At 69.5% G+C, this 47,008-nt stretch carries 49 protein-coding genes and 3 tRNA genes; 25 read left to right on the top strand and 27 right to left on the bottom strand.

What is annotated here, in order from left to right; genetic code table 11:
- Positions 1–46: 46 nt before the first annotated feature.
- The gene (locus ACWDO5_RS18930; RefSeq protein WP_450531466.1) at positions 47–541 is read right to left on the bottom strand and encodes a DUF3145 domain-containing protein; all 495 of its coding nucleotides are present in this window, start codon (positions 539–541) and stop codon (positions 47–49) included.
- A gap of 260 nt (positions 542–801) precedes the next feature.
- On the opposite strand from ACWDO5_RS18930, the gene ACWDO5_RS18925 reads away from it, so the two are divergent.
- Together ACWDO5_RS18925 and ACWDO5_RS18920 are read left to right on the top strand one after the other, a co-directional pair.
- Positions 802–1,719, top strand: a complete 918-nt coding sequence (locus tag ACWDO5_RS18925; protein WP_450531465.1) for an SGNH/GDSL hydrolase family protein — start codon at positions 802–804, stop codon at positions 1,717–1,719.
- A 317-nt stretch (positions 1,720–2,036) separates the two neighbouring features.
- Positions 2,037–3,278, top strand: a complete 1,242-nt coding sequence (locus tag ACWDO5_RS18920; RefSeq protein ID WP_450531464.1) for a pyroglutamyl peptidase — start codon at positions 2,037–2,039, stop codon at positions 3,276–3,278.
- A 584-nt stretch (positions 3,279–3,862) separates the two neighbouring features.
- Here the strand turns inward: ACWDO5_RS18920 and ACWDO5_RS18915 are convergent.
- Positions 3,863–4,471, bottom strand: coding sequence for a LysE family translocator (locus tag ACWDO5_RS18915; RefSeq protein ID WP_450531463.1), 609 nt, complete (start codon positions 4,469–4,471; stop codon positions 3,863–3,865).
- An 83-nt stretch (positions 4,472–4,554) separates the two neighbouring features.
- On the opposite strand from ACWDO5_RS18915, the gene ACWDO5_RS18910 reads away from it, so the two are divergent.
- Positions 4,555–5,313, top strand: a complete 759-nt coding sequence (locus ACWDO5_RS18910; protein ID WP_450531462.1) for a carbon-nitrogen hydrolase family protein — start codon at positions 4,555–4,557, stop codon at positions 5,311–5,313.
- A gap of 104 nt (positions 5,314–5,417) precedes the next feature.
- Here the strand turns inward: ACWDO5_RS18910 and ACWDO5_RS18905 are convergent, their stop codons facing one another.
- Together ACWDO5_RS18905 and ACWDO5_RS18900 are read right to left on the bottom strand one after the other, a co-directional pair.
- Positions 5,418–5,726 (bottom strand): hypothetical protein, encoded by a 309-nt coding sequence (locus tag ACWDO5_RS18905; RefSeq protein WP_450531461.1) that lies wholly within the window; start codon positions 5,724–5,726, stop codon positions 5,418–5,420.
- Positions 5,727–6,303: 577 nt separating this feature from the next.
- Positions 6,304–7,089, bottom strand: a complete 786-nt coding sequence (locus ACWDO5_RS18900; RefSeq protein WP_450531460.1) for an EI24 domain-containing protein — start codon at positions 7,087–7,089, stop codon at positions 6,304–6,306.
- Positions 7,090–7,855: 766 nt separating this feature from the next.
- On the opposite strand from ACWDO5_RS18900, the gene ACWDO5_RS18895 reads away from it, so the two are divergent.
- Positions 7,856–8,122, top strand: a complete 267-nt coding sequence (locus tag ACWDO5_RS18895) for a hypothetical protein (RefSeq protein ID WP_450531459.1) — start codon at positions 7,856–7,858, stop codon at positions 8,120–8,122.
- 57 nt (positions 8,123–8,179) lie between these two features.
- On the opposite strand, the gene ACWDO5_RS18890 is transcribed toward ACWDO5_RS18895, so the two are convergent.
- Entirely contained in the window at positions 8,180–8,602 is a 423-nt protein-coding gene (locus ACWDO5_RS18890; protein WP_450531458.1) for an organic hydroperoxide resistance protein, read from the bottom strand.
- Between the two features lie 65 nt (positions 8,603–8,667).
- The gene (locus ACWDO5_RS18885) at positions 8,668–9,687 is read right to left on the bottom strand and encodes an NADP-dependent oxidoreductase (protein WP_450531457.1); all 1,020 of its coding nucleotides are present in this window, start codon (positions 9,685–9,687) and stop codon (positions 8,668–8,670) included.
- Between the two features lie 89 nt (positions 9,688–9,776).
- Between ACWDO5_RS18885 and ACWDO5_RS18880 the strand changes: the two genes are divergently transcribed.
- Positions 9,777–10,220 (top strand): MarR family winged helix-turn-helix transcriptional regulator, encoded by a 444-nt coding sequence (locus tag ACWDO5_RS18880; protein ID WP_450531456.1) that lies wholly within the window; start codon positions 9,777–9,779, stop codon positions 10,218–10,220.
- Between the two features lie 277 nt (positions 10,221–10,497).
- On the opposite strand, the gene ACWDO5_RS18875 is transcribed toward ACWDO5_RS18880, so the two are convergent.
- On the bottom strand, positions 10,498–11,205 hold the full coding sequence (locus ACWDO5_RS18875; RefSeq protein WP_450531455.1) for an SCO2400 family protein: 708 nt from the start codon (positions 11,203–11,205) through the stop codon (positions 10,498–10,500).
- Between the two features lie 143 nt (positions 11,206–11,348).
- Here ACWDO5_RS18875 and ACWDO5_RS18870 point away from each other — a divergent pair, with 143 nt between their 5' ends.
- From ACWDO5_RS18870 to ACWDO5_RS18855, 4 genes are all read left to right on the top strand, one after another.
- Positions 11,349–11,906: a hypothetical protein gene (locus ACWDO5_RS18870; protein ID WP_450531454.1), complete on the top strand. Its 558-nt coding sequence runs from the start codon at positions 11,349–11,351 to the stop codon at positions 11,904–11,906.
- 217 nt (positions 11,907–12,123) lie between these two features.
- The gene (gene mreB, locus ACWDO5_RS18865) at positions 12,124–13,167 is read left to right on the top strand and encodes a rod shape-determining protein MreB (RefSeq protein WP_450531453.1); all 1,044 of its coding nucleotides are present in this window, start codon (positions 12,124–12,126) and stop codon (positions 13,165–13,167) included.
- Positions 13,168–13,282: 115 nt separating this feature from the next.
- Complete coding sequence (locus ACWDO5_RS18860; RefSeq protein ID WP_450531452.1) at positions 13,283–13,900, top strand: LysE family transporter; 618 nt, start codon at positions 13,283–13,285, stop codon at positions 13,898–13,900.
- 373 nt (positions 13,901–14,273) lie between these two features.
- Entirely contained in the window at positions 14,274–15,065 is a 792-nt protein-coding gene (locus ACWDO5_RS18855; RefSeq protein WP_450531451.1) for a VOC family protein, read from the top strand.
- On the opposite strand, the gene ACWDO5_RS18850 is transcribed toward ACWDO5_RS18855, so the two are convergent.
- From ACWDO5_RS18850 to ACWDO5_RS18835, 4 genes are all read right to left on the bottom strand, one after another.
- Positions 15,019–16,983, bottom strand: a complete 1,965-nt coding sequence (locus ACWDO5_RS18850; RefSeq protein ID WP_450531450.1) for an RICIN domain-containing protein — start codon at positions 16,981–16,983, stop codon at positions 15,019–15,021. The two genes, ACWDO5_RS18855 and ACWDO5_RS18850, sit on opposite strands and share 47 nt — an antisense overlap.
- Positions 16,984–17,320: 337 nt before the next feature.
- Positions 17,321–19,252: an ABC transporter permease gene (locus ACWDO5_RS18845; protein ID WP_450531449.1), complete on the bottom strand. Its 1,932-nt coding sequence runs from the start codon at positions 19,250–19,252 to the stop codon at positions 17,321–17,323.
- 103 nt (positions 19,253–19,355) lie between these two features.
- Positions 19,356–20,159, bottom strand: a complete 804-nt coding sequence (modA, locus tag ACWDO5_RS18840) for a molybdate ABC transporter substrate-binding protein (protein WP_450531448.1) — start codon at positions 20,157–20,159, stop codon at positions 19,356–19,358.
- Positions 20,160–20,213: 54 nt separating this feature from the next.
- Entirely contained in the window at positions 20,214–20,609 is a 396-nt protein-coding gene (locus ACWDO5_RS18835; RefSeq protein WP_450531447.1) for a TOBE domain-containing protein, read from the bottom strand.
- A gap of 135 nt (positions 20,610–20,744) precedes the next feature.
- Here ACWDO5_RS18835 and ACWDO5_RS18830 point away from each other — a divergent pair, with 135 nt between their 5' ends.
- The 3 genes from ACWDO5_RS18830 to ACWDO5_RS18820 all read left to right on the top strand — a co-directional run bounded on the left by ACWDO5_RS18830 (position 20,745) and on the right by ACWDO5_RS18820 (position 23,114).
- Entirely contained in the window at positions 20,745–21,164 is a 420-nt protein-coding gene (locus ACWDO5_RS18830) for a TOBE domain-containing protein (protein ID WP_450531446.1), read from the top strand.
- A gap of 78 nt (positions 21,165–21,242) precedes the next feature.
- Positions 21,243–21,617: a hypothetical protein gene (locus tag ACWDO5_RS18825; protein WP_450531445.1), complete on the top strand. Its 375-nt coding sequence runs from the start codon at positions 21,243–21,245 to the stop codon at positions 21,615–21,617.
- A gap of 138 nt (positions 21,618–21,755) precedes the next feature.
- Entirely contained in the window at positions 21,756–23,114 is a 1,359-nt protein-coding gene (locus ACWDO5_RS18820; RefSeq protein WP_450531444.1) for a PP2C family protein-serine/threonine phosphatase, read from the top strand.
- Between the two features lie 137 nt (positions 23,115–23,251).
- On the opposite strand, the gene ACWDO5_RS18815 is transcribed toward ACWDO5_RS18820, so the two are convergent.
- From ACWDO5_RS18815 to ACWDO5_RS18805, 3 genes are all read right to left on the bottom strand, one after another.
- Positions 23,252–23,626 (bottom strand): winged helix-turn-helix transcriptional regulator, encoded by a 375-nt coding sequence (locus ACWDO5_RS18815; protein ID WP_450531443.1) that lies wholly within the window; start codon positions 23,624–23,626, stop codon positions 23,252–23,254.
- The gene (locus ACWDO5_RS18810) at positions 23,623–24,222 is read right to left on the bottom strand and encodes an NADPH-dependent FMN reductase (protein WP_450531442.1); all 600 of its coding nucleotides are present in this window, start codon (positions 24,220–24,222) and stop codon (positions 23,623–23,625) included. The genes ACWDO5_RS18815 and ACWDO5_RS18810 overlap by 4 nt, the downstream gene beginning before the upstream one ends.
- A gap of 122 nt (positions 24,223–24,344) precedes the next feature.
- Entirely contained in the window at positions 24,345–25,235 is an 891-nt protein-coding gene (locus tag ACWDO5_RS18805) for a LysR family transcriptional regulator (RefSeq protein WP_450531441.1), read from the bottom strand.
- A gap of 114 nt (positions 25,236–25,349) precedes the next feature.
- On the opposite strand from ACWDO5_RS18805, the gene ACWDO5_RS18800 reads away from it, so the two are divergent.
- Genes ACWDO5_RS18800 through ACWDO5_RS18785 form a run of 4 tightly spaced genes read left to right on the top strand, consistent with a single transcriptional unit; the run spans position 25,350 to position 30,041 of the window.
- Positions 25,350–26,552: an enolase C-terminal domain-like protein gene (locus ACWDO5_RS18800; RefSeq protein ID WP_450531440.1), complete on the top strand. Its 1,203-nt coding sequence runs from the start codon at positions 25,350–25,352 to the stop codon at positions 26,550–26,552.
- The gene (locus ACWDO5_RS18795; protein ID WP_450531439.1) at positions 26,549–27,655 is read left to right on the top strand and encodes a maleylacetate reductase; all 1,107 of its coding nucleotides are present in this window, start codon (positions 26,549–26,551) and stop codon (positions 27,653–27,655) included. The genes ACWDO5_RS18800 and ACWDO5_RS18795 overlap by 4 nt, the downstream gene beginning before the upstream one ends.
- Positions 27,652–28,620 carry a 2-hydroxyacid dehydrogenase gene (locus ACWDO5_RS18790; RefSeq protein WP_450531438.1) on the top strand — a complete coding sequence of 323 codons (969 nt, stop codon included), beginning with the start codon at positions 27,652–27,654 and terminating at the stop codon, positions 28,618–28,620. Before ACWDO5_RS18795 ends, ACWDO5_RS18790 begins: the two co-directional genes overlap by 4 nt.
- A gap of 41 nt (positions 28,621–28,661) precedes the next feature.
- Positions 28,662–30,041, top strand: a complete 1,380-nt coding sequence (locus ACWDO5_RS18785) for an MFS transporter (RefSeq protein ID WP_450531437.1) — start codon at positions 28,662–28,664, stop codon at positions 30,039–30,041.
- Between the two features lie 69 nt (positions 30,042–30,110).
- Here ACWDO5_RS18785 and ACWDO5_RS18780 read toward each other — a convergent pair whose 3' ends face one another.
- From ACWDO5_RS18780 to ACWDO5_RS18760, 5 genes are all read right to left on the bottom strand, one after another.
- Positions 30,111–30,269 carry a hypothetical protein gene (locus ACWDO5_RS18780; RefSeq protein WP_450531436.1) on the bottom strand — a complete coding sequence of 53 codons (159 nt, stop codon included), beginning with the start codon at positions 30,267–30,269 and terminating at the stop codon, positions 30,111–30,113.
- Between the two features lie 385 nt (positions 30,270–30,654).
- A complete protein-coding gene (locus tag ACWDO5_RS18775) occupies positions 30,655–31,251 on the bottom strand; it encodes an alkaline shock response membrane anchor protein AmaP (RefSeq protein ID WP_450531435.1) in 597 nt (198 codons plus the stop codon).
- Positions 31,252–31,259: 8 nt separating this feature from the next.
- Complete coding sequence (locus ACWDO5_RS18770) at positions 31,260–31,937, bottom strand: DUF6286 domain-containing protein (RefSeq protein ID WP_450531434.1); 678 nt, start codon at positions 31,935–31,937, stop codon at positions 31,260–31,262.
- A 449-nt stretch (positions 31,938–32,386) separates the two neighbouring features.
- On the bottom strand, positions 32,387–32,578 hold the full coding sequence (locus tag ACWDO5_RS18765; RefSeq protein ID WP_450531433.1) for a hypothetical protein: 192 nt from the start codon (positions 32,576–32,578) through the stop codon (positions 32,387–32,389).
- A 10-nt stretch (positions 32,579–32,588) separates the two neighbouring features.
- Positions 32,589–33,074, bottom strand: coding sequence for an Asp23/Gls24 family envelope stress response protein (locus tag ACWDO5_RS18760; protein WP_450531432.1), 486 nt, complete (start codon positions 33,072–33,074; stop codon positions 32,589–32,591).
- 188 nt (positions 33,075–33,262) lie between these two features.
- On the opposite strand from ACWDO5_RS18760, the gene ACWDO5_RS18755 reads away from it, so the two are divergent.
- Positions 33,263–34,093, top strand: coding sequence for a hypothetical protein (locus ACWDO5_RS18755; RefSeq protein ID WP_450531431.1), 831 nt, complete (start codon positions 33,263–33,265; stop codon positions 34,091–34,093).
- A gap of 40 nt (positions 34,094–34,133) precedes the next feature.
- Here ACWDO5_RS18755 and ACWDO5_RS18750 read toward each other — a convergent pair whose 3' ends face one another.
- A complete protein-coding gene (locus tag ACWDO5_RS18750; protein ID WP_450531430.1) occupies positions 34,134–35,081 on the bottom strand; it encodes a YihY/virulence factor BrkB family protein in 948 nt (315 codons plus the stop codon).
- A 324-nt stretch (positions 35,082–35,405) separates the two neighbouring features.
- Between ACWDO5_RS18750 and ACWDO5_RS18745 the strand changes: the two genes are divergently transcribed.
- The 4 genes from ACWDO5_RS18745 (at position 35,406) to ACWDO5_RS18730 (ending at position 37,842) form a co-directional block, all read left to right on the top strand.
- Complete coding sequence (locus ACWDO5_RS18745; protein ID WP_450531429.1) at positions 35,406–35,957, top strand: hypothetical protein; 552 nt, start codon at positions 35,406–35,408, stop codon at positions 35,955–35,957.
- 50 nt (positions 35,958–36,007) lie between these two features.
- Complete coding sequence (locus tag ACWDO5_RS18740; RefSeq protein ID WP_450531428.1) at positions 36,008–36,514, top strand: hypothetical protein; 507 nt, start codon at positions 36,008–36,010, stop codon at positions 36,512–36,514.
- A gap of 617 nt (positions 36,515–37,131) precedes the next feature.
- Complete coding sequence (locus ACWDO5_RS18735) at positions 37,132–37,575, top strand: hypothetical protein (protein WP_450531427.1); 444 nt, start codon at positions 37,132–37,134, stop codon at positions 37,573–37,575.
- A 93-nt stretch (positions 37,576–37,668) separates the two neighbouring features.
- A complete protein-coding gene (locus ACWDO5_RS18730) occupies positions 37,669–37,842 on the top strand; it encodes a CsbD family protein (RefSeq protein WP_450531426.1) in 174 nt (57 codons plus the stop codon).
- Between the two features lie 253 nt (positions 37,843–38,095).
- Here ACWDO5_RS18730 and ACWDO5_RS18725 read toward each other — a convergent pair whose 3' ends face one another.
- The 6 genes from ACWDO5_RS18725 to ACWDO5_RS18700 all read right to left on the bottom strand — a co-directional run bounded on the left by ACWDO5_RS18725 (position 38,096) and on the right by ACWDO5_RS18700 (position 39,743).
- The gene (locus ACWDO5_RS18725; protein ID WP_450531467.1) at positions 38,096–38,275 is read right to left on the bottom strand and encodes a hypothetical protein; all 180 of its coding nucleotides are present in this window, start codon (positions 38,273–38,275) and stop codon (positions 38,096–38,098) included.
- Positions 38,276–38,341: 66 nt separating this feature from the next.
- Complete coding sequence (locus ACWDO5_RS18720; protein ID WP_450531425.1) at positions 38,342–38,749, bottom strand: PIN domain-containing protein; 408 nt, start codon at positions 38,747–38,749, stop codon at positions 38,342–38,344.
- Positions 38,746–38,979, bottom strand: a complete 234-nt coding sequence (locus ACWDO5_RS18715; protein ID WP_450531424.1) for a type II toxin-antitoxin system VapB family antitoxin — start codon at positions 38,977–38,979, stop codon at positions 38,746–38,748. The genes ACWDO5_RS18720 and ACWDO5_RS18715 overlap by 4 nt, the downstream gene beginning before the upstream one ends.
- A 339-nt stretch (positions 38,980–39,318) precedes the next feature.
- A tRNA-Ile gene (locus ACWDO5_RS18710) sits at positions 39,319–39,392 on the bottom strand.
- 200 nt (positions 39,393–39,592) lie between these two features.
- Positions 39,593–39,665 (bottom strand) — tRNA-Asn (locus ACWDO5_RS18705).
- Positions 39,666–39,670: 5 nt separating this feature from the next.
- Positions 39,671–39,743 (bottom strand) — tRNA-Asn (locus ACWDO5_RS18700).
- A 172-nt stretch (positions 39,744–39,915) separates the two neighbouring features.
- Here ACWDO5_RS18700 and ACWDO5_RS18695 point away from each other — a divergent pair.
- From ACWDO5_RS18695 to ACWDO5_RS18680, 4 genes are all read left to right on the top strand, one after another.
- The gene (locus ACWDO5_RS18695; protein WP_450531423.1) at positions 39,916–40,215 is read left to right on the top strand and encodes a YtxH domain-containing protein; all 300 of its coding nucleotides are present in this window, start codon (positions 39,916–39,918) and stop codon (positions 40,213–40,215) included.
- A gap of 29 nt (positions 40,216–40,244) precedes the next feature.
- On the top strand, positions 40,245–41,690 hold the full coding sequence (locus tag ACWDO5_RS18690) for an FGGY family carbohydrate kinase (RefSeq protein ID WP_450531422.1): 1,446 nt from the start codon (positions 40,245–40,247) through the stop codon (positions 41,688–41,690).
- A 91-nt stretch (positions 41,691–41,781) separates the two neighbouring features.
- Entirely contained in the window at positions 41,782–43,515 is a 1,734-nt protein-coding gene (locus ACWDO5_RS18685) for an ABC transporter ATP-binding protein (protein ID WP_450531421.1), read from the top strand.
- Complete coding sequence (locus ACWDO5_RS18680) at positions 43,512–45,434, top strand: ABC transporter ATP-binding protein (protein WP_450531420.1); 1,923 nt, start codon at positions 43,512–43,514, stop codon at positions 45,432–45,434. The genes ACWDO5_RS18685 and ACWDO5_RS18680 overlap by 4 nt, the downstream gene beginning before the upstream one ends.
- Positions 45,435–45,559: 125 nt before the next feature.
- Here the strand turns inward: ACWDO5_RS18680 and ACWDO5_RS18675 are convergent, their stop codons facing one another.
- Positions 45,560–46,819, bottom strand: coding sequence for a sigma-70 family RNA polymerase sigma factor (locus ACWDO5_RS18675; RefSeq protein ID WP_450531419.1), 1,260 nt, complete (start codon positions 46,817–46,819; stop codon positions 45,560–45,562).
- Between the last annotated feature and the right edge of the window lie 189 nt (positions 46,820–47,008).

The raw sequence follows: 47,008 nt of genomic DNA, 5'->3' as shown, positions 1-47,008 counted from the left end.
GGAAAGGGCCCCCCCCCCGCGGGGGGGGCCCTTTCGCGTACGTGCGTCAGACGACCTGGTGGAGCCAGCGGACCGGCGCTCCCTCCCCCGCGTACCGGAACGGCTCCAGTTCGTCGTCCCAAGGCTTGCCCAGCAGCTTCGCGATCTCCGCCTCGAGGTCCGTCTCACCCTGCACCGAGCGTGCCAGCGCGGCGCGCAGCCGGTCCTCCGGGATCAGGATGTCGCCGTGGATCCCGGTGACGGCGTGAAAGATGCCGAGGCCGGGCGTGGCGCTGTAGCGCTCGCCCTCCGCCGTGGGGCAGGGCTCGGCGGTCACCTCGAAGCGCAGCAGGTGCCAGCCGCGCAGCGCCGAGGCGAGTTTGGAGGCGGTTCCCACCTCGCCCTGCCAGGAGAACTCGGATCTCCAGGTGCCGGGCGACGCGGGCTGCCGGATCCAGTCGAGCTGGACCCGCACACCAAGAACGCCCGCCACCGCCCATTCGACGTGCGGGCACAGCGCGCGCGGCGCGGAGTGAACGTACAGAACGCCACGTGTCGTCACCGGGACCTCCAGTGTGGGACGAGGATCGCCTTCCCAGCGGCCTCAGTAAACATCATCGGGAGTCAAACTCCACAAAAAGGACAGTATGTGACGTGATGTAATTTACCGGAGCCGATGGGCACGATGCCTCTGGGTCGACGGGAAAAAGCTACCGCGAGTAGATGGCAGAGGGGTGACGTAATGTCGGTCCGAGAGCCCGTACGCACCAAGCTTTCACTCGGCAGGACGTCACGGACCGGTGATACGGAGGGGATCTGGGCATGCGGGAGACGAGCCGGAAGCGCCGCTCGCGCAGGGCGGCGGCAGCGCTGACGGCAGCGGTCCTCCTCGCGACCGGCGCACTGGCCGGATGTGACTCCGCGTCGGATACGCGAGGCAACGGCTCCCCCGCCAAGCGGCGGCCGTCCCCCAGCCCCACCCCCGTCTGGGACCGCAGCCCCGACTCCATCGCCGCCGTCGGCGACTCCATCACCCGCGGCTTCGACGCCTGCGTGGTGTTCTCCGACTGCCCGGAGGTGTCCTGGGCGACCGGCACGGACGCCACGGTGCGCAGCCTGGCGCTGAGGCTGATCGGGACACCCGCGATGACGGAGAGAAGCTGGAACTTCGCCCGCTCCGGGGCCGATGTGGCGGATCTGGCCGAGCAGATGACGCAGGCGGCGGCCAAGAAGCCCGAGCTGGTGACGGTGATGGTCGGCGCGAACGACGCCTGCGCGGACACGGCGGAGCTGATGACTCCGGTCGAGGAGTTCCGGAGTGCCTTCGCGGCGGCACTGCGGCAGTTGCGGCGTACCGCGCCGAAGGCTCAGGTATACGTGTCGAGCGTGCCGGATCTCAAGCGGCTCTGGTCGACCGGGCGCGGCGATCCGCTGGGACGGCAGATCTGGAAGCTGGGCATCTGCGCCTCCATGCTGGGCAACGCGGAGGACGAGAGCGCGAAGGCGCAACAGCGGCGGGACCGGGTGTATGAGCGGGTCGTGGCGTACAACGAGGTGCTCAGGGACGTCTGCGGAAAGGATCGGCGCTGCCGGTACGACGGCGGGGCGGTCTTCGACTACCGGTTCGAGGGCGAGCAGTTGAGCCGCTGGGACTGGTTCCACCCGAGCAAGAACGGGCAGGAGCGGCTCGCGGAGATCGCGTACCGCAACGTCACGGCGGCGAAGCCACCCCCGCCGTGAACCGGGGCTGTGCCCCGGACCCCACGTCCTGGGCTGCTTCGCCCGCCGTCCTCTTGGGGCGGCGGCCTGGCATGCCCGGTTGTGGGCCGCCATGAGGCCCCAGGGGTGGGCGTTTTCGACGGTGGCGCCGATGCCGCCTCTCCGGACGCCTCGGACACAGAGGCTGTCGATTGGGCCGGGAGGTACAGGTCGTCGGAGTAGCACTCGAAGTGGCGGCCACCGAGCGGTGGCTGCTGGGGCCGGAGCGGCTGGAGTGACGCGGTAGCCAGGGGCGCGGCCCGGAGGCGATACTTCCGCCACCCGACGGAAGGATTCCCGTGTCCCGAATACCCGCCCGCCTGGACGTAGTTGGCGTCGCCCTCCTCCTGCTCGCCCTCACCGGCTCACCGGTCGCCGCAGCCGATCCAGCGCCTGCACCTGTTTCGCCGTTCACTGTCGAGGAGCAGCGGCTCGACAAGGCAGTGCCCCAGGAAATCCTGCGGCGCAGCGGATTCGACACCGTGGCGCCGCGGTTCGCGCAGGCGCTGGAGGGGACGCGGTCCTTGCGGCAGGCCGAGCGGGCCGTCGTACAGCAGGGCGCGCAGCTGTGGGACCGGGCGGTGGACCGGGCGCAGGGCCGCGGCCCGGCGCGGGGCGATCTGAGCCGGGACGACGACCGGCCGCTGTACTGGGCGCGGCTCGGGATGACCCGTGAACTGCGGCAATGGCAGCCGGAGTTCGGCCTGACGGACACAGAACGGGCGCGGCTCCTTGACCGCCTCGAGCGCTCGTCGCGCGGCCAGGACTCGATGAACCTCCCCGCGGGGGGAGGCTTCAAGCGGATCGTGATGACGGGCTTCGACCCCTTCACGCTGGACCGCGACATCCGAATCAGCAACCCGTCCGGGGCGACCGCGCTGGCGCTGGACGGCACCTGGATCCGCACGGCGGACGGGCCCGCCCGGATCGAGACGGCCGTCTTCCCCGTCCGCTGGCAGGACTTCGCGGACGGCACGGTGGAGCGGACATTGCGCACGCAGCTGACGAAGGCCGACCTGTTCACGACGGTGAGCCAGGGGCGGGTGGGTCGTATCGACATCGAGCGCTTCAACGGCGCGTGGCGGGGCGGGTTCGGGGACAACGAGAACGTCTCGCGCACGGAGACGGTGCCGGTGACCGATCCGGCGTCGCAGCCGCAGTGGACGACGACTTCGCTTCCGTACAAGGCGATTGTGGCGGCGGAGACGGGGCGCTTCCCGGTGTACGACAACACGACGGTGACGGAGATCCCGCCGGGCGGCACGACGCCGGTGGTCAGCCCCGGGGGCCCGACGGCCGGCTCGACCGCGCGCGCGGGAGGCGGCGGCGACTACCTCTCGAACGAGATCGCGTACCGGGCGACGCTGCTGCGGGACCGGCTGGGGCTGGAGATTCCGGGGGGTCATGTGCATACGCCGGTGCTGCAGTTCGGGGCGGGGAACACGACGGAGATCACGGACCCGGAGTTCGTGCGGAACCGGGTGGACATCATTGGGCAGGTGCGGGCGATTATTCGCGTGGCGGCGGAGACGTCGGGCTGAGGGGGCGGGGGGCCGCCTCGCGCGGGGCTTGTCGCCTGACGTGGAGCGGCCCCACACCCCGGGGCCGGCAGCTTCCCGCCGCAGGCCGGCAGCCGCTACCGCCACCCCCGCCAAGCAGGCCGGGCGGCCCGCCCGCGGCAGGCTCATCCCTGACGAGGGGGCAGCCCACACCCTAGGACGACAGCTCCGCGCCGCGGGAGACACGACAGCCGCTACCGCCACCCGCGCCGAGCGCGGCCTTCCGCAGCAGGGCCCGTGCCCAACCGCCCCGCCCACTGGGGGCGGGCCCCACAACCCCGGAAGCGGCAACGCCGAGCGGGTCCTGTTCGCTCGCGGGAGGCCGGTGTTGGGCAGAGCCCCAACACCCCGGGTCCCGGGGTGGGCGACGCGGCGGCGGGGGCTCGGTGCCGGGGGAGCCGGCCAGTGGGGTGTGGGCGGAGCTCCCGCATCCCCGGAAGCGGCATCGCGCCGCGCCGAGCGGCACCCGGAGGGTGCAGCCTCGCGCCGCCGGGCCTCAGCCCGGTTTGGCGGCGGGGCTCCCGGCGGTCTGGCGGTGGGCGGCGCGAAAGCGGGAGGGCGCAGACTCAGCGGGCGAGGCCCAGAGTGACTCCCAGGCCCACCAGGACCGAGCCGATCGTGCGGTTCAGGGTCTTCTGCCAGCGCAACATCGCCGTGCGCAAACGGGAGTTGGAGAAGAACAGCGCCACCACGCCGAACCACGCCAGGTGGGCGAAGGACATGAACAGGCCGTAGCCCGCCTGCTGCCACAGGGGGGTGTCCGGGCCCACCACCTGGGTGAAGGTGGAGACCACGAAGAGCGTCGTCTTCGGGTTGAGCGCGTTCGTAAGGAAGCCGGTGCGCAGCGCGCCCAGGCGCGTCAGGCCCGGCTTGGACTCCAGGTCCACCGCCAGATCGGGGCGCGCCCTGAAGGTGCGTACGCCGATATAGACCAGGTACGCCGCGCCGACCAGTTTGATCGCCGTGAACAACGCCGTCGACGACGCGATCAGCAGGCCGACGCCGAACATCGTGTACGTGACATGGACCAGGACGCCCGCGGCCACACCCACCGCCCCGAGCAGCCCCGTCGTACGGCCGTACAGATAGCTGTTGCGCACAACCATCGCGAAGTCGGCGCCCGGACTGATGACGGCGAGGACGGTGATGACGGCGACTGCGATCACTTCGGTCATGGGCCGATGCTCGCCAGCGCCGCCCCTCCGAGCAATCGATTACGGGCTTCCTCCCGGATGGTGAGACGGCGATGATTCAGCGCATGAAGATCGCAGCAGCGCAATTCGCGGCCGTGCCGGGCGATGTCGACGCCAATGTCCACGCCATGCACGGCCTCCTCCGCGCGGCGTCCGGACAGGACGCGGATCTGGTCGTGTTCGCCGAGCTGGCCGTGACGGGGTACGAGCTGGAGCTCATCGCCAAGGACCCGGCACTCTGGGTCGCGGAGGACGATCCGCGGCTCGACCCCATACGCGAGGCCTGCCGCGCCGACCGCATCACCGCCGTGGTGAACTGCGCCGCCCGCACCTACGGAGAGCGGCCCACGATCGCCTCGCTCGTCATCGACCCGCGCGGTGAGCTGCTCACCCGCTACGACAAGCAGCATCTGCACGGCCCTGAGCTCGACACCTTCGCGGCGGGCACGGCCGACGGCCGGTTCACCCTCGGCGGCGTCCGTTTCGCCCTGGCGATCTGCTACGACAACCGCTTCCCGGAGCTCGCCGAGCGCGCGAAGCAGGACAACTGCCAGGTGTACGTGGCCAGTTCGGCGCTCGACGTGGAGAACGACTCCTTCGAGGCGGTCTACCCGGTCCGGGCCAGGGACTACGGCCTGTACGTGGTTCTTGGCAACGCCGTGGGGCTCAGCGACGCGGGCGACTGCCGCGGCGGCAGCACCGTCTGGGGCCCGGACGGTGCGGTGATCGCCGACGCGGGCGACACCACCCCCGGCCTCGCGTTGGCAGAGCTTCCCTGCCTTGCTGTCTCGGCGGCGCCGAGCAGGGCGCCAGGCCATCTGTAGGCCGCGCCTGATCCGGTAGCCCCGCGCAGCTGTCGCAACGCGGGGCTACCGGAGAAGGAGACCAACTGGCTTTGGCGAGATGATTCCCCTTCAGCCTTCAAGCGTCAGTCGCGGTCGCCGTTGTTGCGGTTACCGTTGTCGCGGTCACCGTTGTTGCGGTTACCGTTGTCGCGGTCACCGTTGTCGCGATCGAAGTCGCGGTTCCCGTTGTCGTCATAGCGGCCCGAGTTGTCGTAATTCCACCACCACCACTGGTCGTCGTCACGATTGTCCCGGTGATCGTCGTAGTAGTTGGACGAACCCGAGTCGTTCGTGCTGGTGGCACTGGCTACGCTTGCTCCACCGAAGGCCAGAGCCAGAGCGGCGAACAGGCCGGCGAGCAGCCGGAGAATCCTGGATGTCTTTACCCGCATGGTGCTTTCCCTTTCCCGGGAACATGGACGGGCCCCAGCCCTGCACGGCCGCGGCGACGTCAGCGCCAGTGAGGCAATGACGCGTTCGCGAAGGGCTCCGGTACATCGGCCTGTATGGCGGGAGTTGCCATCGTCATGGCGGGAGTATCGCCATGACGGGAGTTGCCATCGCCGACTCACACGCTGAATGCGCGGCATCGGGCCCACCTGGGCTGCTGAGTGGAGCAAACCCGGCGACTGGGCATCCGTCCGTCGGACAACCAACGACCAGGTGGTCGTCGATCGGGATCTTGAGATTGTTTCCGTCTTCTCGCCAGGCAAGAGAACGGATATTTCGTTCAATCTGGATCCAACGTAGGCATATGCACACATGTAAGTCAAACGTTACACATGAACCCTGGGCGCACACGCAGTCGGCCATGGTGCCATGCCCAACTCTCTTTCGCCGTAAAGCAATTGGCACCTGCCTGGGCTGAGGTGTGTCGCGATGGAGCGGGCCGCGAGCAGTGAGTGACATTCGATCTTGGTCGCCACCCGCTACGAGAAGACAGCCACCGTCTGCTCCAGAGGAGAAGCCCTAGTCCTTGTGCAGGGTGTACTGGGCCCGACTCGCCGGCTCCGGGTCCGGGTCAGGCGCCAGGTCCCGCGCCATCAGCGTCGCCCCGGCCACCGCCCCCGGCATCAGGAACACGGCCACGAACGGGACGAGGAACGCCAGCGTCAGCGGCACGCCGAAGCCGAGGGCCAGCAGCCGACGGCCCCGTAGCAGCCGGAGGCGGTCCTTGAGCTCGACACCGCGCCGCTGGAGGGCGACCGCTGTGAGCTCCTCCGCGAGGAAGAAGCCCGAGACGCAGAAGCCCATGACGGGGACGACGGTCTGGCCGACGACCGGGATGAAGCCGAGAGCGAAGAGCAGTACGCCGTAGAGCGCGACCCGCGCCAGGACCCGCAGCGAGTCGCGCGCGGAGATCCACAGCTCCCGCCGGAGCGGCAGGCCGGACTCGGGGACGTCGCCGCCCTCGGTGCGGTCGACCTGCTCGGACAGCGACTCGTAGAAGGGCTGGCCGACCAGCAGCGTCACCGCGGTGAAGGTGATCACCGCGAGGAACAGCCCGAAGGAGAAGACCAGCGCGGTCAGGAAGCCGCGGAACAGGCCCCGCCAGGGCGAGGACCAGTCGCCGGCAAAGGGCGTCGCCCAGGCGGCGAAGTCGTCGGCGCCGTAGCCGAGACCGACCAGCGCGGCCGCGTACAGCACCAGGGTCACCAGACCCGGGAGCAGCCCGAAGCTGAACCACTTGCCGTGCCGGCCGACCCACCGCTGGCCCTTCATCAAGTAGCCGAAGCCCACCCCAAGATCACGCATGGGTACAGCTTATCGGGGGTGCCGGAGTCGGGGTCGGGCCGAGCACGGCCGGACCGGCGCTGCGGGCACGATCGGCCCGGCGGGTGGTGCGCGACGAGGCGGAGCCGAACGGGGGTTTACGCCCAAGCGGCCCTTGTTGTCCGCAGTCGAACCTGTAGACCCCTGCGTACGACTGATCGTTGTGCTGATCGGTTCCGATCGATTCCGACACTCCGGAGGCACGTACGCATGGGCTTGCCCCGCCCTCTTCTCATCGCCACCGCCGCCCTCGCCGGGGCGGCGCTTCTCGCGCCCGCGCCCGCGACCGCCGTCCCCGGTCGCGACGGCCCACAGCCCCATCCCGTACGCGAAGGCGGCGGGCGCGACGCCCCTTATCCGAAGGCTCCCCTCTCCGCCGCCGCCGACGCGCTGCGCACCGCGGCCCCCGACCTCGCGAAGAGCGGCGGCTACCCACGGCGTACCGTCCTCGACGCGCCGCCCGTGAACCCGGCCGACAAGTCGCTCAAGCTGGGGCTCGCGCCGTACCACGCGCTCGCCCCGCGGCTGAACGCCCTGCAGAAGCTCGGCGACCGGGTCAGCATCGAGGTCGCCGGGCACTCCGCCGGCGGCCACGAGCTGTATCTCGTCACCGTCACCGCGCCCGAGACCTCCCACCAGGCGCGCGAGCAGGAGCAGGTGCGGGAGCTGATCGAAACTCCCCGGCCTCCGCCGCCAAGGACAAGCGCGTCAAGTCCGCCTACAAGACGCCGGTGTTCATCACACCTTCGTGTACTCCCCGCTGTGGTTCACCGACCTCGGCCCGGGCGTGCGGGTGGAGCAATCGTACGGCTCGGGGAACCCGCTCGTCGCGGGCCACTGGCGTACGACGGAGGACGGCAGGGACGGCCCGAAGGACGCGGCGGGCAGGGCGTCGATCGTCAGCGGTACGAGCGCGAAGGGCGCGCCGGTCGTGCTGTTCGGCACGGAGCCGCTGTTCCGCGATCACCCGAAGGGCGTGTTCGCGCAGGTCGGCCGGGCGCTGATCACACGCTGAGTACGCAGCGAGGGCCGCACCCCGGGCGGGGTGCGGCCCTCATGTACGCCGTGCCGGTCAGAGGGCGAGGTCGACCGTGATGTTGCCGCGGGTCGCCTTGGAGTACGGGCAGACCTGGTGGGCCTTCTCGAGCAGGTCCTTGGCGGTGGCGGCGTCCACGTTCGGGATGTTCGCGGAGATCTTGACGATAAGCCCGAAGCCCTCGTCGTTCTTGCCTATGCCGACCTCGGCAGTGACCGTCGAGCCGGAGATGTCGGCGTTCTCCCTGCGGGCGACGACACCCAGCGCACCTTGGAAGCAGGCGCTGTAACCGGCGGCGAAGAGCTGCTCCGGGTTGGTGCCCGCACCGGAACCGCCCATCTCCTTCGGCGGGTTGACGACCACGTCGAGCTGACCGTCCTGGGTGGCGACGCGGCCGTCACGGCCGTTCTCCGCGGTGGCGACAGCGGTGTACAGGACCTCGGACTGCTGGATGGACATGAAGGGGTTTCCTCCTGCTGGTTCACCCCGGCTCGCGCCCACGACCGCGGTGGCTGACGCCGAGCCTAGCGGGTGAGTGAAACGATCATCTTGCCGGTGTTCTCACCGCGCAGCAGACCGAGGAACGCGTCGTAGCCGTTCTCGATGCCCTCGACCACGGTCTCGTCGTACTTGAGCTCGCCGGAGGCGATCCAGCCGGCGACCTCACGGACGAACTTTGGCTGGAGCTCGGTGTGGTCGTTCACGAGCATGCCCTGCAGGCGCAGCCGCTTGCCGATGATGAGGGCCATGTTGCGCGGGCCCGGCGTCGGGTCGGTGTTGTTGTACTGGGCGATCATGCCGCAGATGGTCGCGCGGCCGTTCATGTTGAGCGAGGAGATCGCGGCCTCCAGGTGGTCCCCGCCGACGTTGTCGAAGTAGACGTCGATGCCGTCGGGGGCGGCCTCCTTCAGCTGCTGCGCGACAGGGCCGTTCTTGTAGTTGAAGGCCGCGTCGAAGCCGTACTCCTCGACCAGGAGCTTGACCTTCTCGTCCGAGCCCGCCGAGCCGATGACCCGGGAGGCGCCCTTGATCCTGGCCATCTGGCCGACCTGGCTGCCCACCGCGCCGGCCGCGCCGGAGACGAAGACGGCGTCGCCCTCCTTGAAGGAGGCTACGTCGAAGAGCCCGGCGTAGGCGGTCAGACCGGTCATGCCCAGCACGCCGAGGTAGGCGGAGAGCGGGGCGAGTGAGGCGTCGACCTTGGTGGCATGCTTCGCGGGCATCTCGGCGTACTCGCGCCAGCCGAGCCCGTGCAGGACGTGGTCACCGACGGCGAAGCCCTCGGCTCCCGAGGCGATGACCTCGCCGACAGCGCCGCCCTCCATGGGGTGGTCGAGCTTGAAGGGCGGGGTGTACGACTTCACGTCGTTCATCCGGCCGCGCATGTACGGGTCGACCGAGAAATGCAGATTGCGCACGAGAACGCGACCTTCGCCCCGCTCGGTCACCCGGGCCTCACGCAGAGCGAAGTCCTCCGCCTTGGGCCAGCCGTGCGGACGGGCGACCAGGTGCCATTCACGGCCCGACGCGGGGAGTGCGGACATGCTGCGTTCCTCCTAGAAAAGCTTCACCATGTGAAACAACCATGCTCATGGATATTTCATGTTGTCAAGTAACTGGGTATTCTGTTGCCATGGCCACCCCACGAACAGACCCTCTGACCCTTGAAGTCGTCGAGCTCATCGGCACCGTTGTGGCCCGCTACTACGCGGAGTACGAGCAGGCCGCGGCCAAGCACTCACTCACCGGCGCGCAGGCACGGGTGCTGGGACTGCTGACCCTGGAGCCGATGCCCATGCGCCGCGTCGCACAGAAGCTGAGGTGCGAGCCGTCGAACATCACCGGCATCATGGACCGGCTGGAGGCCCGCGGGCTGGTGGAGCGACGGCCCGATCCGAACGACCGCAGGGTGAAACTGGCCGCACCGACGAAGGACGGCGTCGACACCGCGCGCCGGCTGCGTCAGTCGCTGGACTTCGCGCGCGAGCCGCTGGCTGAGCTGTCGGACGAGGAGCGAACGATGCTGCGGGACCTGCTCAAGCGGATGCTGGGCGAAGCGGCTCCGGCCGTGCCGTAGCCCTCGGTCGCCCGATCTCCTAGGGCGGGTTTTAGAAGTAGCGCCGTCCGCCCGCAGGGCGGGCCCTGCGGCGTCTGGTGCGTGCAATCGCAAGGCGGTGGGGGCACCCCCGGACGAAGTCTGGGGGAGATCGTCCTCGTACTGGGCGTACTTGGGCGACTTACGGCAACACCGCGTGGGGGCACCTCCCAGCGATAGCTGGGGAGTGCGTGCCAGGCGTCGCGGGGTGGGGGCACCTCCCAGGCGAAGCTCTGGGGAGGGACTTCTAAAACACGCCCTAGAAGCACCAGAACAGGAAGCGGCTGCAGGTCGGGCTGGGTGCCGGGGTCGGCGCTGGGGCCGTGGACGGCGGAGGGCCGGCCGGGGCCGACTCGCTCGGCTGCCCCGAGCTCGACGGCTGCGTACTGGCGGACGGCTGTACGGCGGAGGGCGTGGCGGACGGCCTGCCGCCGCCCCGGCTCGTGGCGGTCGCCTTCCCCTTCCCGGTGCCGCCGCTGCCCGGGCCGCCGGTACCGGTGCCGGTTCCCGTCGGGCGTGCGGAACTGGACGCCGAGACGGGTGATTCCGTCACCCGGTCGGGGCCCTTGGGGGTGACATCGACGTCCGTGGGCTCCGGAGGAGGCTGCGTCTCGACGTTCGGGTCTTCCTTGACGGCGGTGGCCGCGCCGTCGTTGCCCGGATTCTCCATGGCCAGCTCGGCCAGGCTCAGCGCACCCGCGGCAAGCACCAGGCCGAAGGTGCCGAGCAGCACCTTGCGGCCACGCCGCTTACGGGCCCGGCGCCCGGCCGCGGCCTTGCGCCGGGAACTGGTCTGGCGGCGGACATGCCGATGGCCCGCCGGCTCGGACACCTCGTCCAGTTCGAGGACGTGCTCCGCCGCGGGCGCAATGGGGCTCTGATACCGGAGCTCCTCAACGGGTGTACCGCAGCCGGCACAGGCCAGAGCGCCGTTGAGGTGCCGACGGCACTGGTTGCAGTAATCCATGGCGCCCGCAGGCTATGCGCCGCGGAGGGTTCAGAGGTGGATGAGTCTGTGAAAATGTTGTGTGGAATGCTCATCCCGGCGGCGAGTCAGCTCCCTCTCTTTGACGGCGCGTTCGTCCCGGGCAGTGGGGCAGGATGTCGGACATGACCCCTGCCGCACCGTTCGGTCCCCTCGATTTCCAGCTGGTACTGCTGCGCCGGATGGCTGACCATCAACCCGGCCTGGTCGAGGACGCCCGCCACGAACTGGGCGCGTCCCTCGCCGAGATGCGCGAGGCCAACCGCCGCTGGCAGGCCATGGTCCGCTCACCGAGGAGCCGCGGCGCGGTCGCCCGCTACCGCTCGGTGCTCGGGAAGCCGGAGCAGATCGTACGGCGGCGGATCGGCGACCTCGAGTGCGACGCGCTGCTGTGGCCCGTACCGCTCTGGCCCGACCTGCGCTTCGAGGTGCTGGCGGCGGACAACGGGGCGGTGTGGAACGAGTGGCTGGTCCGCGCCCCCGGGGCGGCGGGACCGGAGCTGCGTACGGCCGATGACCTGGTGCCGTGGTTGTGCACCGTGGACGAGGTGGCAAGAGCGTTTCCTCCGGCCAGACCGATGGAAGGCTCGGCGCCGACGCGGTGGCAGCTGGCGTTCACCCTCCCCGACGGCGAGCAGGGCATCGCGGAGTTCTGCTGGGGACTGCTGCAGAGGCGGCTGTAGCCGGGGTATCAAGCCGTCCGGCGATTGAGGACAACTTCCGCCGAAGGCCGACGTGCCCCCGCAACGGCTCGCGGCCGCGCCGCACGCGATGCCCACCGATCGGCCGAACAAATCTGGCGGGTCGTCAGCTCCATACCCCCGACCGGCTCACCCAGCGCGCGCACCTCCCGTGGCGATCGCACGATGCCATCAAGTACCGCACTCGGGAGGATCCGCTGTGACCGTCAGCCTTGAACAGTTGCGCCGTTGCCATATCGCCGTCGACCTGGGAGCCGCGAGGACCAGGGTCTTCGTGAAGGGGGCCGGGCTTGTCGTCGACGAGCCGAGCGTCGCCGCCGTCAACACCCGCACCGGCGCGCTTATCGCGGTCGGCGCGCTCGCCGAGAAGATGACGGGCCGTACGCCCGACTACATCCGCGTCGCCCGTCCCATCGCCGGCGGCACCGTCGTCGACATCGAGATGGCCCAGCGGATGCTCCGTCTCCTCCTCGGCGAGAAGCTCCGCCGCCAGCTGCGCCGCAAGCCGCGGCTGCGCGCCGCCGCCTGCACCCCGCACGGCAGCGACCCGCTCGCCGAACGCGCCGCCATCGAGACCCTCGTCGGCCTCGGCGCCCGCCGGGTCGAGCTCGTCGACACGCTGATCGCCGCGGCCGTCGGCTGCGGGCTGCCCGTGGAGCAGCCCACCGCGACCATGATCATGGTGTGTGGCGCGGCGACCACACAGGTCGCCGTGCTCTCGCTCGGCGCGATCGTCACCGCCGAGCGGATCCCCGTGGGCGGCAACGCCATCGACCACGCGGTGATCCAGCACCTGCGCCACCAGCACGAACTGATGCTGCCCAGCCAGTCCGTACGCCCCCTCCAGGTGGCACTGAGCGGCAACGGCCTCAACGCCCACGGCCCGACGTCCACCGAGATCCACGGCCGGGACGTGGCGACCGGCCTCGCCCGCTCGGTGCGCGTCGACACCGCCGCCGTACGGCACGCCATCCACACCCCGCTCACCTCCGTGCTCGACGGCATCGGCAAGGTGCTGCGGGACTGCCCGCCGGACCTGGTCGCCGATCTCGCCGACCGCGGGATCATGATGGTCGGCGGGAGCGCGCTGCTGCCCGGCCTGGACCAGATGCTGCGCGATGCCACCGGGATGCCCGTGCACATCGCCGACCGGCCCGACATCTGTGCCGTACTGGGCCTCGGTGCGATGCTCGAGGGCAAGATCGAGCCGATGGTCCTCAATCCGCTCGCCGAAGCCGGCTGAGAGCCCTCAGCGCCCGGCCGTCCTGCGCTCCCTGGCCGCCGCGCACCGGCGGCGTGCCGGCGGGGCCGTGTAAATCAGTCGCGCCGGCCGTGGGCCGGACCCGACGCTGTGCGCCATGAGTATGTGGACGACGGCGATGGCGGGCGCGGCAGCGGGCCTCGGTGTGGCGATGCCCGTGGGCGCGATGGGCGTACTCCTCATCCAGGAGGGCATGCGCGACCGCCGCGGAGCTGTGGCCGCGGCGGCCGCGGTCGCCGTCGTCGACTTCGCGTACGCCGCCGCGGCAACCGCACTCGGGCCGCTCGTCGCCTCCGCGCTCTCTGGCGTCGAGGCCTGGGTCCGGCTGGTGTCAGCCACCGTGCTGGCGGTGATCGCGGTGCGCGGGCTGCTCGCCTCGCGGCGCACGGGGCCCGCCCCCGAGAGCGAGAGTGCGGGAGCCGGACCGGTGCGGACGTTCGCCCGGTTCGCCGCGCTCACCCTCGTCAACCCCACCACCGCCCTGTACTTCGCCGCCCTGACCACGGCTCAGGGCGCGGCCCTGAGCGGCGGCACGGCCGGCGTGGTGTTCGTCGGCGGGGTCTTCGTCGCCTCTCTGGCGTGGCAGCAAATGCTGGTCGCGGTCAGCGGTTTGGCAGGCACACGGATCTCGGACAGCGCCCGCGCGTGGACGTTCCGGATCGGGTACGGGCTGGTTGCGGTGTACGCGCTCAAGGTGGCGCTTCCGCTGCCGTAGGGGGCGGCTTCACCGGGCGTCCGGGGTGCGTGGGCTTCGGCGGTGCGGGCGTCCGGGGCGCGGGGCCCGTCCAGGGCGCGGGGGTCCGGCCCCGCGGGCGTCCGGGGTGCGGGTTGCTTGCTCCCCCACCCCGCCCCTTCCCAAAACTGCGGCGGCTCCAATACTCCATGGGGGTATATATGGGCTGACGCCCCCGCACCCCCAGAACGCGGCAGCTTTGCGCCGCGTCCCTTCACCCCGCGCCCCGGACCCGCGCCCCGCCCCGCGCAACGCCGAACGCCCAAGACCGAACCCCTCGCTCGGCGCGCGGCGCCGCGTACTCGCGAATAGCGTGAGAGGGACGAAATTCCCTCGACCGGGAGGCTTGGTTCCCATGGCCGCGCAACCCGAAGGCACCCCCTGCTGGACCGACGCGATGTTCCCCGACCTGGAAGCCGCGAAGCGTTTCTACAGCGAGCTGCTGGGTTGGACGTTCGGCGAAGGCTCGGAGGAATTCGGCTACTACACACAGGCGTACTCAGACGGCAAGGCCGTGGCCGCCCTCTCCCCCCAGATGCCGGGCATGGAAAGCACCCCGGCCGCCTGGAATCTCTACTTCGCCACCCCGGACATCGCCGCGACGACCGCGAAGATCCGCGACAACGGCGGCGCGCTGACGATGGAGCCGATGGAGGTCGGCGAGTTCGGCCACATGGTGACGGCCAAGGACCCCAGCGGCGCGTACTTCAGCGCCTGGCAGCCCGGCAGCCACGAGGGCTTCGAGAAGACGGGCGAGCCCGGCTCGTTCGCATGGGCGGAGGTCACCACCCGCGACGTCGCGAAGGCGGACGCCTTCTACCCCGCCGTCTTCCCCTTCGAGGTGCAGCGGATGGCCGACGAGCACATCGACTTCCGTGTGTGGAACGTCAACGGCCGGCCGGTGGCGGGCCGGATGAAGATGACCGACGACTTCCCGCCCGAGGTCCCGCCGTACATCAATGTGTACTTCGCGGTGCCGGACTGCGACGCCGCGGTGGCCACCGTCACCAAGCTCGGCGGGCAGTTGCACTTCGGCCCGATGGACAGCCCGTTCGGCCGTTTCGCGGCGGTCGCGGATCAGCAGGGCGCGGCGTTCTCCGTCATCGATCTGCGGACGACGCAGGGTGAGATGCCCGAGATGACCTGACGCGCCTGTTGTCCCCGACCGTGTGAACGGCCTCCCGCGGGCAGGGAAGTGAGGACACCGGACTCCGCAGGCCCCGGCCCACAGCGTCGTGCAGCTGCCCCGGAGCCCCGGGCCGCGGCCCGGGCGGGGCGGTGTCCGAGCCGGCCCCGGACCCGCCGTCGCCGGCGCGGCGGACACTGGAGTGGGGCATGTCCCCGTACGAAGCCGTGGTCTCCGGATCCGGCACCGCACCCCTGCCCACGGGCGGCGGGCGTTTGCCGCCTGACGGGGAGGTGTTGACCACCTCGGCGGGCAGAGTTCCCGAGTCAGCGGTCAGGATCCTGGGCGAGCCGAAGGCAACGGTGCCGGTGGCCCATCGCTGTGCCTCAGAGCCGTCCCGGACCTTGACCACCACCGTCGCTCCGGCCTCCGCGGCGGTGGGGACGACGGCCAGTCCTTCGTTCCAGCGGGGAATCACATCGCCCCGGATCGTCAGGTCGTAGCGGACGTCCGCCGCGTTGCCCGCCGACGGGTCCACGCACTCGCCGAGGACGACCACGCCGTCCAGCTCATGGGAGTTGAGGCACAGTTCGGGGGCGGCGGCGCTGCGCAGCAGTCCGTCGTTCTCGTACGCCCACTGCTGGGTCACGGAGCTGGAGCAGGGCGCCATCGTCGCCTCGGCGCCGAGTTGCGCCCTGCGGTCGCGGATGTCGAGGCACAGGGCGGCGTCGACGTTGCGCAGCCTGGTGTTGAGCGGGCCGCCCGTGGGGAGTGCGGCAGAGGTCGTCGACGGCTGCGACGGCTGCGGCACGGGGCTGGAGGGCAACTGGGATCCAGGGGCGGGGATCGCGCTGACGGAGCCGCTCGGGACGGCCGGCCCCGCATGGCTGTCGTCGTCCGGCCAGAGCTCGGTGACGACGGCCGCGACGACGAGCAGACCGGTCACGATCCCGAGGCCGGTGATGACGGCCCCGCGTCCGCGCTCGGACAGCGACAGAGAACGGCCCTGGAAGGTGACGCGGGGCAGCGAGCGGGGACGACCGCCCCGCGAGTGACGCCCGGCGCTGCGGACCGCGCTGCGGACCGCGCCCGCTCTGGCCCGGGAGCGGGCGCGGGCGGGCCGCGAGTCGAGGTAGGGCTGGGCGGCCGGGCCGAGCACGCCTTCGGCCAGCAGGAGGGCGAGCCGGCCGTCGGCGTGGTTGAGCTGTTCGGCGCCGTATCGGCAGTGCTGACACTTCGCCAGATGCGCCTGGATGTCGGGGATCAGCGGGCCACCGCGGCGCAGGGATACGTCCAGCAGCCGGTTGTAGTGGCGGCATTCCCTGTCCGGGGCGAGTTCCAGATGGGCCCGCAGGCAGCCCGCCCGCACGATTTCACGCGCCTGTTCGAGCTGGGCCGCCGCGCCACGGGGATCAACGGCCAGCAAACCGGCCGGTACGGATATCCCCTCGCCCTCGACCTCGACGTGCCAGAGCAGACATTGGGCGGGGCCCGGCATTGCCTGGAAAGCCCGCGCGATCAGCCCCCGATTCTCCGGGACGGTGAACATGTCGGCAGGTACGGTGCGGCCGCTGTCCGGATTCTGGAGTTCGGGCAGCGCGGTGATGCGCTCGTCCGCCGCCCAGGCCTTGCCGATTTGACGGGCTGTCACCAAAAGGAGGGGACGAAGTGCTGCGGTCGTCCGGGCCTGCCGCAGATTCTCCAACACCTTGTGACAGGCCGCCGTGGCGAGCATGGACGCCGCCCGGGCCGAAGGGGTGCAGATCGAGGCGTAGTCGAACACCGGTTGCCAGTGCCTCGCCAGCAGTACCGCTACGGCACGGGCCTCGCCCTTCCCCCCGTCGGCCCGCAGTGTCGCCGCGAGACCTTCGTCGGAGTCCCCGGAACTGAGACCGGTGCGGGGAGGAGGGACGGGACCCGGAGTACGGGGATTCTGCATAGACGTCTTTCCATCCAGGGCATTGCGGTGGGGGGTTGAACATGGTTCCGGTCCCGCCCGGGTCAACGGGCGGGACATTTCTGTCAGCTGAAAGGGCGCGCGCCAGCTTTGGTCTATACCGCGGTGAAATTCGAACGACTGAACAGAATCGGCCTGTGGGACATGAGGAAGCTCACCCTTACACAACCCACAGGTATGGAACAAGAGTTCCGGAACCGCGACCATTCCCGACGCTGTCGAGAAAAGGAAAGAACCGCTCGACTTTTGTTCGGAGTCGACTGGCTTCCACGGTGGAGTAGGAGTGCGCGCCCGTCCCCCGGCTCGGCGGTCACGGCTCTCACAGCGTCACAATGACGGCCTCGGTCGCTTTGACGCTGGTCCATACGGAAGTCCCGTCGGCGAGGCCCAGTTCGGCAGCCGCCTGCGGGGTGATCTCGGCGACGATGTCGGGCGCCTGGGGCGAGCCGATCAGGATGCGCAGGCGGCTGCCGGTGGCGGTGATCTCCCGTACGGTGCCCGGCCACACGTTGCGCGGGCTGCCGCCGGGCCTGTCACGGTGTACGGCGACCGCTTCCGGCGCGATGATCGCGAGAGCCTCGGTGCCGGTGGGCAGCGGATCGGCGACGACGAGGAGCCCGCCGCCGGAGAGCGCGAGGCCGTCCGCCGTCGCGGTGCCTGGCCAGGCGTTGCGGCCGAGCATCCGGGCGACCCACGGGGAGCGGGGGTGGCGGGTGACCTCGGCGGGCGGGGCGTCCTGCAGGGCGCGGCCCTCGTCCAGTACGAGCACCCGGTCGGCGAGCGATACGGCTTCCACCGGGTCGTGGGTGACGATCAGGCAGACGCCGCAAAAGCCGTCGAGGTGGGTGCGCAGGGTGTGGCGTACATCGGCGCGGGTGGTCTGGTCGAGTGCGGCCAGCGGTTCGTCGAGGAGCAGCAGCCGGGGCCGGGCGGCCAGCGCGCGGGCCAGCGCGACGCGCTGGGCCTGGCCGCCGGAGAGCTGGGCTGGCCTGCGGTGCGCGAGGTGGCCGACGCCGAGTCGGTCGAGCCAGCCCTGGGCGGTGCGGCGGGCCTCGGCGCGCGGGACGCCGTGGGCGCGCAGCCCGTACGCCGTGTTGCCGAGGGCGCTCAAGTGCGGGAAGAGCGCGCCGTTCTGGGGCACCCAGGCCACGCCGCGGCGGTGCGGGGGCAGGTCGGTCACATCGGCGTCACCGAGGCGAAGTGCGGCGTGGGCGCGCGGGGTCAGGCCGAGGAGGGCGCGCAGCAGGGTGGTCTTGCCCGCGCCGTTGGGGCCCACGACGGCAATGGTGGTGCCGGGTTCGGCGTCCAGGGTGAGTTCGTTGAAACCGGTGACCTCGGCGTGAAGCGGCCAGCTCTCCCGCCCTTCAGGGTGGTTGTAGTCCTTGACCGGCTCGGCGGGGGGCGGCTCGGCAGACGCTTCCTCCGGGCGCTGCCTGCCTGGTGCCTGGCCGGGGGCCCCGCCGGACCAGCGGCCGCGCAGCGCGATGAGCACCGCCATGGCGATGGCGAGCAGCAGCAGGGACAGGGAGGTGGCCGCTTCCGGCTGGTCCTGGAGCAGCAGATACACCTGGAGGGGCAGTGTCTGCGTGGTGCCGGGCAGATTGCCCGCGAAGGTGATGGTCGCGCCGAACTCACCCAGGGCCCGCGCCCAGGTGAGAGCGGCTCCGGCGACGAGTCCGGGGGCCACCATGGGGAGGGTGACGGTGAAGAACACCCGTAGCGGCGAGGCTCCGAGAGAGGCCGCGGTCTCTTCGTAGCTCGGTCGCAGCCCCGCCAGGGCGCCTTCGAGACTGATGACGAGGAACGGCATCGCGACGAACGTCGCAGCGACGACGGCGCCCGAGGTGTGGAAGGGCAGGGTGATGCCGAAGGTGCTCTCCAGCCAGGGGCCGAGCAGTCCCCGGCGGCCGAATCCGAGGAGAAGCGCGACGCCTCCGACGGTGGGCGGCAGCACCATGGGCAGCAGCACGAGGGAGCGTACGAGCGCCTTGCCGGGGAAGTCGACGCGGGCCAGCAGCCAGGCCAGCGGCACCCCGAGCAGCAGGGAGAGACCGAGCGCCCAGAACGAGACGAGCAACGACAGCTTCAGCGCCTCCGTGACGCCCGGGCTGGTCAGATGCGTACCGAGATCGCCCCAGGAGGTGCGGACGAGGATGCCGATCAACGGCATCAGCAGCAGCGCGATGGCGAGCAGCGCGGGCACGGCTATCGCGACGGGGGTGCGGGTGCCGCGGCTGCGGAGGCGTCTCATCGGGGATTCCTCGTGGACCTGAGGGGGGTCGGGTTACGGTCGTGGGCTGCCCGGAGCCCCCGTACCGGGCAGCCCACGCACGGCTGTTACGGGCTGCCGGCGGTTACGGCTGCTGGAAGCCCGCGTCCTGAAGGATCTTCTGTGCCTCGGGCGTGCTCAGCCACTTCACGAACGCGGCGGCGGCCTCCGCGTTCCCGGACGTCTTCAGGGTCGCCGCCGGGTAGGAGGCGACCGCGTTCTGGTCGTCGGGGATCTCGACGGCCTCGATCTTGCCCTTCGCGCTCGTGGCATCCGTCTTGTAGACGAGTCCGGCGTCGGCCTCACCGAGCTCGACCTTGCTGAGGACGGCGCGGACGTTGGGCTCCTGGGAGACCGGCTTCACGACGATCTTCTGGGCGTCCAGGATCTTCTTGCTGTAGCGGCCGACCGGCACCTCGGGGGCGGCGAGCACGACCTTCAGCTTGGTGTCCGCGAGGTCCGCCAGTGAGCCGATCTTCTCCGGGTTGCCCTTGCCGGTCGCGATGACGAGCCGGTTCTTGGCGATGACGGTCGGGGCGCCGGTGTCGGACTTCAGCCCGTCCATGGTCTTGGTGTCGGCGGTGACCAGGGCGTCGGCGGGGGCACCCTGCTTGACCTGGGCGGCCAGTTCCTGGGACCCGGCAAAGGAGAACTTCACCGTGGTGCCGGGGTGGGATTTCTCGTATGCGGCGCCGGCGGTCATGAAGACATCGGTCAGCGAGGATGCGGCCAGCACCGTCAGCTCGGCCTTCGGTGCGCCGCCGGCGGACCCGGTGGCCTTCGCGCCACTGTCCTTCTTACTGTCGTCGCTGCCGCAGGCGGCCAGCGGCACGAGCAGTGCTGCGGTCAGGACGGCGGCGATACGGCGGCGGGTAAAGGCGTACGACACGAGGACTCCTTGGCGCAGCGGGAGCGGTTCACCGGGACAGTTAAAGGGGGGCTCTCAGACGCGGTCGATGTGCACGCTGGTCGACTTCACGCGGGCGGTGGCCTGCATGCCGACCTCCAGCCCCAGCTCCTCGACTGCCTCCCTGGTCAGCAGGGAGACCAGCCGGTGCGGGCCGGCCTGGATCTCGACCTGCGCGGCAACATCGCCGAGTTTGACCGCGGTGACGATGCCGGGGAAGGCGTTGCGGGCGGAGGTGTACGAGACGTCCTCCTCGCCGGTGCCGCTCTGGGCGACCTCGATCGAGAAGGCCGCCAGGTCACGACCGTCGATGAGGCGGCGACCGCTTTCGTCGCGGTGGGTCGCGACCTTGCCGGCGTCCGCCCAGCGGCGCGTGGTGTCGGGGCTGACGCCCAGCAGACGCGCCGCCTGGCCGATTGTGTAGGACTGCATATGCGACAAGGTAGGCGGCATCAGCCAGCATTTGCAAGCAATCTAGCACTGCTTCATAGCAAATGCCAGACCCCTTGGAGGAAGCCCCAAGCGCGATGCCCGGCCACTGCCCGGGCCCGTGGCTACGGTGGCCCCATGAGCCTGAGCATCCGCAATCAATTCCCCGGAATGGTCGTCTCCGTCACGCCCGGCGAGGTGATGGCCGCCGTCAAGGTCCGCCTGGAGGGCGGCCAGGAGATCACTGCCGCGATCACTCTGGAGGCCGTCAAAGAACTGGGCCTCGCGGCGGGCTCCGCCGTACGCGCCCTGGTGAAGTCCACCGAAGTGTCGCTGGCCACCGGCGCGGTCGAGGGCCTGAGCATCCGCAACCAGATTCCCGGCACCGTCACCGACGTCGCCGCCGGCGGCGCTATGGCGAGCGTCAAGGTCGGCGTGGTGGGCGGCGAGCTGACCGCCGCGATCACGAAGGACGCGGTCGCCGACCTGGGCCTGACCGCCGGGTCCTCCGTAGTGGCGCTGATCAAGTCGACCGAGATCTCCCTCGCCACTGCCTGATCACGACCCGGCCACCCCTGCTGCCGGGCCGCGGAGCCCCCGGGGAAATGCCAAGGCCGCAGAGTAAAATGGGCTCTCATGTCGAAGCCTGATTACCTGCTCGTCGATGTCGCCGCCATGGTGGAATCGGAGCAAACCAATCAGATGCCCCTCACCGTGGTGGTCCACGGGGCTGTCATCACCGGCCGACTGGCTCCCGAAGCCATGTGGAGGCAGCGTGTCGCCGAGGTCCTTAAGGATTCGGACCGACTGGGACCGTTCTCCACCATCTTCAAGGCCCCCGGGGCCGGCCCCAGCAGCGAGCAGAGTGAGCCGCCCACACACCTGCACTTCCATGTCGCGAGAATCCTTCAGGGAAGCCTCGGGATTCCCGAGACCGGGGGGATGTACCGCATTGCCATCAAGGATGTGAGCGCCTGGACAGTGGGGGACTTCAGTTACTCCGACCACTGAGAATTCGCTCTCAACGGCGCCACCGGCCGCGGCCCCGTCCATGCGGCAGCATGGAGACAGGGACAATCCCGGCGGTTGTGCGGCGTGACATGCCTGAAGTTGGCTGTGGCGGGCCGGCGGATGGGGAAGAGGTGCCGGATGGGTTCGGATGTGGACGACCATGATGGACCGGCTGCGGACTCCCATGAGCTGGACCGGGCGGTGCAGCAAGCCCTGGACCGGCTGACGCTGCTGACCAACGCCGCCGACGCGCTGGCCAGCACCCTCGACCTGGACACGGGGCTGCGACGCCTGTGCCGCACGCTGGTGCCGGGGCTCGCGGACTGGTGTGCGGTGGATCTGCTCGACGAGCATGGCCGCCTGCGTCGGCACGTGATCGAGCACCGTGAGCCGGACCTGGTGTCACCCGGGCTGTACGAAGGTGAACTGCCACCCGTGTCCGAGGATTCGGCCGCCTCACTGGCCCGCGCCCTGCGCGGGGCTGGGCCGTTGCTCGTCACGTCATTCCCCACGCCCGGAGCTGCCGCCGATCCTCTGCATGCCAGGGAACTGGAACTCTTCGACCACCTGGGAGCGGACACGGTGGTGATCGCGCCACTGCGCTCCCGCCGCCAGGTCCTGGGCGCGCTGACCCTGGCACGCACAACGAGTACCGCGGCGCTGGAGGATGACAGCCTTCCGCTGGCCGAAGACCTGGCGCATCGCGTCGCGCTCGCCGTCGACAACGGACGCCTGTACTCCGAGGTGCAGAACACAGGGGAGCGCATCCAGCGCTCCCTACTGCCTGATCTGCCCACGCTCGGACTGCTCGAGCTGGCCGCCCGCTACCAGCCCGCTCTGGCCACCTCCCAGGTCGGCGGAGACTGGTACGACGCGTTCGTCCTGCCCGGCGGTGCCGCGGCCCTCATCATCGGAGACGTCGCCGGCCACGACTTGCAGGCCACGGTCACCATGAGCCACATGCGCAACATGCTGCGCGGCATCGCCTGCGACCGCAAAGAGCCACCCGGCAAGATCCTTGGCCGCATGGACGCGGCCAACTGCATCCTCTACCCACACCAGACCCTGACCTGCATTTACGCGCTGGTCGAGAAACCCGGCGAGCATCAGCCGTGGGCTCTGCAGTACGCGGCCGCCGGCCACCCCGCCCCGCTGTTGCTCACAGCTGAAGGCGACACACGCTTCCTGACCGACGGCCGCAGCATGCTCCTGGGAGTGGATCCCACCCAACGACGCCCCGACGCGACCGAAGTCCTACCGGCGAACGCCACCATCCTGTTCTACACGGACGGCCTCATCGAACGGCGCACTGAAGATCTCGACCGCGGCGCGGCCCGGCTGCGCCAGCACGCCGCCGCCCTCGCCCAAGAACCCCTGGGAGCCTTCTGCGACGAGCTCCTCACCGGCCTCGCTCAGGACAGCAGCGACGACGTGGCCCTCATCGCCGTTCGCACACCCGCGTCCGACGCCCGCCCCACCACCGCCACCGCCGACTGAGCTCAACAGGGGGCGGCCCTACTCGATAAAGGCGGCCTCGAAGGAACCCCCCAGGTATCGGCCCCGGCTCGCGGTGGACGGCAGGTGCCGTCGGCCGGCCGCCCAGCGAACCGGCTCACGCCCGCCTCCGGGTCGGCTCACGCCTGGTTCACGGTGAGGGCCTCCGGCTGCTCCTCCGGCGGGAGCGGGATCCACTTGTGCGACCAGCCGATCACTGCCTCCAGCACCGGTGCCAGGTCGAGGCCCATCTCCGTGAGGCGGTACTCGACCTGCACCGGCGAGGCCGGGATCACCTGGCGCACGATGAGCCCCTCGAACTCCAGCGTGCGCAGCCGCTGCGCCAGCATCTTGTCGCTCATGCCCGGCACGGCGGCTCTGATCTGCGTGAAGCGGTACTGCCCGGTGAACAGTGCCCGCAGGATCGCCCCCGTCCACCGGGTGCCGATCAGCTCGATCGCGGTGTGGAACCGCACGCAGACCCGGTGGACGTCGCCCTGCAGCGCCTCGGTCACTTCGCCCGCGCGCTGTGGGCGGCGGCGTCGGCCTCCCGCAGCGGCCGCAACGCCGCCTCCACCCGGACCAGTTCGTCGAACATGGCCTTGGCGGACGCAGTCATGATCTCGTTCGGCACCACCACATCCTCCTCGTCAATGAACTGACGGACGAACGGGATGGACACCGCCTCGAAGAGCGGGGTCATCTTGAGGGTCGTGACGACCTGCTTGATCATCTGGGCGGCGCGGGTGCCGGCCGAGACGCCGCCGTAGCTGGCCAGGCCGACGGGCTTGTAGTACCACTCGTTGTGCAGGTAGTCGATGGCGTTCTTCAGCTCGGCGTTGTAGCCGTAGTTGTACTCCGGCATCACGAAAACGAACGCGTCCGCCTCGGAGACCTTGGCGCTCCAGTCGCGGGTGTGCTGGTGCGTGTACTGGGCCAGGCGCGGGTGGTTGGGCTCGTTCATGAACGGCAGGTTCACCTCGGCGAGGTCGACCAGCTCGATGTCCTCGAAGCCGTTGTGCGCCCTGGCTTCCCCCTCAAGCCACTGGCCGACGGGCAGGCCGACCCGGCCGGGACGGGTGCTCGCCACGATGATCTTCAGCTTGGCCACGGTGGTCTCCTCGTATCGCGCTTGTCTCGCTCGGTACCTGTTTCGTTGTGCCACTATAGATTGGTGAGTCGCTAAGAAAATATCAGCCCCCACGCCCAGCGCCTGGTTCGTCGGCCGGATGACTATCGAATGTTCTGCGCGGCTTCCCTTGCCGCTTCGACGAATGACCGGGCGGCCGGGGCGATTCCGTCGGCGTGGTAGGCGACCCCGATGCCGAGTTCCGGCCGGGGGCCGTGGAACGGCCGGTAGGTGATCCCAGGCCGGTCCAGCCGTTGCATCTGGGAGGCGATGAACCCGAGCCCGACTCCGGAGGCGACCAGCCCGATGATCGACTGTGCCGGGTGGGCCTCCATCGCGATCTTCAGGGTGAAACCCGCCTCCTGGCACAGCAGGAGCACCCCGTCATACAGCTGCGGGGCGATCTGGCGCGGGAAAATCACCACCTGTTCGCCCTCCAGGTCGGCGAGTGTCACCGCATCGAGCTCAGTGAGGGGATGCCCCTCGGGCAGGGCGAGCTGGTAGGGCGCTCTGCCGATCTCCTCGGTCGCCAGCGAGGGGTCGTCCAATGGTGGGTGAACCAGTCCGACGTCGATCTCGCTCAACCGCAGAGCCCGCTCCTGCTCGGCGGTCGTCATCTCCCGGATCACCAGGCCGACGTTGGGTAGTCGGCGCCGGAAGGCGGCGACTATTTCGGGCAGGATCACGTACAGCGCGGGAGCGGTCGTTCCCACGGTGAGCTGGCCGATTTCGCCGCGATCGGTGCGCACCGCGAGCGTGGCGGCGAGGTCCATCTGCTTGATCAGCTTGCGTGACTCCTCGAGGAACACCTCCCCCGCCCTGGTCAGCGACACGGTGCGTTTGGTGCGGTGCGCGAGGCGGACGCCGAGTTCGCGCTCCAGCCGCCGGATCTGCTGGCTCATCGCCGGCTGGCTGATGTGGCAGCGATCGGCCGCGCGGTGGAAGTGCAGTTCCTCGGCGAGTGCGATGAAACATTCCAAGCCCGTGCGATCCATGGCGGCATCCTCCTCTGATAACCCTGGCGAATCAATCAATGACGACAAAAAGTTGGAGATGATCGAAGGGCGCTCTTAGCGTGGCCTGCGCCACACAACGAAGGAGAGCGCTGGATGTTGTCGCCGAAGCCCGAGGGCTCCGCCATCCGCATCACCGCCGTGGAAACAACGGTGGTCAACGCGGAGCTACGAAACTGGATCCTCGTCAAGGTCCGCACCGACCAGGACGGGTTGTACGGCTGGGGCGAGGCGAGCCTGAACTGGAAGACGCGGGCGGTGACCGGCGCGATCGAGGACCTGGCCCCGCTGATCATCGGGCGGGACCCTCGCGACATCGAACAGCTCGTCCGGGTGATGACCAAGCACAGCTACTACCGGCTGGGCATCATCGGGATGACCGCGATCAGCGGCATCGAGCACGCACTGTGGGACATCTTCGGCAAGTCGGTCGGCCAGCCGGTGTGGCGACTGCTCGGCGGCAAGGCCCGCGACTCGGTCCGCGTCTACACCCACCTCGGCCTCGGCGACATGCGCTCGGTCTACGACACCGCCGACGCCGGACGGTTGCGGGAGAAGGCAGCGGCCGTGATTGAACGCGGCTACGACGCGCTCAAGGTCGTCTTCATTCCCTATGGCCACCAACTGACCGTCGCTGCCGAACGCCGTCAGGTCGACAAACTGATGGCGACCTTGCGAGACACCGTCGGTCCGGACGTCGACATCATGGTCGACTTCCACGGGCGGCCTGCGTCCATCGCGGCGGCGCTGCAGTACATCGAAGTCCTCGCGCCCTACGACCCACTGTTCTGTGAGGAACCGGTCGCGCCGGGCGACACCGAGGCGCTGCGGATCGTGGCCGAGCGTGCACGGTGCCCGATCGCCACCGGCGAGCGGCTCGTGGGGTTGCGGGAGTTCCTGCCGATCCTCGCCGCCAAGGCCGTGCACGTTGCCCAGCCCGACCTCAACCACACCGGTGGGTTGTTGGAGGGCAAGCGGATCGCCGCCGTCGCCGACGCTGAGCTCGTCGGAGTCGCCCCGCACAACCCGAACGGGCCGATCGCGGGCGCCGCCGCCCTGCACTTCGACGTCAGCACCCCGAACTTCCTGATCCAGGAGGAGATGAGCGGAGCCGTGAGCTGGTACGACGAGGTGGTCAGCACACCGATGACGCGGACCGGGAACCACTGGGAGGTCCCGACCGCGCCCGGGCTCGGGGTCGAGGTCGACGAGCGGGAAGCGGCCAAACATCCATTTCAACCCGAAGTGCAACACAGCAGCTCGGCCGTTCTCGCCGACGGAACGGTGGTGGACTGGTGAACCCCGGGTTGCGTACCTTCGCCGAGCCCGCCGGCGTCTACAACGCCACGCCACCGCGCGTCGTCTTCGGCCCCGGCAGTATCTCCGGGTTGCGGGACGAGGTCGAGCGGCTCGGCGCCACCCGCGCCCTGGTGGTCACCACCCCTGGGCGCAGGGGACTCGGCGATCGACTCGCCGCGGCCATCGGTGACCGTTCCGCCGGACTACTGCCCGAAGCCGTCAGTCAGGTGCCGATCGAACTCGCGCGGCGTGGCCGTGACAAGGCCGCTGCCGCGGGCGCCGACTGCCTCGTCGCCGTGGGCGGCGGTGCCGCGACCGGGCTCTGCAAGGGAATCGCGTACGAATCCGGCCTGCCGATCATCGCGGTCCCGACCACGTACTCCGGCTCCGAGATGACCGGGTTCTGCGGCATGACTATCGATGGCGTCAAGCGCATGCACGAGAGCATCGCCATGCGTCCATCCGCGGTCATCTACGACGCCGAGCTGTCCCTGTCGCTGCCGCTGCAGGTCAGCGCGTCCAGCGCGATGAACGCACTTGCGCACTGTGTGGACGCGGTCTACCTGCCCAGCCTCAGCCCGCTGCTCGCGCCGGCGGCGATCGAGGGTGCCCGGGTCGTGGCCGGCACCCTGCCCCAGCTTCTTGCCGCGCCCACCGATCTCGGGCTGCGCAACGAGATGTTGTACGGCGCCTACCTGGCCGGTGCCGCGTTGACCGGCGGGTTCGCCATCCAACATGCCATCGCCCACATGCTCGGTGGCAGCTTCGGCGTCGAGCACGGCGTTGCGCACGCCGTGGTGCTGCCCTACGTCACAGCACACCTGGTGCGTCGCGCACCGGAGCGGCTCGCCCGGGTCGCCGAGGCGGTGGGCACCGACAACCTCGCCGGGCACTTCTGGGACATCGCTGCCGGCGCGAACCTGCCGGTGAGTTTGGCCGGGGTCGGGATCCGCGGCGACGACCTGGACCGGGCGGTGGAGATCGCGATCACCGCGGACGGCGATCCACATGGGGCTGGCAATCCGGCGCCGGTGACTGAGGAGGCCGTTCGTGGCATCCTGCGCGCCGTGGCCAAGGGAGATCGACCGGGCGGCACTCGGTGAAGATCTTCCTGATCGGCGAAGCCGCCGAGCACGAAGCGGACCTGCGCAAGCACCTGGACGCACCCCACGAGATCGTGGCGTTGCCGAGGGAAGCGGCCACGTCCGCGCGTTATGACGACGCGATCGGAGCGGAGGACGTCGTTGTCTCGCTGCGGTTGCGGCGACCGGACGGGCAGGTGCCCTCGCCGCGCCTGCTGCAGGTGCCTGGGGCCGGCCTGGACGGGATCGACCTGGCGGCGCTGCGGCCGGAGACCACGGTGGCCAACGTCTTCGAGCACGAGGCGCCCATCGCGGAATACGTTCTCGCGCGTCTGCTCGAATGGGAGATCCGCGCCGGGCAGATGCAGGCCTCGTTCAGCCCGTCCGCCTGGTCGGACCTCTACCGCCACCGGAGCCCGCACGGGGAGATCCTGGGCAAGTCGCTCGGCATCGTCGGCTACGGCCGGATCGGGCGGGCGATCGCCGCCCGGGCTACCGCGTTCGGTGTCGATGTCGTGGCGGCCGACGACTTCGCACGCGGCGACGAGTCGGCCACGGTGGTGCCGACCGATCGGCTGTCCGACGTCGTCTCCGGCTCCGACTACCTGGTCCTCGCGTGTCCGCTCACTCCGGCCACCACCGGGCTGATCGATGCGGCGGCGTTGCGCCGGATGCCCTCACACGCGGTGCTGGTGAACATCTCCCGGGCGCAGATCGTCGACCAGGACGCTCTCTATCCGGCGTTGCGTGACGGTGAGATCGCCGGCGCCATCCTCGACGTCTGGTACCGCTACCCGAAGTCCTCCGACGACGAGGTCACGCCCGCCTCCCAGCCGTTCTGGGACCTGCCGAACGTCTGGTGCACACCGCATTCGAGCGCGTGGACCAGCCAACTGCCGCGGCGCCGCTACGCCGTTGTCGCCGAGAACATCAACCGCCTCACCGCCGGGGAACCGCTGCGCAACGTCGTTCGCCCGGCTGCATGACACCAGCACGCTGATTGGTCCAGCTCAAGGAGGAGCAAACCATGAACGTCACCCCACCACGTGAGCAGGTCTGGGAGGAATCCCGCAGACGCCTTATCCCCGGAACGGTGATCGGCAGTCTGATCGAGTGGTACGACATCGCGGTCTACGGCCAGGCAGCCGCGCTCGTCTTCGGGACGCTGTTCTTCCCACAGTTCTCTGCTACGGCAGGTACGGTTGCCGCGTTCGCCACCTTCGGCGTCGGCTATTTCGCCCGGCCGGTGGGCGCGGTGATCTTCGGCCACCTCGGCGACAAGTACGGGCGCCGATTCTCGCTGGTGGCGACTCTCGTGCTGATGGGCCTGGCCACCGTCGTGATCGGCCTGCTGCCCACCTACGACAGCATCGGAGTTCTCGCTCCGGTGCTGTTGGTGGCCTGCCGGTTGCTGCAGGGGCTCGGCGTCGGTGCCGAATACGTCGGCGCGGTCACGATGGTGGCCGAGTTCGCGCCGCCGAAGCGGCGTGGCTTCTACGCGGCGATGCCCGCGTCCGGGGTGTTCGTCGGCATCGGGCTTGCTGCGGCGGTGACCGCGGGGGTGGCCGCGTTGCCCGAGGACCAGCTGCTGAGCTGGGGATGGCGGATCCCGTTCCTGCTGAGTTTCGTCGTGGTGGGTATCGGACTGCTCATCCGGCTGAGGGTGCCGGAATCGCCCGTGTTCGCCGAGCTCAAAGTAGCTCACGCCCGCACGAAGGTCCCGGCGTTCACCATGATCAAGGCCATGCCGAAGCGGTTCTTCCTGGTCATGGTCGCCAACTGCATCCTGGCATTCAACATATATGTGGTGCAGACGTACTCGCTGAGCTACCTGGCCGGTCATGGCGTCGCAAAGAGCACCGCGCTCGTCGGGCTCCTCTTCGGATGCGCGGTCGGCGCCGCGGCGATTCCGATCGTCGGCACGGTGTCGGATCGTTCCGGACGCAAGCCGGTCTACCTTGCGGTGACGGCGCTGTGCGCCGTCGTTCCGTTCCCGTTCTTCTGGCTACTCGACACCGGCAACACCATCTTGATCCTCGTGGCGTTCGGTCTGGCACTCGGTAGCTGCCTGGCGATGTTCGGTTCGCAAGCGGCCTACTACGCCGAGTTGTTCCCCGCCGCGTACCGTTTCAGTGGTTTCGCGCTGGGCCGGGAGATCCCCGGGGCGGTGCTGTCCGGGCCAGCACCGGTGATCGCGGTCGGGCTCGTCAGTCTCGGTGCCGGCTCGCCCCATCTGGTCGCCCTGGCGATGATCGTGGTCGCGGTGGCCAGCTTCTTCGCGGTACTGGCCCTGCCCGAGACTCAGGGCATCGATCTCAGCCCGGTGTCACCGGAGCCGTCCAAGTCGGCGGAGCCCGAGCCGTTCAAGTCGGCGGATGCTAGGTCCTGTACCGAGGGTGCTGTCTGACAGAGTGTCTGAGAACCGGGACATGCCTGGTCTCGGACGGGCACTGAAGTGTGCCTTGGGCCGACCGGCTTACCGGGCGTGCGTGGCCCGGTAGGTGTACACCTCGGTGCCGTTGCTCTCCTCACCGTTGTCGGGGGCGGCCCACGGGGTGAACCGGTCGCTTGCGGAGGCCGGGATCCTGCGGTGGAGAACCTCAACGATGAGTACCCGGAAGGCCAGTGGCCGCACCTCTGGCTCGTGCGCTTCATGATCGCCCGCTCCTCGGGCCCGGACTTCTCCGGGTGGGGGCTCCCCCAAGGCCCTGCGCGCCCGCTCCCACGCCCCCAGGATGACGCTCGCGAGCAAGATCAGCAGCGGCGCCGGCGAGTCAGTCAGACCCGCGAAGCGGCCTCGCTGACCCGTCCGCGACCCGCCGGGCCACGACAGGGCCACTTGATCTCGGTCCGGGGGTTGCGGTGAGGGCCCCCGGGGATTTCGCGAGGGCCCTCAGTGCTGAGTTTCCGCAGATCAGAACGATTCTGCTGCACCACTCAGTGGTGGGGCGGGTGGGCGGTCCCCGAGACGCCCTGGTGCGCCTGCTCATCCTGGCCGCCGAGCCTTTCATCCTGGATCGTCAGGTCACCCGGCGAGCCGCGCGGCGGACCGCCCGGAGCCGGACCTCGGCCGGAAGGCTGTCCAAGCCCGCCGAGTCTCGGGCATGGCGCAACGCCTCCCGGCTCAGCCGCTCCAGCGCAAGTGTCGGTTCGGCGTGCGCCTCGAGTACCAGGTGCATCCGTGTCTGCGGGGCCGTAGGCCGGCCCGTCAGCCGTACGTGCGCCCGCGCGATGCCCTTCATCGCCTCCCCGTCAGCTGCCAGGACGTCTTCGAGTGCCCGTCCCCGCAACCGTGCTCCTGCCCCGTCACCGCTGTCGACGAGGGCCATGGCGAGGCGGTGCCTGCGCAGTTGGGCCAGCAGCCACCACAGCAGGAGCGCCAGGAGTACGCCGAGCGCCGCGAAGACGACCGGCCACCACCATCCGTTGTCCCGGAACCGGGTCCGTCCCTCGTCTCCGAGGATGACGTCGGCCGGTCCCCTGAAGGGCCACCATCTGGGCACTTGGAAGTCCCAGCGCCGCTGGAGGTGGAGCGCGCCGAGCAGCACGGCGCCGCCCAGTGTGAACGAGCCCAGCCCGGTCAGCCCCAGCAGTACCCGGTTGACAGTCTTGAGCATGCGTGGCCTCACCCTTTCTTCGGGCGGCGGACGTCAACGGACACGGCGGGTGGCCGGGCGAGCCCGAGCTGGCTCACGCCGTCCTTCAGTGCCGTTTCCAGGTCGGCCCGGACTTCGTCGAGGTCGCGGAAGTGGGACCTCACCCTTGCCCTGATCTTGCGACGGCCCACGTCGATCCGGGCCGACTGGACGCCCGCCACTTCCATGGCCCGGTCTCGCAGCACGAGCGCGGCAGCGGAGCGGTCGAGCCCCGCGTGCATGTCGGCGGTTTCCGCACCGGCGGGGGGCCGCATCGGAAGCAGTCCGCGCAGACCGGGGGTGACCGCGAGGACCATGAGCCACAGGCCGACGGCCATCGCCAGCGCGGCGCCGACGATCATCCAGAAGTCATCGAGGGGCCTGGTGGCCAGTTCGTGGGCAAGCTTGCGCCGCCAGCGCATCGCGGACTGGCCGGCCCGTACGGCGGCCACGTCGTACAGGAGGAGCCCGGTGCCCGCGACAGCGAACAGGGCCACGATCGTGGCGGGCACGCGCCGAGTGGACCAGAATCGGTCCACGTGCAGTCCGGAGTCTTCACCCGTCGGCGTCGAGCCCGGTGCGGGCGTGCCTGCCGTAGTGGACGAGGGCCGCTCGGTTTCGCTGGTCGGCACACGCCGGGTGGCCGGCTCCGGCTCCTGTCCGCTCATCTCGTCCTCCCCCGGTCCGCGCCCCTGGTGTGCGCCGAATGCAGCTGCTCGACGGACACTGCGACTTCGTGCACGTCCATGCCTGCCAAGCCGCAGACTCTCTCGGCGACTTGGCGGCGGACCGCACCGCACTGCGCGCCGATGTCGGACGGGTAGCCCAGCTCCACAGCGATGTGCACCCGCGCTTCGCCAAGCACGGTTCTCCGCCCAGCGCCCACGTCGGCAGCGCCCCGCGAATCCGCCCTGCGTTCAGGTGCAGGCCGTACCGATACCGTCGCGTGTGGCTTGGAACGGCCGGGAGGGACGAGATGGGCGGGCTCGCTGAATCCGCGTAGTGCCTCAACTGCCGCCTGGGAGGCGATCTTCGCGACGACCCGATCGGCGACGCGCGTCGCACCCCGGTCGCCTGCGGGCACCGCCTGGGAGGCGGCCTCATTTTGCGCCACCGGTCACCGTCGCCGGTCGACATGCTGGCTGTGCCGGAAGAAGTCGCCGAGCTCCAGGTCGCCGTCAGCGAACCGTCCGGCGACGAATCCGACAGCGCCCAGCGCCGCCACCAGGAGAAAAGCCCCAAAGCCGCCGAAGTATCCGGCGAAGCCGAGCGCCATCCCGGCGACCAAGCCCACCACGGCCATGCTCATCGTGTGCTCCTTACCGCAGCCGTGGCTGCTCTTCCTCTTCTTCCTCTTCGTCGGGAAGCTTTACGTCGCTGATCGCGATGTTGACCTCGACCACCTCCAGGCCCGTCATCCACTCGACGGCGGAGATCACGTTCTCCCGCACGGCGCCCGCCACATCCGTGATCGAGACGCCGTAGTCGATGACGATCTCCAGATCGATGGCCGTCTGTGTCTCGCCGACTTCGACCTTGACTCCGCGCGAGACAGATTTGACGGTGCCGGGCACGCGTTCCCGTGCGGCCCCGAAGGCCCGGGAGACTCCGCTGCCCATTGCATGGACACCGGCCACGTCGCGGGCCGCCATTCCGGCAATCTTCTCGACCACGCCGTCGGCGATGGTGGTCCGGCCCCGCGTGCCGGGGTCGCCGCCGCGCCCCGCCGCGTCGTTCTTCCTGGCGCTGTCACCCGTCTCCGTGCCGGCGGTCTCGGGCCGGTTCTGCTGTCCGGTATCGGTCATGGCCGGTCGTCCCTTCCTGAGAGAGGAGCCTGCGGCCTGTTTTTCCACATTAGGCTCGTTTGGCTGGTATTGCTCCAGGCGCAGGGCAGGCGTGGGAGCCGGCCTGCCGAACGGGTGGTGTGAGCGGCCGGATCGGCGTGGTTCCGGCAGTCTGGAAACAGCGTGGCAAGGCGAAGGAGTGAGAGCCGATGGCGGCTGATGGATGGGCGCAGGCCGTGCGGCAGCAGCTCGGCCTGGGCCGCCTCCTGCCGCTCGGCGGGCCCGAGGACGGGGCCTGGATCAGCGAACGCGCGGCGTGCCAGGTGTTGGGCCGCGGGGCCCCCGGGGTATCCGGGATCCGGCTGGGCACGGTGCGCATCGGCCTTGCCGCCCCCGAAGCAGCGCCGGAGCCGACGGTTCCGGCGCCCTGGAGCGCACTGCCGCCGGGACCGCTGCGTATCGAAGCGGAATTCTCGGCGCCGGCCGGGCAGCCCCTGCCCCAGGTCGCGGAGCAGCTGCGGCAGACGCTGCTCGCAGCGGCTGTCGAACGTCTCGGGCTGGTGGTGGCCGAGGTCGATCTGCATGTGACGGACCTGCTGGAGGTTCCGGCGTCGGCGCAGCAGCCGACCGCGGCCGAAGCCTCCCAAAGTGGAGCCGGAGAACCCAGTGCCTCGCACGTCGCGGTCACCAAGCCCGGGCACCCGTCGCCCGGGCCGGTGCCGGTGCGGGACCCGGCAGCGGAGCTGGCCACCGTTGCCATGGCTGTCCCCGGCGTGACCCGCCTCGCCCCCGTTCCAGGACTGCCCGTGCCCATGGCCAGGGGAGGACTTGCTCGCCCCGTCCGGATCGAGGACAGCGGCGAGCCCCCGGGGCGCCACGTCCAGATCCAGCTGGCGGTTGCCGAGACTCATCGCGCCCTTGATGTCTCCCTCGCCGTCCGTGCGGCGGTGGCCGCGGCAGCGGAAGGGGACGCCCCCGGCCCGGTGACCGTCGCCGTCCTCGTGACAGCGGTGGAGCCGGGTCAGGTCCTGCCGACATGACCGGAAGAACAAACACGGAAATCGCGGCCTCGCGTTCGGCTCACGGGCGGCGCGGTGTTGCCCGTGCACGTCCGTTGGCCGTCGCCCGCTGTGGTGCGTCGCCGCCTGTGGGGCTGATCCCAGGCTCCGGTTCCTCCCCCGCGACCGTTTCGCCGGCCTGCACCGCTGTCGCCGTCCAAGCGGCGCAGTACAGCAGCAGCCTGGCCATGAGGTTGATCCACAGAACGACGGCGACCGGCACGGCGAATGCGCCGTACATGCTCTTCCCCGCGACACCTTGCAGGTAGCCGGTCAGCAGCAGCTTGAGCAGTTCGAAGCCGACCGCACCGATCAGGCCGGCGACCACGACCGCGCGCCGGCCGGGATGCACCCGCGCCAGCCGGGTGAGCAGGTAGACCAGCAGCAGGAAGTCGACGAGCAGGGCGATGGCCAGGCCGGCGAAGAACAGCAGCGCCCGTCCCGCCCCGCCCTCGATCCCGACCTTGTCGGCGGCCCAGCCAACCGCACTGTTCGCGAAGATCGAACTGCCGATCGCGACCAGCCCGACCACGCCAAGACCCACCAGCACCGCGGTGTCCTTGATCCTGAGCAGGATCGGATTTCCCGGGTCCTGCTCCTTCTCCCACACCGCGCGCAGGCACCCACGCAGGGCACCGACCCAGTTGATGCCGATCACGAGCAGCAGCGCGCCCGCGATGAGCCCGACGGCTCCGGCGTGGGCGACGAGGCTGTCCAGGTCCAGCAGGCCGGAAAGGCCCGGCGCCTGGTCGGCAATCTTGTCCTGGAGATTCCCCAGCTGATCCTCGCTCAGCAGCGCAGCGCCCATCGCCGCACCCACAGTGATCAGCGGAAAGAGCGCGACGAAACTCGTGAAGGTGATAGCGGCGGCGAGCCGGCCCCAGTGGACCGTGACCAGCCGCTCGAACGCCCGCCACACGTGCGTACGCATCAGCCGTGCGATCACAGGCAGCCTTGTCAGCCAGTCCATGAAGAACACCCACTCTCAGCGTACCCACGGCGGGAAAAGAGGTATCCCAGCCGCGAAACCCCACCGCTGTCCATGGCGAGGCCGGTGCCCTGCGCGTGCGGCCGGAGGGCCGGGCCGCTGGTCCATGTCCTCGTGAGCGGCGAGCACCAAAGGGTGTCGCGCGAGGCGCCCTTCAATCAATCCACTACTTGCCCGGTTAGAACCATTTATGCGGTTTGTGAAATCCTGGAATGTGGCACACCAAGGGACAGCATCCGCAGCGGTGACCCTCGTTCGCCCCCAGATCTGGCTGGCGGTGTGAGCTCTCAATGAGTGGAGGATGCTATGTCGACAATCGTCATCATCGTGGCTGTCGTGGTCGTCCTGGCCGTGGTCGCGCTGGCCCTGCGGACCATGACCCGGCGCCGGCACCTGCGGGAGCGTTTCGGGCCGGAATACGAGCGCACGGTCGAGGCGAAGGACAGCCGTGGAGCGGCCGACCGCGACCTGCGCGCGAGGGAGGAGCGGCATGAAGCTCTGGAGATCAGGCCGCTGCCCTCGACGGTCCGGGACCGGTACGCCCGGGACTGGACCAGCGTGCAGGAGCACTTCGTCGACAGTCCCGACCAGGCCGTGGGTGAGGCGGACCGGCTCGTGACCACGCTCATGAGCGAGCGTGGCTACCCGACCGAGAGTTACGAGCAACAGAAGCGGGACCTCTCGGTCGAACACTCCCGGACGCTGGAGCACTACCGCATCGCCCATGAGATCAACGAGCGCGCCGGAGGCAGGGACACCTCTACAGAAGAACTTCGCAGCGCGATGGTCCACTACCGGGCCCTGTTCGAGGAACTACTTGAAGACGGCAACGCCCCGTCGGATGAGGAACACCGATGAGTGCCCAGCAGCGGAGAGCGGCTGCCACCACCCCATGGAGGTGAAGGGACATGCAGAGAGAAGAACCATTCGGACGCGACGAGTATGCCGACCCCGTCGAAGAAGGCTTGTCCACCGAGGACATCGCCCGGACTCGCACAGATGCAGCGCAACAGCCCCCGGACGATGACCTGACGGCAGTCCCCGACGCCGACAGGGCAGCACCCAGGACCAGAGTCACGGACGAGGCCGGAAACGAACCGGACGCCGTAGCCGACGAACACGACGCCTCCGCGCAGGAACCCGATACTGCCCCGCTTATAGGGCCCCAGGAGACAGAAGACCTCCGCACCAGGTGGCAGGAGATCCAGCAGGGATTCGTCGATGACCCGCAGCAGTCGGTGCGTGCGGCAGACGGGCTCGTCGCCGAGGTCATGCAACTGCTCGCCACCACTTTCGCCGACCACAAACAGGCGTTGGAAAGCCAATGGCACCGCGGCGAGGAGGTCGCCACCGAGGACCTGCGCCTGGCCCTGCGCCAATACCGGTCCTTCTTCGACCGCCTGCTCAGCACCTGACCACCCGCCCGGCCCTCACGACCCGTCCGGCCGGTCCTCGCGGGCACCTCGGCGAGGCGCACCATAACTGGATTCTCGCTACTGGGTTGCCGAGTTGCTCTCTTCGCGCCCTCGCGGTCGGCTTTCTCCGCACGCTCGGTGGTTCAGCGTTGACCCAAGGGGCCGGACGGGACGGGTGGGGTTCTGGTTGTCGATGACCAGGTGCGCCCGGCCGCCGGGGCTGGGATCGTACCGACCGCTTTCCGGGGCGCTGCTTGTCGTCGCGATCGTGCTGGGCATCATCGACGTGGCCGTCGAGGGCATGCTTCGCCGACGTGGGGTACCTCGCCGTGCGGTCGGCATTGCGCCGACGCCCGACCCGCTGACCCGCCGGCCCACACGATGTCCGGCCGCCCCCGGCCGGCGCCCCAAAGCCACACGGTCGTCACGTCCACACTGCCGCAGCTCTGGCACGCGCCAGTGTTGGCACGGGGGGGACGGCCGAGCGGCATCGCGGTCGATGGTCTCCAGCGAGTGGACCACCAATCCCGGGGCATCATGCCGTCCCTGTCGCAGTGGCTTCGTGGACGGTGCAGTTCTACCGTAGGGAGATACGAAGCAGATCCTTGGAGCGAGTCATGATCGTCATCCTCGGACTCATCATCCTGATCGCCGCAGTAGTCGTCGGCGTGGCCGCTGTTGTCACCAACAGTGGCAGCGCGCACGAGGTCACCGGCGGGTTCTCGGTATTCGGCTTCGACGTGACCGGCTCCACCGGCACGCTCTTCCTTTACGGCATCGTCGTCGGGGCAGCGGCCCTGTTTGGACTGAGCCTGCTCCTGACCGGCGTACGCCGTACCTCTCGCCGTGGCAGCACCGCGCACCGCGGACGCAAGCCGTCGCGCCGCGAGACGGCCTCTGCCGGGAGGGACCGCGACGACCTAGTCGACCAACGCGAGCCCGCCCGCGCGGACAATGCAAATGCCCGGGGGAACGACTCACCCCACGATGATCGCACTCGAGCCCCGGACAGCGGTCGCCGCAGCAGACTGCACTTCGGGCACCGATCCACCCCCCAGTAGGCGTGCGGCCGCACGCGCAGATCGCTGACCGGCCGGCGCCACGGTATTCCTGCCACCGAACCCCAGCAGACAACTCACCCAGGGTGGCCACCCATGAGTATCGCGAAGAAGATCGCGCACAAGGCCGAAGCGATGAAAGGCGGCGCCAAGAAGACAACCGGCCGCGCCACCGGCAGTCGGCGCATGCGGGCCGAAGGCCGCGGAGACCAAGTCAAGGGCAACATCAAGCAGGCCGGGGCGAAGATCAAGGACGCCTTCAGACACTGACCATTCCGCCCCGTCGACCCGACCAGGGCCCCGGCGAAGCACGTGTCGGCGGCTCCAGTTGGGCCGTTCCGCCAAGGGTGGGCGACCGTCGACCCCTGTCCCTTCGACGGTGACCTTCAGTGGGGCGGCGTGTGGGCGGGGCGGGCGTATACCCACCACCGCCAAGCACTTGAGCCGCTGGTGCGTGGGATACCGCCAACAGGCTCGCTCGATGGAGCGGGCGTGGAGGTCCTGTACGACTCGGCGGTCATGTTCAGCCGTCTGACGACTCTGAGTGCCACTCCGGCGTCGCGGATGCGGCCGTTTCTTCAAGCGGAAGACCGTCATCGACCAGGACGGTGTCGAAGGCCGTGAGAGGGGCGAGGGTGTACAGACCCTGCCGGGAGAACTTGGTGTGGTCGACCAGCAGGACGCGCCGTGCGGCGGAGTCGATCAGGGCGCGTCCGACGTGGACGGTCTCCTGCGGACTGGTGGTAGCCGCGGCTGAAACACATCATGGTCAGGCGCGCACGTCGCGCTGCTGTACTTCCTTGAGGACCGCCGCCACAGTGCCGAAGTCATTGTCCACGTGGAGCACGGTGTGACCGTGGTGGACCGCTGTCGCACACACCAGGAGGTCGATGGCTCCCGCGGCACGGTGCTGACCGCGTTGCGTGAGCTTGTACTGGGCGGTGTCGACCCAGCGCCACGCGTTCTTCGGGACCGGCGAAAGCTGGCACAGAGCATCCAGCTCCCCGGCCAACTCGTCGCGATGCGACGGGGTGGTGGCCGAGTACAGAAACTCGGTGCGCGTCGGCTCGCAGACACGCAACACCCCGGCAGCGATGTGCCCCTCCCAGGGACGCAGCGCCCCAGGGGTACGGAACAGGTGCCACAGCGCAGAGGTGTCAACGAGATACGTGATCACTCAAAGGCCGCCCGCCGCGCGTGTTTTGCAGCGTCGTACGCAGCTGCTGCCTCCTCGAACTCGCCGCGCTCGCCCCGCTCGGCCAGCTTCTCCGCGGCCTCAAGCCTCCTGATGCGAGCCACATAGTCCCGCAGAGCCGCGTTGACGGTCTCCTTCTTCGTCGTCACGCCCATCAGGCGCATCGCCTCGGCCAGCGCCTCGTCATCGAGATCGATCTGCGTAACGGACATGCTCACCACCCCACCCGAGAGTCCACGATGTACATACTCAAGATACATCACCAACATCCACTGCGGGAGAGCTCCCGCGAGTAGGGGCGGCACGAAGCCGGCAGCGAGCTCACTCAAGGCTCCAAGTCCGATTCCACCGCACGCGACAGCATCGACTCTGATCACTTTTTAGACCACATGCGGCTCATCGAACATCAGCTACATTTCGGACACGCCGCGTCCGCTGCGTGTCCACTGGATCTTGGTCCGGGAGAAAGCGACGGCCCCTCACGAGATTCGCGAGGGGCCTCACTACTGCGTTTGCGCAGGTCAGAACGTTTCTGCATGGATGGTTCGCGGTGGGGCGGGTGGGACTCGAACCCACGGCCGACGGATTATGAGTCCGCTGCTCTAACCGGCTGAGCTACCGCCCCTAACGGCGCGTCGCGCACAAATGTGCGCGCCGTCTGCCGCAGCATAGCCGCTCATACGATCTCCTGCCTCGGATGGTCGGCAACGCACAATCATGAGGACTGCGCTGCCCCCTGCCCGGTTCCAGGAGCCGTCCAGAAGTCCCCCGAAGTCGTCCAGGACATGAAAAAGGACCCCCTACGGGGCCCTCTTCCGGTATCTGCTCCCCCGGCTGGACTCGAACCAGCAACCCTCCGGTTAACAGCCGAATGCTCTGCCAATTGAGCTACAGGGGATCGCGCTCCCCCGACTGGACTCGAACCAGTAACCTGCCGGTTAACAGCCGGCTGCTCTGCCAATTGAGCTACAGGGGATTGCTGCGTGTGCACCGAACGTACCTACCCCGGGTCTCCCGGGGGGCGTGCGCTTGCTGCGACACATACATTAGCGCAAGCAGGGGGGTGCTCCGCCAATCGGTTAGGCCCGGGTGATCACGGGCCTGGCCGGGTAGGCGGCGAGCACCGACGTAAGGGAAGGGTGGCAGCCATGCGGTACAAGCTCACGTTCTTCGCCGGACTGGCCCTCGGCTACGTGATCGGCACGCGTGCCGGGCGCGAGCGCTACGAGCAGCTGAAGAAGTCCGTGCGCGAGTTCTCCCGGAATCCCGCCGTGCGCAATGCCGTGGAGTCCGCGGCACAGAACGGCCGCGAGGTCGCGGGCAAGGCCTTCCAGACGGTGAGCGAGAAGGTCGGGGACCGGGTGCCCGACTCGGTGGCCGAACGGGTGCGGTCCCTGCGGGAGCGGAGTGCGAGCAGCGAGGACGACTGGGGCACCACTAATACGTAACCTCCGGGCGTGCGGCAGAATCTTCACTCATGGGGATAGTCGCCGGCTTGGACAGTTCGTCTGCATTCACGCGCATCGTCGTCTGTGACACGGACACGGGTGCCGTGCTGCGCCAGGGGTACGCGCCGCACCCCGTCGAGGCGAAGGCCACCGAGATCGATCCGCAGGTATGGCTGCTTTCGCTCGGCGAGGCCGCGGCCGGCGGGCTGCTCGAAGGCGTGCAGGCCATCGGCGTCTCCGCGCAGCAGCACGGTCTGCTGACGCTGGACGCGCAGGGCAATCTCGTACGTCCCGCGCTGCTCGGCAATGACAAGCGGGCGCAGGCCGCCGCGGCGGATCTGATCGACGCGCTGGGCGGGCGGCAGGCCTGGGCCGAGGCCGTCGGTTCGGTGCCGCAGTCCGCGCAGCCGGTGGCGAAGCTGCGCTGGATGGCGCGCTCCGAGCCCGAGCCGGCGCAGCGCGTCGCGTCGGTGATGCAGCCGCACGACTGGCTGGTGTGGCAGCTGCTCGGGCGGCCGGCCCGCAGGACCACGGACCGCGGCGGCGCTTCCGGCACCGGTTTCTGGTCGGCGGGCACCGCCTCGTACCGGCCCGACCTGGTGGAGCTGGCGCTCGGGCACCAGTGCGCGCTGCCCGAGGTGCTCGGTCCGGCCGATGCCGCGGGTACGACGCCCGAGGGGCTGCTGATCTCCGCCGGGACCGGCGAGACGATGGCGGCGGCCTTCGGGCTTGGCGTCGGGGTCGGCGACGCGGTGGTGTCGCTGGGGGCCTCCGGCTCCGTGATGGCCGTGCACCACGAGGCACTGGCCGACCCGAGCGGGATGATTACGTCGTTCGCCGACGCGACCGGGATGCATCTGCCGGTGGTGCACACGCTCAATGCCGTACGGGCGTTGCGCGGCACGGCCGAGCTGCTGGGTCTGGAGGATCTCGACGAGCTCTCCGCGCTGGCCATGAAGTCGACGCCCGGTTCGTCCGGGCTTGTGATGCTGCCGTATCTGGAGGGCGAGCGCACTCCGCAACTGCCGCACACCGCCGGGACGCTGAGCGGTCTGCGCCGCGAGTCGATGAAGCCCGAGCATCTGGCGCGGGCCGCCTTCGAGGGCATGCTCTGCTCGCTCGCGGACGCCATGGACGTGCTGCGCGGGCGCGGGGTCGAGGTGCGCAGGGTGTTTCTGCTGGGTGGGGCCGCCGAACTGCCCGCCGTCCAGGCCGCGGCGCCCGCGATCTTCGGGGCGCAGGTCGTCGTGCCGCAGCCCGCCGACTACGCGGCGCTGGGCGCTGCCCGGCAGGCCGCGTGGGCGCTCGGGGTCTCGCAGGGCACGCTGTCGCCGGCCACTCCGCCGGCCTGGCAGGGCGCCGCGGCGCAGGTATTCGAGCCGGGCGAGGAACTGGCGGTGGGTCAGGCGGTGCGCCAGCAATACGGCGCGACGCGGGATCAGATCCACCCCGGGGCGTTCAACCCGACATCTTGACCCTGCCTTGAATTAATCCCTTGAGGTTCCTGGGGCGCAGTGTCGCAAGATGGGGTGACCCCTCGACCTTGCCGACCCCGAGAGACAGCGTGTGCTGATACGACTTCTACGGACGTATCTCAGTCCGTACCAGAAACCCATCGCCCTGCTGGTGGTGCTCCAACTGCTGCAGACCAGCGCAACCCTCTATCTGCCCACCCTCAACGCGGACATCATTGACAACGGTGTCGTGAAGGGGGACACGGGCTACATCCTCCGGGTCGGCGCGGTCATGATCGCAGTCAGCGTCGTCCAGGTCGTCTGCAACATCGGAGCCGTCTTCTTCGGCGCGCGGACCGCGTCCGCGCTCGGGCGCGATGTCCGGGCCGCCGTCTTCGACCGGGTGCAGAGTTTCTCCGCGCGCGAGGTCGGGCACTTCGGGTCGCCGTCGCTGATCACCCGCACGACCAATGACGTCCAGCAGGTGCAGATGCTGGTCCTGATGGCGTTCACGCTGATGGTCTCGGCGCCGATCATGTGCGTCGGCGGCATCATCATGGCGCTCGGCCAGGATGTGCCGCTGTCGGCGGTGCTGCTCGCGGTGGTGCCGTTGCTCGGCATCGCGGTGTCGCTGATCGTCAAGAAGATGCGGCCGCTGTTCCGGACGATGCAGGAGCGTCTGGACAAGGTGAACCGGGTGCTGCGGGAGCAGATCACCGGCAACCGCGTCATCCGCGCCTTCGTACGCGACGAGTACGAGAAGGAGCGGTTCCGCGGAGCCAACACCGAGCTGACCGATGTGTCCCTGTCCACCGGCCGGCTGATGGCGCTGATGTTCCCGACCGTGATGACGGTGGTGAATGTGTCGTCCATCGCCGTCGTCTGGTTCGGCGCCCACCGGGTCGACAGCGGCGCGATCCAGATCGGCGCGCTGACCGCGTTCCTCGCGTATCTGATGCAGATCGTGATGGCTGTGATGATGGCCACCTTCATGTTCATGATGGTGCCGCGCGCCGAGGTCTGCGCCGAGCGGATCGAGGAGGTGCTGACGACCGATTCGAGCGTGGTGCCGCCGTCCGCGCCCGTACGGCAGCTGCACAGCCACGGGCATCTTCAGGTGCGGGACGTGGAGTTCCGATACCCGGGGGCCGAGGAGTCTGTGCTGCGCAGCGTCGATCTGGTGGCGCGGCCCGGTGAGACGACCGCGATCATCGGGTCGACGGGCAGCGGGAAGTCGACGCTGCTGGGGCTCGTACCGCGGCTGTTCGATGTGACGGGCGGCGAGGTGCTCGTCGACGGGGTGGATGTGCGTGAGCTCGATCCGGCGCTGATGGCGAGGACGGTGGGGCTCGTGCCGCAGAAGCCGTATCTCTTCTCCGGGACGGTGGCCACGAATCTTCGGTACGGAAAGCCCGGCGCGAGCGACGACGAGCTGTGGCAGGCGCTGGAAGTGGCGCAGGCCGCCGACTTCGTACGGGATCTCGAAGGCGGGCTGAACGCGCCGATCGCGCAGGGCGGCACCAATGTCTCCGGCGGGCAGCGCCAGCGCCTCGCGATCGCCAGGACCCTGGTGCAGCGGCCGGAGATCTACCTCTTCGACGACTCCTTCTCGGCGCTGGACTACGCGACGGACGCCGCGCTGCGCGGGGCGCTGGCGCGCGAGACCGCCGAGGCGACGGTGGTGATAGTCGCCCAGCGGGTGTCGACCATCCGCGACGCCGACCGCATCGTCGTCCTGGACGAGGGGCAGGTCGTGGGGACCGGCAGCCATCACGAGCTGATGGAGAGCAACGAGACCTACCGAGAGATCGTGCTCTCGCAGCTGACGGAGGCTGAGGCCGCATGAGCGGGCCGGGCGGACGGATGATGATGGGACCGGTCGAGCGGTCCATGGACTTCACGGGCTCGGGCAAGCGGCTGCTGCGGCGGCTCGCGCCGGAGCGTGCGACGCTGTGGGTGATGCTCGCGGCGGCTGTGCTGAGCGTCGCGTTCGCGGTGGTCGGGCCGAAGATACTGGGGCAGGCGACCGACCTGGTCTTCGCGGGGGTCGTCGGCCGGGAGATGCCGACGGGGACCAGCAAGGAGCAGGCGATCGCCGGCCTGCGGGACAAGGACCAGGGCGGGCTCGCCGACATGCTGTCCGGCGTGGACTTCACGCCCGGCGACGGCATCGACTTCACCGCCGTGGGCAAGGTGCTGCTGGTGGCGCTGGTGGTGTATGTGGCCGCGGGTCTGCTGATGCTGGTGTCGACGCGGCTGTCGATCCGGGTGATCAACCGGACCGTGTTCCGGATGCGGGAGGACGTGCAGGCGAAGCTGTCGCGGCTGCCCCTTTCGTACTTCGACCGGGCCAAGCGCGGCGAGGTGCTCAGCCGGGCGACGAACGACATCGACAACATCTCGCAGACGCTGCAGCAGAGCATGGGACAGCTGATCAACTCGCTGCTGACCATCGTGGGCGTGCTGGCGATGATGTTCTGGATCTCGCCGCTGCTCGCGCTGGTCGCGCTGGTGACGGTGCCGGTGTCGGTCTTCGTGGCGACGAGGGTCGGCAAGCGTTCGCAGCCGCACTTCGTGCAGCAGTGGACGACCACCGGCAAACTCAACGCCCATATCGAGGAGATGTACACCGGCCATGCGCTGGTGAAGGTCTTCGGGCGACAGAACGAGTCGGCGCAGGGCTTCGCCGAGCAGAACGAAGAGCTGTACGAGGCGGGTTTCAGGGCCCAGTTCAACAGCGGGGTGATGCAGCCGCTGATGTTCTTCGTCTCGAACCTCAACTATGTGCTGGTGGCGGTCGTCGGCGGGCTGCGGGTCGCGTCCGGCGCGCTGTCCATCGGCGATGTGCAGGCGTTCGTCCAGTACTCCCGGCAGTTCTCGATGCCGCTGACGCAGGTCGCCTCGATGGCGAACCTCGTGCAGTCGGGCGTCGCGTCGGCCGAGCGGATCTTCGAGCTGCTGGACGCGGACGAGCAGGAGGCCGACGCTCCGTCGGCCGAGCGGCCAGGACAGCGGCTGGGACAGGTCTCGCTGGAGAAGGTCGCCTTCCGGTACGACCCGGAGAAGCCGCTCATCGAGGATCTGTCGCTGAGCGTGGAGCCGGGTCATACGGTCGCGATCGTCGGCCCGACGGGTGCGGGCAAGACGACGCTGGTGAATCTGCTGATGCGGTTCTACGAGGTCACAGCCGGCCGGATCAGCCTGGACGGCGTGGACATCGCGAAGATGTCGCGGGAGGAACTGCGCTCCGGCATAGGGATGGTGCTCCAGGACACCTGGCTGTTCGGCGGCACGATCGCGGACAACATCGCGTACGGCGCGTCCCGCGAGGTGACGCGGGAGGAGATCGAGGAGGCGGCGCGCGCGGCGCACGCCGACCGTTTCATCCGTACGCTCCCCGACGGCTACGACACGGTGCTCGACGACGAGGGCTCGGGCGTGAGCGCGGGCGAGAAGCAGCTGATCACCATCGCGCGTGCGTTCCTGTCCGACCCGGTGATCCTGGTGCTCGACGAGGCGACGAGCTCGGTCGACACCCGTACCGAGGTGCTCATCCAGAAGGCGATGGCGCACCTGGCCCACGGGCGCACGAGCTTTGTCATCGCGCACCGGCTCTCCACCATCCGGGACGCGGATGTGATCCTGGTGATGGAGAACGGCACGATAGTCGAGCAGGGCACGCATGAGGAGCTGTTGGCGGCGGAGGGTGCGTATGCGCGGCTGTACGCGGCGCAGTTCGCGCAGGCGGTGGTGGAGGTGGAGTAGTTCGCTGGGGCTCCGCCCCAGACCCTGCGCCTCAAACGCCGGCGGGGCTGTAAACGTGGGCATGGCCGCACAGTTCAAGCCCGTCCGGCGATTGAGGACTGGGGGTCTGGGGGCGAAGCCCCCAGTTAGTCGAGGTAGCCGCGGAGTTGGTCCGCGAAGGCGTGGTCGCGCAGCTTGTTGAGGGTCTTGGACTCGATCTGGCGGATGCGTTCACGCGTCACGCCGAAGATCCGGCCTATCTCTTCGAGCGTGCGCGGCCTGCCGTCGGCCAGCCCGTAGCGCAGCTGGACGACCTTCCGTTCGCGCTCGCCGAGGGTGGAGAGCACCGCCTCGAGGTGCTCGCGCAGCAGCAGGAACGCGGCGGACTCGACCGGGGACGCCGCGTCGCCGTCCTCGATGAGATCCCCGAGGGCGACATCGTCCTCCTCCCCCACCGGCGCGTGCAGGGAGACCGGCTCCTGGGCCAGCCGCAGCACCTCGCTGACCCGCTCGGGCGGCAGGTCCAGCTGGATGGCGACCTCCTCGGGAGTGGGTTCGTAGCCGCGTTCCTGGAGCATCCGGCGCTGGACGCGGACGACCCGGTTGATCAGCTCGACGACATGGACCGGGACGCGGATGGTGCGTGCCTGGTCCGCGAGGGCGCGGGACATGGCCTGGCGGATCCACCAGGTCGCGTACGTGGAGAACTTGTAGCCGCGGGCGTAGTCGAATTTCTCGACCGCCCTGATCAGGCCCAGGTTTCCCTCCTGGACGAGGTCGAGCATGGTCAGCCCGCGGCCTACGTAGCGCTTGGCGACGGAGACGACGAGCCGGAGGTTTGCCTCGATCAGCCGGCGCTTCGCCATCCGGCCCATGACCACCAATTTGTCGAGGTCGACGGCGAGTTGGGAGTCGTCGATGTCGGGGGTCTTGCCGAGCCGCTCCTCGGCGAACAGACCGGCTTCGACGCGCCGCGCCAGTTCGACCTCCTCGACGGCCGTGAGCAGCGGAATCCTGCCGATCTCCCGCAGATACTGACGGAACAGGTCGGATGAGGGCCCACCGCTGTCGATGCGGCCTACCCGTCGTTCCGGAGGCTCGGGCACTTCCACGGGATCCTCGACGACGGTCTCCGGGACCGCTTCGGGAACGGCCACGGTCTCGGGGTGATGTTCGGCCCGGCTCTGCTCGGGGACCTGCGCGGACACGGCCGCGACAGCATCGGTCTCGGTCAGGGTCTGGGTCTGCACGGGGGCGACCTCCAGGGTGATCGCTGCCGGTTCGGGGGCGTGCGGCAGCGGGACGGAGGCGGCCGGGCCGCTTTCCGTCCCGTACACGATGAACGGATCCGCGGGGGTTGAGAGGCCACTGTGGGTGGACCGGCCGCGCTCCGGGGACTCAGGCACCGCACCCCAGTGTGGGGTACGACACATCACTGCCACGAGGGGCGTGCGACTACTTTCTGAGTCCAGTGCGTGACCGGGCAGTTACCCAAGGAGGACTAGACCCGGACTTCGCAGGTCGTCGTTTCAGGTCTGGGGCCAGCGGGTTCGCGTGATGTCTGTTTCGAGGAGATCGAGGAGGTGGAGTTGGAC

Source organism: Streptomyces sp. NPDC000880, assembly GCF_053599675.1.
The sequence above is the reverse complement of the archived record's forward strand: the minus strand, read 5'-3'. Positions and strand labels throughout refer to the sequence as shown.

Excerpts from the sequence above, each read along its gene's own strand:
- ACWDO5_RS18820 (WP_450531444.1), top strand. The coding sequence starts at position 21,756 with ATGGGTTCGGATGTGGACGACCATGATGGACCGGCTGCGGACTCCCAT.
- ACWDO5_RS18905 (WP_450531461.1), bottom strand. The coding sequence starts at position 5,726 with ATGCGGGTAAAGACATCCAGGATTCTCCGGCTGCTCGCCGGCCTGTTC.
- ACWDO5_RS18680 (WP_450531420.1), top strand. The coding sequence starts at position 43,512 with ATGAGCGGGCCGGGCGGACGGATGATGATGGGACCGGTCGAGCGGTCC.
- ACWDO5_RS18740 (WP_450531428.1), top strand. The coding sequence starts at position 36,008 with ATGCAGAGAGAAGAACCATTCGGACGCGACGAGTATGCCGACCCCGTC.
- ACWDO5_RS18860 (WP_450531452.1), top strand. The coding sequence starts at position 13,283 with ATGAGTATGTGGACGACGGCGATGGCGGGCGCGGCAGCGGGCCTCGGT.
- ACWDO5_RS18885 (WP_450531457.1), bottom strand. The coding sequence starts at position 9,687 with ATGTCCGCACTCCCCGCGTCGGGCCGTGAATGGCACCTGGTCGCCCGT.
- ACWDO5_RS18910 (WP_450531462.1), top strand. The coding sequence starts at position 4,555 with ATGAAGATCGCAGCAGCGCAATTCGCGGCCGTGCCGGGCGATGTCGAC.
- ACWDO5_RS18875 (WP_450531455.1), bottom strand. The coding sequence starts at position 11,205 with ATGGATTACTGCAACCAGTGCCGTCGGCACCTCAACGGCGCTCTGGCC.
- ACWDO5_RS18830 (WP_450531446.1), top strand. The coding sequence starts at position 20,745 with ATGAGCCTGAGCATCCGCAATCAATTCCCCGGAATGGTCGTCTCCGTC.
- ACWDO5_RS18755 (WP_450531431.1), top strand. The coding sequence starts at position 33,263 with ATGGCGGCTGATGGATGGGCGCAGGCCGTGCGGCAGCAGCTCGGCCTG.
- ACWDO5_RS18800 (WP_450531440.1), top strand. The coding sequence starts at position 25,350 with ATGTTGTCGCCGAAGCCCGAGGGCTCCGCCATCCGCATCACCGCCGTG.
- ACWDO5_RS18890 (WP_450531458.1), bottom strand. The coding sequence starts at position 8,602 with ATGTCCATCCAGCAGTCCGAGGTCCTGTACACCGCTGTCGCCACCGCG.
- ACWDO5_RS18735 (WP_450531427.1), top strand. The coding sequence starts at position 37,132 with ATGATCGTCATCCTCGGACTCATCATCCTGATCGCCGCAGTAGTCGTC.
- ACWDO5_RS18835 (WP_450531447.1), bottom strand. The coding sequence starts at position 20,609 with ATGCAGTCCTACACAATCGGCCAGGCGGCGCGTCTGCTGGGCGTCAGC.
- ACWDO5_RS18845 (WP_450531449.1), bottom strand. The coding sequence starts at position 19,252 with ATGAGACGCCTCCGCAGCCGCGGCACCCGCACCCCCGTCGCGATAGCC.
- ACWDO5_RS18925 (WP_450531465.1), top strand. The coding sequence starts at position 802 with ATGCGGGAGACGAGCCGGAAGCGCCGCTCGCGCAGGGCGGCGGCAGCG.
- ACWDO5_RS18915 (WP_450531463.1), bottom strand. The coding sequence starts at position 4,471 with ATGACCGAAGTGATCGCAGTCGCCGTCATCACCGTCCTCGCCGTCATC.
- ACWDO5_RS18750 (WP_450531430.1), bottom strand. The coding sequence starts at position 35,081 with ATGGACTGGCTGACAAGGCTGCCTGTGATCGCACGGCTGATGCGTACG.
- ACWDO5_RS18745 (WP_450531429.1), top strand. The coding sequence starts at position 35,406 with ATGTCGACAATCGTCATCATCGTGGCTGTCGTGGTCGTCCTGGCCGTG.
- ACWDO5_RS18785 (WP_450531437.1), top strand. The coding sequence starts at position 28,662 with ATGAACGTCACCCCACCACGTGAGCAGGTCTGGGAGGAATCCCGCAGA.
- ACWDO5_RS18695 (WP_450531423.1), top strand. The coding sequence starts at position 39,916 with ATGCGGTACAAGCTCACGTTCTTCGCCGGACTGGCCCTCGGCTACGTG.
- ACWDO5_RS18855 (WP_450531451.1), top strand. The coding sequence starts at position 14,274 with ATGGCCGCGCAACCCGAAGGCACCCCCTGCTGGACCGACGCGATGTTC.
- ACWDO5_RS18715 (WP_450531424.1), bottom strand. The coding sequence starts at position 38,979 with ATGTCCGTTACGCAGATCGATCTCGATGACGAGGCGCTGGCCGAGGCG.
- ACWDO5_RS18850 (WP_450531450.1), bottom strand. The coding sequence starts at position 16,983 with ATGCAGAATCCCCGTACTCCGGGTCCCGTCCCTCCTCCCCGCACCGGT.
- ACWDO5_RS18770 (WP_450531434.1), bottom strand. The coding sequence starts at position 31,937 with ATGAGCGGACAGGAGCCGGAGCCGGCCACCCGGCGTGTGCCGACCAGC.
- ACWDO5_RS18900 (WP_450531460.1), bottom strand. The coding sequence starts at position 7,089 with ATGCGTGATCTTGGGGTGGGCTTCGGCTACTTGATGAAGGGCCAGCGG.
- ACWDO5_RS18730 (WP_450531426.1), top strand. The coding sequence starts at position 37,669 with ATGAGTATCGCGAAGAAGATCGCGCACAAGGCCGAAGCGATGAAAGGC.
- ACWDO5_RS18760 (WP_450531432.1), bottom strand. The coding sequence starts at position 33,074 with ATGACCGATACCGGACAGCAGAACCGGCCCGAGACCGCCGGCACGGAG.
- ACWDO5_RS18765 (WP_450531433.1), bottom strand. The coding sequence starts at position 32,578 with ATGAGCATGGCCGTGGTGGGCTTGGTCGCCGGGATGGCGCTCGGCTTC.
- ACWDO5_RS18880 (WP_450531456.1), top strand. The coding sequence starts at position 9,777 with ATGGCCACCCCACGAACAGACCCTCTGACCCTTGAAGTCGTCGAGCTC.
- ACWDO5_RS18825 (WP_450531445.1), top strand. The coding sequence starts at position 21,243 with ATGTCGAAGCCTGATTACCTGCTCGTCGATGTCGCCGCCATGGTGGAA.
- ACWDO5_RS18805 (WP_450531441.1), bottom strand. The coding sequence starts at position 25,235 with ATGGATCGCACGGGCTTGGAATGTTTCATCGCACTCGCCGAGGAACTG.
- ACWDO5_RS18775 (WP_450531435.1), bottom strand. The coding sequence starts at position 31,251 with ATGCTCAAGACTGTCAACCGGGTACTGCTGGGGCTGACCGGGCTGGGC.
- ACWDO5_RS18690 (WP_450531422.1), top strand. The coding sequence starts at position 40,245 with ATGGGGATAGTCGCCGGCTTGGACAGTTCGTCTGCATTCACGCGCATC.
- ACWDO5_RS18870 (WP_450531454.1), top strand. The coding sequence starts at position 11,349 with ATGACCCCTGCCGCACCGTTCGGTCCCCTCGATTTCCAGCTGGTACTG.